This is a genomic window from Microbaculum mangrovi, assembly GCF_051390635.1.
GTDB lineage: Bacteria > Pseudomonadota > Alphaproteobacteria > Rhizobiales > Tepidamorphaceae > Microbaculum.
Genome location: NZ_JBPODT010000003.1, coordinates 279514 through 337184, shown reverse-complemented (window position 1 = coordinate 337184; position 57671 = coordinate 279514). Strand labels below are relative to the sequence as shown.

49 protein-coding genes and 1 tRNA gene (2 of these 50 only partly in view) are annotated in these 57671 nt (G+C 65.5%); 20 read left to right on the top strand and 30 right to left on the bottom strand.

What is annotated here, in order from left to right; translation table 11 throughout:
- The 3 genes from ACSF9G_RS14335 to ACSF9G_RS14325 form a co-directional block, all read right to left on the bottom strand.
- Window positions 1–960, bottom strand: partial view of an aspartate aminotransferase family protein gene (locus ACSF9G_RS14335; protein WP_436642763.1) — the 5' portion only. 429 nt of this gene lie to the left of the window's left edge; 960 of the gene's 1389 nt are visible here — the first part of the coding sequence; its start codon is at window positions 958–960; the stop codon falls past the left edge of the window.
- A 62-nt stretch (window positions 961–1022) separates the two neighbouring features.
- Window positions 1023–2420 (bottom strand): glutamine synthetase family protein, encoded by a 1398-nt coding sequence (locus tag ACSF9G_RS14330; RefSeq protein WP_436642761.1) that lies wholly within the window; start codon window positions 2418–2420, stop codon window positions 1023–1025.
- Window positions 2421–2548: 128 nt separating this feature from the next.
- Entirely contained in the window at window positions 2549–3220 is a 672-nt protein-coding gene (locus tag ACSF9G_RS14325; protein ID WP_436642759.1) for a GntR family transcriptional regulator, read from the bottom strand.
- 121 nt (window positions 3221–3341) lie between these two features.
- Between ACSF9G_RS14325 and ACSF9G_RS14320 the strand changes: the two genes are divergently transcribed.
- From ACSF9G_RS14320 to ACSF9G_RS14300, 5 genes are all read left to right on the top strand, one after another.
- Window positions 3342–4694: a glutamine synthetase family protein gene (locus ACSF9G_RS14320; RefSeq protein WP_436642757.1), complete on the top strand. Its 1353-nt coding sequence runs from the start codon at window positions 3342–3344 to the stop codon at window positions 4692–4694.
- A gap of 268 nt (window positions 4695–4962) precedes the next feature.
- Window positions 4963–6054 (top strand): polyamine ABC transporter substrate-binding protein, encoded by a 1092-nt coding sequence (locus ACSF9G_RS14315; RefSeq protein WP_436642755.1) that lies wholly within the window; start codon window positions 4963–4965, stop codon window positions 6052–6054.
- Window positions 6055–6154: 100 nt separating this feature from the next.
- Window positions 6155–7309 carry an ABC transporter ATP-binding protein gene (locus tag ACSF9G_RS14310; RefSeq protein ID WP_436642753.1) on the top strand — a complete coding sequence of 385 codons (1155 nt, stop codon included), beginning with the start codon at window positions 6155–6157 and terminating at the stop codon, window positions 7307–7309.
- Window positions 7310–7321: 12 nt separating this feature from the next.
- Window positions 7322–8242, top strand: a complete 921-nt coding sequence (locus tag ACSF9G_RS14305) for an ABC transporter permease subunit (protein ID WP_436642751.1) — start codon at window positions 7322–7324, stop codon at window positions 8240–8242.
- On the top strand, window positions 8239–9060 hold the full coding sequence (locus ACSF9G_RS14300) for an ABC transporter permease (RefSeq protein WP_436642749.1): 822 nt from the start codon (window positions 8239–8241) through the stop codon (window positions 9058–9060). The genes ACSF9G_RS14305 and ACSF9G_RS14300 overlap by 4 nt, the downstream gene beginning before the upstream one ends.
- 76 nt (window positions 9061–9136) lie before the next feature.
- Here the strand turns inward: ACSF9G_RS14300 and ACSF9G_RS14295 are convergent, their stop codons facing one another.
- A complete protein-coding gene (locus tag ACSF9G_RS14295; RefSeq protein WP_436642747.1) occupies window positions 9137–10363 on the bottom strand; it encodes a hypothetical protein in 1227 nt (408 codons plus the stop codon).
- A gap of 170 nt (window positions 10364–10533) precedes the next feature.
- Window positions 10534–12489, bottom strand: a complete 1956-nt coding sequence (locus tag ACSF9G_RS14290) for an AsmA family protein (protein ID WP_436642745.1) — start codon at window positions 12487–12489, stop codon at window positions 10534–10536.
- A gap of 197 nt (window positions 12490–12686) precedes the next feature.
- Between ACSF9G_RS14290 and ACSF9G_RS14285 the strand changes: the two genes are divergently transcribed.
- Window positions 12687–14645, top strand: coding sequence for an acetoacetate--CoA ligase (locus ACSF9G_RS14285; RefSeq protein WP_436642743.1), 1959 nt, complete (start codon window positions 12687–12689; stop codon window positions 14643–14645).
- 9 nt (window positions 14646–14654) lie between these two features.
- Here the strand turns inward: ACSF9G_RS14285 and ACSF9G_RS14280 are convergent, their stop codons facing one another.
- The 3 genes from ACSF9G_RS14280 to ACSF9G_RS14270 form a co-directional block, all read right to left on the bottom strand.
- Complete coding sequence (locus ACSF9G_RS14280; RefSeq protein ID WP_436642741.1) at window positions 14655–15431, bottom strand: VOC family protein; 777 nt, start codon at window positions 15429–15431, stop codon at window positions 14655–14657.
- A gap of 83 nt (window positions 15432–15514) precedes the next feature.
- Window positions 15515–16027: a VOC family protein gene (locus ACSF9G_RS14275; protein WP_436642739.1), complete on the bottom strand. Its 513-nt coding sequence runs from the start codon at window positions 16025–16027 to the stop codon at window positions 15515–15517.
- Between the two features lie 31 nt (window positions 16028–16058).
- Window positions 16059–16511, bottom strand: a complete 453-nt coding sequence (locus ACSF9G_RS14270; RefSeq protein ID WP_436642737.1) for a YybH family protein — start codon at window positions 16509–16511, stop codon at window positions 16059–16061.
- Window positions 16512–16605: 94 nt separating this feature from the next.
- On the opposite strand from ACSF9G_RS14270, the gene ACSF9G_RS14265 reads away from it, so the two are divergent.
- Entirely contained in the window at window positions 16606–17058 is a 453-nt protein-coding gene (locus ACSF9G_RS14265) for a MarR family winged helix-turn-helix transcriptional regulator (RefSeq protein WP_436642735.1), read from the top strand.
- A 26-nt stretch (window positions 17059–17084) separates the two neighbouring features.
- Here ACSF9G_RS14265 and ACSF9G_RS14260 read toward each other — a convergent pair whose 3' ends face one another.
- The 5 genes from ACSF9G_RS14260 to ACSF9G_RS14240 form a co-directional block, all read right to left on the bottom strand.
- Window positions 17085–19493 carry a patatin-like protein gene (locus tag ACSF9G_RS14260; protein WP_436642733.1) on the bottom strand — a complete coding sequence of 803 codons (2409 nt, stop codon included), beginning with the start codon at window positions 19491–19493 and terminating at the stop codon, window positions 17085–17087.
- A gap of 90 nt (window positions 19494–19583) precedes the next feature.
- Window positions 19584–21293 (bottom strand): ABC transporter permease, encoded by a 1710-nt coding sequence (locus tag ACSF9G_RS14255; RefSeq protein WP_436642731.1) that lies wholly within the window; start codon window positions 21291–21293, stop codon window positions 19584–19586.
- Between the two features lie 28 nt (window positions 21294–21321).
- The gene (locus ACSF9G_RS14250; RefSeq protein WP_436642729.1) at window positions 21322–21819 is read right to left on the bottom strand and encodes a hypothetical protein; all 498 of its coding nucleotides are present in this window, start codon (window positions 21817–21819) and stop codon (window positions 21322–21324) included.
- Between the two features lie 56 nt (window positions 21820–21875).
- Window positions 21876–22928, bottom strand: coding sequence for a Fe(3+) ABC transporter substrate-binding protein (locus tag ACSF9G_RS14245; RefSeq protein WP_436642727.1), 1053 nt, complete (start codon window positions 22926–22928; stop codon window positions 21876–21878).
- A gap of 332 nt (window positions 22929–23260) precedes the next feature.
- Window positions 23261–26347, bottom strand: coding sequence for an ATP-binding protein (locus ACSF9G_RS14240; protein ID WP_436642725.1), 3087 nt, complete (start codon window positions 26345–26347; stop codon window positions 23261–23263).
- A gap of 549 nt (window positions 26348–26896) precedes the next feature.
- Between ACSF9G_RS14240 and ACSF9G_RS14235 the strand changes: the two genes are divergently transcribed.
- Window positions 26897–27382 carry a phasin gene (locus ACSF9G_RS14235; protein ID WP_436642723.1) on the top strand — a complete coding sequence of 162 codons (486 nt, stop codon included), beginning with the start codon at window positions 26897–26899 and terminating at the stop codon, window positions 27380–27382.
- Between the two features lie 142 nt (window positions 27383–27524).
- Window positions 27525–27601 (top strand) — tRNA-His (locus tag ACSF9G_RS14230).
- A 111-nt stretch (window positions 27602–27712) separates the two neighbouring features.
- Here the strand turns inward: ACSF9G_RS14230 and ACSF9G_RS14225 are convergent.
- The 9 genes from ACSF9G_RS14225 to ACSF9G_RS14185 all read right to left on the bottom strand — a co-directional run bounded on the left by ACSF9G_RS14225 (window position 27713) and on the right by ACSF9G_RS14185 (window position 36472).
- Window positions 27713–28741 carry a site-specific integrase gene (locus ACSF9G_RS14225; protein WP_436642721.1) on the bottom strand — a complete coding sequence of 343 codons (1029 nt, stop codon included), beginning with the start codon at window positions 28739–28741 and terminating at the stop codon, window positions 27713–27715.
- Between the two features lie 39 nt (window positions 28742–28780).
- Complete coding sequence (locus tag ACSF9G_RS14220; protein WP_436642719.1) at window positions 28781–29227, bottom strand: helix-turn-helix domain-containing protein; 447 nt, start codon at window positions 29225–29227, stop codon at window positions 28781–28783.
- Window positions 29228–29244: 17 nt separating this feature from the next.
- Window positions 29245–29520, bottom strand: coding sequence for a hypothetical protein (locus ACSF9G_RS14215; RefSeq protein ID WP_436642717.1), 276 nt, complete (start codon window positions 29518–29520; stop codon window positions 29245–29247).
- A gap of 101 nt (window positions 29521–29621) precedes the next feature.
- Window positions 29622–30986, bottom strand: a complete 1365-nt coding sequence (locus tag ACSF9G_RS14210) for a hypothetical protein (RefSeq protein WP_436642715.1) — start codon at window positions 30984–30986, stop codon at window positions 29622–29624.
- Between the two features lie 264 nt (window positions 30987–31250).
- Complete coding sequence (locus ACSF9G_RS14205) at window positions 31251–32909, bottom strand: arylsulfatase (RefSeq protein ID WP_436642713.1); 1659 nt, start codon at window positions 32907–32909, stop codon at window positions 31251–31253.
- An 84-nt stretch (window positions 32910–32993) separates the two neighbouring features.
- Window positions 32994–33416 (bottom strand): cysteine rich repeat-containing protein, encoded by a 423-nt coding sequence (locus ACSF9G_RS14200; RefSeq protein WP_436642711.1) that lies wholly within the window; start codon window positions 33414–33416, stop codon window positions 32994–32996.
- A 19-nt stretch (window positions 33417–33435) separates the two neighbouring features.
- Complete coding sequence (locus tag ACSF9G_RS14195) at window positions 33436–33735, bottom strand: hypothetical protein (protein WP_436642709.1); 300 nt, start codon at window positions 33733–33735, stop codon at window positions 33436–33438.
- 112 nt (window positions 33736–33847) lie between these two features.
- Entirely contained in the window at window positions 33848–35833 is a 1986-nt protein-coding gene (locus ACSF9G_RS14190) for an alkyl/aryl-sulfatase (protein ID WP_436642707.1), read from the bottom strand.
- Window positions 35834–35878: 45 nt separating this feature from the next.
- Window positions 35879–36472 carry a hypothetical protein gene (locus tag ACSF9G_RS14185; protein ID WP_436642704.1) on the bottom strand — a complete coding sequence of 198 codons (594 nt, stop codon included), beginning with the start codon at window positions 36470–36472 and terminating at the stop codon, window positions 35879–35881.
- Window positions 36473–36635: 163 nt separating this feature from the next.
- Here ACSF9G_RS14185 and ACSF9G_RS14180 point away from each other — a divergent pair, with 163 nt between their 5' ends.
- Genes ACSF9G_RS14180 through ACSF9G_RS14170 form a run of 3 tightly spaced genes read left to right on the top strand, consistent with a single transcriptional unit; the run spans window position 36636 to window position 39558 of the window.
- Window positions 36636–38492, top strand: coding sequence for an ATP-binding protein (locus ACSF9G_RS14180; RefSeq protein ID WP_436642702.1), 1857 nt, complete (start codon window positions 36636–36638; stop codon window positions 38490–38492).
- 8 nt (window positions 38493–38500) lie between these two features.
- Window positions 38501–39127 (top strand): response regulator transcription factor, encoded by a 627-nt coding sequence (locus tag ACSF9G_RS14175; protein WP_436642700.1) that lies wholly within the window; start codon window positions 38501–38503, stop codon window positions 39125–39127.
- 59 nt (window positions 39128–39186) lie between these two features.
- A complete protein-coding gene (locus ACSF9G_RS14170) occupies window positions 39187–39558 on the top strand; it encodes a response regulator transcription factor (protein WP_436642698.1) in 372 nt (123 codons plus the stop codon).
- A 105-nt stretch (window positions 39559–39663) separates the two neighbouring features.
- Here ACSF9G_RS14170 and ACSF9G_RS14165 read toward each other — a convergent pair whose 3' ends face one another.
- A complete protein-coding gene (locus ACSF9G_RS14165; protein WP_436642696.1) occupies window positions 39664–40947 on the bottom strand; it encodes a site-specific integrase in 1284 nt (427 codons plus the stop codon).
- Window positions 40948–41623: 676 nt separating this feature from the next.
- On the opposite strand from ACSF9G_RS14165, the gene ACSF9G_RS14160 reads away from it, so the two are divergent.
- Window positions 41624–43054 carry a mannose-1-phosphate guanylyltransferase/mannose-6-phosphate isomerase gene (locus ACSF9G_RS14160; protein WP_436642694.1) on the top strand — a complete coding sequence of 477 codons (1431 nt, stop codon included), beginning with the start codon at window positions 41624–41626 and terminating at the stop codon, window positions 43052–43054.
- A gap of 135 nt (window positions 43055–43189) precedes the next feature.
- On the opposite strand, the gene ACSF9G_RS14155 is transcribed toward ACSF9G_RS14160, so the two are convergent.
- Both ACSF9G_RS14155 and ACSF9G_RS14150 read right to left on the bottom strand, forming a co-directional pair.
- Entirely contained in the window at window positions 43190–43999 is an 810-nt protein-coding gene (locus ACSF9G_RS14155) for a bifunctional DNA primase/polymerase (RefSeq protein WP_436642692.1), read from the bottom strand.
- On the bottom strand, window positions 43996–44841 hold the full coding sequence (locus ACSF9G_RS14150; RefSeq protein WP_436642690.1) for a DUF1194 domain-containing protein: 846 nt from the start codon (window positions 44839–44841) through the stop codon (window positions 43996–43998). The genes ACSF9G_RS14155 and ACSF9G_RS14150 overlap by 4 nt, the downstream gene beginning before the upstream one ends.
- 88 nt (window positions 44842–44929) lie before the next feature.
- Here ACSF9G_RS14150 and ACSF9G_RS14145 point away from each other — a divergent pair, with 88 nt between their 5' ends.
- From ACSF9G_RS14145 to ACSF9G_RS14135, 3 genes are all read left to right on the top strand, one after another.
- Window positions 44930–46078 carry a trans-sulfuration enzyme family protein gene (locus ACSF9G_RS14145; RefSeq protein WP_436642688.1) on the top strand — a complete coding sequence of 383 codons (1149 nt, stop codon included), beginning with the start codon at window positions 44930–44932 and terminating at the stop codon, window positions 46076–46078.
- Between the two features lie 45 nt (window positions 46079–46123).
- The gene (locus tag ACSF9G_RS14140) at window positions 46124–46465 is read left to right on the top strand and encodes a TraR/DksA family transcriptional regulator (protein ID WP_436642686.1); all 342 of its coding nucleotides are present in this window, start codon (window positions 46124–46126) and stop codon (window positions 46463–46465) included.
- A 77-nt stretch (window positions 46466–46542) separates the two neighbouring features.
- Window positions 46543–47154: a pyridoxamine 5'-phosphate oxidase family protein gene (locus ACSF9G_RS14135; RefSeq protein WP_436642684.1), complete on the top strand. Its 612-nt coding sequence runs from the start codon at window positions 46543–46545 to the stop codon at window positions 47152–47154.
- A gap of 20 nt (window positions 47155–47174) precedes the next feature.
- Here the strand turns inward: ACSF9G_RS14135 and ACSF9G_RS14130 are convergent, their stop codons facing one another.
- The 5 genes from ACSF9G_RS14130 to ACSF9G_RS14110 all read right to left on the bottom strand — a co-directional run bounded on the left by ACSF9G_RS14130 (window position 47175) and on the right by ACSF9G_RS14110 (window position 52369).
- Window positions 47175–47939, bottom strand: coding sequence for an ABC transporter ATP-binding protein (locus ACSF9G_RS14130; protein WP_436643260.1), 765 nt, complete (start codon window positions 47937–47939; stop codon window positions 47175–47177).
- A gap of 5 nt (window positions 47940–47944) precedes the next feature.
- Window positions 47945–48700: an ABC transporter ATP-binding protein gene (locus ACSF9G_RS14125; RefSeq protein ID WP_436642682.1), complete on the bottom strand. Its 756-nt coding sequence runs from the start codon at window positions 48698–48700 to the stop codon at window positions 47945–47947.
- A 9-nt stretch (window positions 48701–48709) separates the two neighbouring features.
- A complete protein-coding gene (locus ACSF9G_RS14120; RefSeq protein WP_436642680.1) occupies window positions 48710–49867 on the bottom strand; it encodes a branched-chain amino acid ABC transporter permease in 1158 nt (385 codons plus the stop codon).
- Window positions 49868–49886: 19 nt separating this feature from the next.
- Window positions 49887–50915: a branched-chain amino acid ABC transporter permease gene (locus tag ACSF9G_RS14115; RefSeq protein WP_436642678.1), complete on the bottom strand. Its 1029-nt coding sequence runs from the start codon at window positions 50913–50915 to the stop codon at window positions 49887–49889.
- A gap of 113 nt (window positions 50916–51028) precedes the next feature.
- Window positions 51029–52369: an ABC transporter substrate-binding protein gene (locus ACSF9G_RS14110; RefSeq protein ID WP_436642676.1), complete on the bottom strand. Its 1341-nt coding sequence runs from the start codon at window positions 52367–52369 to the stop codon at window positions 51029–51031.
- A gap of 241 nt (window positions 52370–52610) precedes the next feature.
- Here ACSF9G_RS14110 and ACSF9G_RS14105 point away from each other — a divergent pair, with 241 nt between their 5' ends.
- The 4 genes from ACSF9G_RS14105 to ACSF9G_RS14090 all read left to right on the top strand — a co-directional run.
- Window positions 52611–54155 (top strand): helix-turn-helix domain-containing protein, encoded by a 1545-nt coding sequence (locus ACSF9G_RS14105; RefSeq protein ID WP_436642674.1) that lies wholly within the window; start codon window positions 52611–52613, stop codon window positions 54153–54155.
- Between the two features lie 174 nt (window positions 54156–54329).
- Window positions 54330–54695: a response regulator transcription factor gene (locus tag ACSF9G_RS14100; protein ID WP_436642672.1), complete on the top strand. Its 366-nt coding sequence runs from the start codon at window positions 54330–54332 to the stop codon at window positions 54693–54695.
- The gene (locus tag ACSF9G_RS14095) at window positions 54692–54964 is read left to right on the top strand and encodes a hypothetical protein (RefSeq protein WP_436642670.1); all 273 of its coding nucleotides are present in this window, start codon (window positions 54692–54694) and stop codon (window positions 54962–54964) included. Before ACSF9G_RS14100 ends, ACSF9G_RS14095 begins: the two co-directional genes overlap by 4 nt.
- Window positions 54964–57671, top strand: the 5' portion of a protein-coding gene (locus ACSF9G_RS14090) for an ATP-binding protein (RefSeq protein WP_436642668.1). 4 nt of this gene lie beyond the right edge of the window; the window shows 2708 of its 2712 coding nt (coding positions 1–2708); its start codon is at window positions 54964–54966; the stop codon falls past the right edge of the window. Before ACSF9G_RS14095 ends, ACSF9G_RS14090 begins: the two co-directional genes overlap by 1 nt.

The window sequence follows — 57671 nt, the reverse complement described above, 5'->3', positions numbered from 1 at the left end:
GTGATAGAACTCGCCGCCCTTTTCGATGACGACATCGGCGACGCGGTTGCCGACCATGACGCCGCCGATCGGCAGATAACCGGACGACAGCCCCTTGGCGATCGGCATCAGGTCCGGCTTCAGGTCGTAGGTGTCGGAACCGAACCAGGTGCCGGTGCGTCCGAAGCCGCAGATGACCTCGTCGACGACGAGCAGGATGTCGCGCTCGGAACAGATGCGCCTGATCTCCGGCCAGTAGGTCTCCGGCGGGATCAGCACGCCGCCGGCGCCCTGGATCGGCTCGGCGATGAAGGCGGCGACATTGTCCTCGCCGAGTTCGTCGATCGCGCGCTCGAGCTCCCGCGCCGCCCAAACGCCGAATTCGTCAGGCGACATGTCGCCGCCGAAATCAAACCAATAGGGCGGCGTGATGTGATGCACGCCGGGAATCATACCGGCCTGGGCATGCATGCCGGCCATGCCGCCGAGCGCGGAGGCGGCCACGGTCGACCCGTGGTAGCCGTAGTTGCGGCCGATGATCACCTGCTTCGACGGCTTGCCGAGAAGCTGCCAGTAGTAGCGCACCATGCGGAACACGGTGTCGTTGGCCTCGGACCCGGAATTGGTGAAGAAGACGTGGTCGAGGCCCTCGGGCGTCAGGTCGGCAAGCACCTCTGACAGCTTCGCCGCGGCGGGATGCGTCGTCTTGAAGAAGGTGTTGTAGTACTCGAGCTCGGTCATCTGCCGGTGCACGGCATCGGCGATCTCGCGGCGGCCGTGGCCGATCTGGGTGCACCACAGGCCGGCCATCCCGTCGAGATAGCGGTTGCCATCCGAATCCCACAGCCAGATGCCGTCGCCGCGGCTGATGACGCGGCTCTTCTCCGCGTTCAGCGCCTTGTAGTCGGTGAACGGGTGGAGGTGATGGGCGGCGTCGACGCGCTGGATGTCGGCGGTCGAGAGATTGGGGGCATGGTTCATGATGGCTCCTGTCGGAATTGTCGCCTAGCCGCCGGCCACGGGCCGGAGCGGCGGCGGCCTCGTCACACGTTCAACAGCAGATACTCGCGTTCCCACGGGCTGATCACCCGCATGAAGGTCTCGAACTCCTCCTGCTTGAGGGCGGAGTAGACCGACACGAAGGTCTCGCCGAACACCTCCCGCATCGGCTCGGATTCCTGGAACGCGGCGACCGCCTCGAGCAGGCCGCGCGGCAGGTCGTAGGGCAGCTCGCGGGCCGACCCCTTGATCGGATCGGTGGGGGTCAGCCCGTTCTGGATGCCGAGCCAGCCGCACGCGAGCGAGGCGGCGATCGCCAGGTACGGATTGGCGTCGGAAGACGGCACGCGGTTCTCGACGCGGCGGGCGTCCGGCTTGGAGCGCGGAATGCGCAGGCCGACGGTGCGGTTGTCGTGGCCCCACTGGATGTTGATGGGCGCCGCGGTAAAGCGCGCCAGCCGCCGGTAGGAGTTCACGTAGGGGGCGAGCATGCACATCGCCGCCGGCAGATACTCCTGCAAACCGGCGATGAACGAGAAGAACTCGGTGGTCGATTCGCCGTCCGCGCCGGAGAAGATGTTCCGGCCCGTCTTCGCGTCGATGATCGACTGGTGGATGTGCATGGCGCTGCCGGGCTCCTGGGCGATCGGCTTGGCCATGAAGGTGGCGTAGGTGTTGTGCTTGAGCGCCGCCTCGCGGATCGTCCGCTTGAACAGGAATACCTGGTCAGCGAGCTCCAGCGGGTCGCCGTGGCGCAGGTTGATCTCCATCTGCGCCGCGCCTTCCTCGTGGATCAGCGTGTCGATCTCGAGGCCCTGGGCTTCCGAATAGTCGTAGATGTCGTCGAACAGCGGGTCGAACTCGTTGACCGCCGAGATCGAGAACGACTTGCGGCCGGTCTCGGGACGGCCCGAACGGCCGATCGGCGGCTCCAGCGGATAGTCCGGGTCGGTGTTGGGGCGGACCAGGTAGAATTCGACCTCGGGCGCCACGACCGGCTTCCAGCCGCGGTTCTCGAACAGCTTGATCACCCGCCGCAGCACCTGTCGCGGGGCAAGCTCCACCACGCGCCCGTCGGAATGATAGGCGTCGTGGATGACCTGGGCGGTCGGTTCCTCCTCCCAGGGCACGATGCACAGCGTGGCGAAATCCGGCCTGAACAGGAGGTCGCCGTCGGCCGCGTCGAGGCCGGCGAGGCCGGACAGATCGGGATAATCGCCGCTGATCGTCTGGTAGAAGATCGACTCCGGCATGTTCATGACACGGCCCTCGAAGAACTTCGAGGCCGGCATCAGCTTGCCGCGGGCGACCCCGGATTGATCCGGCACGATGCACTCGACGTCATCGATATTCCGGGTCGCCACCCACGCTTTCGCCTCGTCGAAGGAAGCGACTCCGCGCGGGGACTCCAGGGTCTCTTGTGAAACTTTCTTGCGTGGCATCTTTGCGCGGTCCGCGACCATTGCGCGAACCTCTCGCAGCCGCGCGGGTCGTCTCATGTTTCGAATGCCCGGATTTTGTGATCACAAATCCGGAAAGTCAATCCGCCGGCTGGCGCCGCGCCCGGTGATCAGCTCGCTCCGGCGCGCCGGGCCGACCGTTCGTCGCTTTCGAAGACGCTGTTGCCGATGTGCTGCATGCCGTCGCGGATGTCGGACCGGATGGCCTCGGCCAGCGCATCCCCGTCACGCGCCAGGATCGCGGCAATCGCCTGCTCGTGGTAGTCGACAAGCCAGCTCGTGCCGACGCGGCCATAGACGAGGCGCATGAACGGACCGAACTGCATCCACAGGCTCTCGATCAGCGGAACCAGCACCTCCGAGGGCGCGGCGCTGTAGATGTGGAAATGGAAGGCATGGTTGGCGGCGACATAGCCTTCGACGTTTCCGGTATTGAGATGCTCTTCCAGTTCGTCGTCGATCTTGCGCAGCGTGGCGACGTCGCGGCGCTGGAGGTACGGCAGGGCACGGCTGGCGGCGGCCGGCTCCAGCCTTTCGCGGGCGGTCACCAGTTCCTCGAAGCGCGGCCGCGTCATCGCCGGAACCGCGATGCGCCGGCTCGGCGTCATCGCCAGCGCCCGCTCGGCGACCAGCCGGCTGACGGCCTCGCGGACCGGCATCGGGCTCACCCCGAGTTCCGACGCCAGGCCGCGCAAGGTCACGGGACGGCCGGGGACGACGCGGCCGCAAATCAGGCGCGCCCGCAGCTCGCGGTAGACGCGCTCGTGCATGGTTTCGCGCACACCAGCCGCACCTCGCCCGTCGCTCAAGTTGACAGCCCTCTCGAAGCGTGATCACATTTAACGATAATACTTTCAGAAAGCCCCTCCAGACGCAACCGACGGCATATCCATGGCCCACCCGGTGGTGGAACATTCAATTCCCAGGATCGCGGACGAAGCAGCGCGCTTCGCCTCGGCCAATCCCGACATCGAGATCGTCGAACTGCTGCTGCCCGACTCCAACGGGGTGTTCCGCGGCAAGTGGATGCCGGCCAATCACATAGAGGGGCTGTTTCGCGACGGGCTGGCGCTGGCGAAATCTGTCTTCGCGCTGGACGCCTGGGGATCCGACGTTCTGGCGACCGGCCTGTACCACGAGACCGGTGACCGCGACGGGGCCTGCCGGCCGGTGCCGGGCAGCCTGCGGCGTGTGCCCTGGGCGGAGCGACCGACGGCCCAGGTGATGCTGAGGATGGACGACGAGGACGGCGGGCCGTTCTTCGCCGATCCGCGAACGCTACTGGAGAAATCCGTCGCGCGGCTGGCCGCGCGGGGCCTGCGGCCGGTCACCGCGTTCGAGCTGGAATTCTACCTGTTCGAGGACGCCGACAACGGCGCGGTGCCCTCGGCGGTCAACGAGGGGATCGGCCCGGATCGCACCAACATCTATTCGGTGTCGGACCTGAGGGCCTACAGCGACCTGTTCGCCGAGATCGAGGCGGCCGCCGAGGCGCTGGACGTGGCCACCGACACCATCATCTCGGAAGCCGCCCCGGGCCAGTTCGAGATCAACCTTCTCCATGTCGGCGATCCGTTCGCCGCCGCCGACCAGGCGCTGATGCTGCGGCGGATCGTCCGGCAGGTCGCGCGCAAGCACGGGCTGAAGGCCTCGTTCATGGCCAAGCCCTTCGCCGAGCGCTCGGGCAACGGCATGCACGCCCATGTCAGCCTCGTCGACCGGGACGGGCGCAACGTGTTCGGCACCGGACCCGAGGGCGAGGCGCTGCTGCGGCGCTGCGTCGCCGGGCAGCTCGACACCATGCACGAGGCGACGCTGCTGCTGGTGTCGACCTACAACGGCTTCCGCCGGCTTTCCGGCGCCTATTCGCCGTCGAAGGCGCTGTGGGCGGAAAACAACCGCTACGTCGCCGTGCGACTGCCGCGCGCCAGCGGGCCGGCGCGGCGGTTCGAACACCGCGTCGCCGGCGCCGACGCCAATCCGCATCTCGTGCTGGCCGCGATCCTGGCCGGGGCGGAACGCGGGCTGGCGGAGGACCTGCCGCTGCCGCTGCCGGTGGAGGGCGACGTGAACTCGGTCGCGACCGACCGGCTGCCGCCGACCATGCGCCATGCGCTGGAACGGTTCGAGACATCCGACTGGATCGCCGACATGTTCGGCCGCGAATGGCAGGAATTCTACGGCAAGATCAAGCGCCAGGAACTCGAGGGTTTCGAGGCCTACGTGTCGCCGCTCGAATACGAGACGTACCTGTGACGCGCCTGTGACGCGGCCGCGCGCGCGACGATGTTGCGCGCCGGCGAAATCGGCGCTATGGCGAACTTTTTGCGGCAAGGTGATACGCCCGGAATCCTGAAGTTCCGCGGCTAGGGATTCGCCGCTCGACTACGAAACCTATCTGCACCGCGGGAACGCGAGGGACGATGTTGCGCGCCAGCCAAATCGGCGTTTTGATGCGACGCAGGGAGACGGGGCCGCGCAAGACGGCCCGAAGTCAAAAGCCAACGGAGAACAGGAGAACAGAATGATCCTCAATCGTATCGCCACAGCCCTGGCCGTCAGCGCCGCGATGACCGTCGCCGCCGCCGCCCAGGACAAGGTGGTGCACGTCTACAACTGGTCGGACTACATCGGCGAAGACGTGCTCGACAAGTTCACCGAGGAGACCGGCATCAAGGTCGTCTACGACGTGTTCGACTCCAACGACATCCTCGAGACCAAGCTGCTGGCCGGCAGCACGGGCTATGACGTGGTGGTGCCGTCAGGCACCTTCCTGGCCCGCCAGATCCAGGCCGGCGTGTTCCAGCCGCTCGACAAGTCGAAGCTGCCGAACATCACCCATCAGTGGGACAAGATCTCCGAGCGCATCGCCAAGTTCGACCCCGGCAACGAGCATGCCGTCAACTACATGTGGGGGACCACGGGCATCGGCTACAACGTCGGCATGATCGAAGAGCGCATGCCCGACGCGCCGGTGGATTCCTGGGCCCTGATCTTCGATCCGGAAGTGGTCTCCAAGTTCGCCGACTGCGGCATCCATATGCTCGATGCCGCCGACGAGATGATCCCGGCCGCGCTCAACTACCTGGGCAAGGACCCGGACTCCAAGGACCCGGCCGAGATCGAGGAAGCCGCCAAGCTGATCGAATCGATCCGCCCACATATCCAGAAATTCCATTCCTCGGAATACATCGAGGCGCTGGCCAACGGGAACATCTGCCTGGCGGTCGGCTGGTCCGGCGACATCCTGCAGTCGCGCGACCGTGCCGCGGAAACCGATGCCGGCAACGAGATCGCCTATTCGATCCCGAAGGAAGGCGCGATGATGTGGTTCGACAACCTGGCGATCCCCGCCGACGCGCCGCATCCCGAAGAGGCGCTCGCCTTCATCAACTTCATGATGAAGCCCGAGATCGCGGCGGAGAACTCGAACTACATCTACTACGCCAACGGCAACAAGGACTCCCAGCCGCTGCTGGAAGAGGACGTGATCGGCGACACGGCGATCTATCCCGACGAGGAGACCGTCGAGCGGCTGTACACGACGACGCCCTACGACCCCAAGGTCCAGCGGGTGGTCACCCGCGCGTGGACCCGGATCAAGTCGGGTACCTGAAACTAGAACCGATCCGGGCCGGGGACTTTCCCCGGCCCGTTTCCTGTCCGGCACAGTTTTTCCGTCTTTTGCGTGTGTCGTCCTGGCACGGGGGGATTGAATGGCGGCCAAGGCATCCGGGCCCATCAAGCGCAAGTTCGCGCCCTGGGAAGACCCGACGGCGAAAGCGTTCATCCGCTTCGATAACGTCACCAAGCGCTTCGGCGACTTCGTCGCCGTCGACAATCTCAGCCTCGACGTCTACGAGCGGGAATTCTTCTCGCTGCTGGGGCCGTCCGGTTGCGGCAAGACGACCCTGCTGCGGATGCTCGCCGGCTTCGAGAAGCCGAGCGAGGGGCGCATCCTGCTCGACGGCCAGGACATCTCCGGCGTGCCGCCGCACCGGCGGCCGGTCAACATGATGTTCCAGTCCTACGCCCTGTTTCCGCACATGACGGTGGAAGGCAACATCGCCTTCGGCCTCAAGCAGGACGGCATGGCCAAGGCCGACATCGCGGCGCGGGTCAACGAGATGCTCCGGCTCACCAAGCTTGAGCCCTTCGCCAAGCGAAAGCCGCACCAGCTCTCGGGCGGCCAGCGCCAGCGCGTCGCGCTCGCCCGATCGATCGCCAAGCGGCCGAAGGTGCTGCTGCTCGACGAGCCGCTCGGCGCGCTCGACCGCAAGCTGCGCGAGGAAACCCAGTTCGAGCTGATGGACCTGCAGCAGGAACTCGGCCTGACCTTCGTGATCGTCACCCACGACCAGGAAGAAGCGATGACGGTGTCGGACCGCATCGCGGTGATGGACCACGGCAAGATCATCCAGGTGGCCTCGCCGGCGGTCATCTACGAGTTCCCGAGCACGCGCTATGTCGCCGACTTCATCGGCGACGTGAATTTCCTGAGCGGCAAGATCGACGCGCACGACGACGAGGAAGTGCGGATCAGGAGCGACGAGATCGCCTGCACCATCGTCGCCAGCCAGGATGACGTCGATGCGACGGTCGGTGCCGACGCCTGGCTCGCCATCCGGCCGGAGAAGATGCGCATCTCGCTCGACGAACCAGCCGACACGGCGACCAACTGCGTCAGCGGCGAGGTCTGGGATATCGGCTACCTCGGCGACGTGTCCGTCTATCACGTCAAGCTCGACAACGGGAACGTCATCAAGTCGACGGTGACCAACCAGACGCGTCTGGTGGAACGGCCGATCGGCTGGGACGACAAGGTGTGGCTCACCTGGCCGCGCGACGCCGGCGTTGTCCTGACGAAGTGAGGGGGTGAAGCGATGGCCGAGCAGACCCGCAAACCGCTGATCAAGTCGAAGAGCCTGGTGGTTCTCGTCCCCTACCTGTGGCTCCTGGTCTTCTTCCTGGCGCCGTTCCTGATCGTCCTGAAGATCTCGTTGTCGCAGACCGCGATCGCCATGCCGCCCTACCTGCCCACCTTCGACCTGTCGGCGGGAATCGGCGCGTTCGTGGAGAGTCTGCGCGAGCTGTCGCTCGACAATTACGCGTTCCTGGCGTCCGACTCGCTCTACATCAAGTCCTACCTGTCGAGCCTGAAGATCGCCCTCGTCTCGACCTTCATCGTTCTGCTCATCGGCTACCCGATCGCCTACGGCATGGCACGCTCGCCGAAGGCGTGGCGGCCGACGCTGGTGATGCTGATCATCCTGCCGTTCTGGACGAGCTTCCTGATCCGCGTCTACGCCTGGATCGGCATCCTGAGCCGCGAAGGCCTGCTCAACACGTTCCTGAGCTGGATCGGGCTGATCGACTCGCCGCTGACCATCCTGTCGACGAACGTCGCCGTCTATATCGGCATCGTCTATTCCTACCTGCCGTTCATGGTGCTGCCGCTCTACGCCGCACTCGAGAAGATGGACGAGTCGCTGCTGGAGGCGGCGGCCGATCTGGGAAGCCCGCCGTTCAAGACGTTCTGGGTCGTGACCTTCCCGCTGTCGCTGCCCGGTGTCATCGCCGGCTGCTTCCTGGTGTTCATCCCGGCCGTCGGCGAATTCGTCATCCCCGATCTGCTCGGCGGATCGGAAACGCTGATGATCGGCAAGACGCTGTGGGCGGAGTTCTTCTCGAACCGTGACTGGCCGCTGGCCTCCTCGGTGGCGGTGGTCCTGCTCCTGATCCTGGTCATCCCCATCGTGATCTTCCAGAACCTGCAGCAACGCCAGCAGGAGCGGAACGCATGAGGAAAGGCCCCAGCCTCTTCAACATCGTCTCGGTCACGCTCGGCTTCGCCTTCCTCTACCTGCCGATCGTCCTCCTGATCATCTACTCGTTCAATGCCGGTCGAAACGTCGCCATCTGGGCCGGCTGGTCGACCAAGTGGTACGTATCGATGCTCCAGAACCAGCAGCTGCTCGACGCGGCCTGGGTGACGCTGCGCGTCGGCCTGCTGTCGGCGACGGTGGCCACCGTGTTCGGCACTCTGGCGGCGCTGGCGCTGGTCCGGCACGGCCGGTTCTTCGGGCGCACGATGTTCTCAGGCATGGTCTATGCGCCGCTGGTCATGCCCGAGGTCATCACCGGCCTGTCGCTGCTGCTGCTGTTCGTGGCGGTCAATTTCGATCGCGGCTTCTGGACGGTGACCATCGCCCACATCACCTTCTCGCTGTGCTTCGTCGCGGTGGTGGTGCAGTCGCGCCTCGTCACCTTCGACCGGTCGCTCGAGGAGGCGGCGATGGATCTCGGCTGCCCGCCGTTCAAGACCTTCTTCGTGGTGACGCTGCCGATCATCCTGCCGGCGATCATCGCGGGATGGATGCTCGCCTTCACGCTGTCGCTCGACGACCTGGTGATCGCCAGCTTCACCACCGGACCGGGCGCGACGACCCTGCCGATGCGGATCTATTCCGCCGTCCGCCTCGGCGTCACGCCGGAGATCAACGCGGTCTCCACCGTGCTGATCACCATCGTCACGTTCGGCGTCATCACCGCCTCGCTGATCACCAAGCGGCAGGAAGCGGAACGGCAGAAGGCCGAGCGCATGGCGGCAGCGGCGCCGTAGCCGCCCGCCCAATACCGGGAAGAAGACCGGAGGGATCCGGGCGAGATACGATGCCGCGCGGTCTTTCGGCCGCGCCTTACGACCCGCAGGTGCACGTCGTGTCGTGGGCCTTGCGGATGGCGTCGAGCGTGCCGGTAAAGCCGCCGGCAACGGCCGTTGCCCGGTCGGCGGCCAGATCGAGATACCAGAGCCGTTCGAGCGCGGCGAACGCCCTGGCCAGGTCCGCGCGGCGCGCGGGCGGCAGCGCGGCGCCGGCCGCCTCCAGACCATCCCGGGCGGCAACGAATAGGGCGGCGCCGGCCGGCGGCCCGTCGGTGTCGCCGATCGACGACAAAAGCGACGCCGCCGCGTCCCACGGCTCGATGGCATCGTCCGCATCCAGGCCGTCTTCGCCCACCTCGGCGCCCACCTCGGCGCCCGCCTCTGCGCCAGACCTGGCGCTCGCGGTGGCGACCGCCGCACGCGCGGCCTGCTCCAAGCTGGCGCGATAGGCGGCGATCTCGCCGGCCCGTTTGGTGAATCGGCCGACATGGTCCTGCAGGATCGCGGTCCATTCCGCCACGCCCGTGCACAGGCCGGGATAGCGGTCCTGACCGAGATAGACGCCGATATCGTCGATCAGCCGGCCGGAGATCCAGCGGATGTCCTCGGTGGTGTAGTAGCTGTCGAGCCCGCGCGCCTGGGCGATCCGTTCGGAAAACCGCACCGCCGAGGCTTCCTGGCGTCCGCCGTCCGGCTTGAAGGTGAAGACCGTCCGCCCCGGCAGCGATTTATCGGGCTCGCGCGACGCGTCGACGGCGGCGCGCAAGGCGGCGAAGGTGCCGTAGCGGATCTGCCGCAAGGCCGCGTGGAAGGCGTCGGCGCAACTGGCGATCGGCCACTCGGCCTCGGCGACGAGCGTCTCGCCGCTTGCCGGGACGCTCGCGCGGATCCGTGCCTCGCCGCCGGTACCGCGCGCGCCGCGTTCGGTGCCGTCGGCAAGCTCGACGACCAGGGGCAGTTCGATCGACCCTCCGGGCGCCAGCGTGTCGATGGTCGCGCGGACCGTGTTGCCGTCGCGCGTCCAGGTGCTGGTGCCGGTCACCGCCGGCCTGGCACCGGCCAGATCGACCTCGACCCGGATGCCCTCCAGCGGCGCCTCGCCCCGGTTCTCGAAGATCAGCCGCGCCACCGCCCGCGAGCCCGGCGAATAGGATACCGGCCCCGGCTTCGACGACATCGGCGGCTCGGTCACCACGAATAGCGTCAGGCCCCAGTCCCGCGCGAGCGCGGAGGACGGCGAGACGACACCAGCGGCGGCCAAGGCCGCGGCGAAGGCGACAGCAAGGAGGGAAAAACGCCCCCGAAAGCAACGAAACAACACGGAGGACATACGCCGAAGGACCCGGATCAATAGCGACTGCGCGAATCGCCCATCAGGATACACAACGGCTGCCCGGCTAGCGAAGCCACGCAATTCAGGGACAACGCCGCCTATTGCTGCGGGACCGAGGGTTGTTCCTCGCTCGGCGCAGGCCTGGGCGGCATGTCGCGGCCGCGCTGGACGAGGTCCTCGACCACGTCCTCCGGCGGGCTCTGCTGCAGGTCCTTGCGCAGCTGCTCGATCTCCGCCGGCGCCGCAGTCGGGCGATTCAACAGCCAGACAGGATCCGGGTAGAGCGTCGGATTGGCGATCGGTCCCTCGATCACGAACGGCACCGAGAAGATTCCCGGGGTCCCCGTGGCCGCGGATTCGGACCCCACGCCCAGGTCGGCGGTGCCGTGCCCGGCGATCGACGCGGAGACCAGCCGGACCTCGCCATCGGCGGAGACCGCGATTTTCGGCCCCTTCACCCGGAAGTCCTCGGTCGTGGCGGTGCCTTCGGAAACGGTGAAGCTGGCGGTCAGGTCGTCGAGCCTGGTCGCGACCGGGGTGGCCGGCCAGCCCTCGACGCGGCCGGCTTCCAGGGCGGCCAGCAGCTTCTCGATATCGATGCCCTGAATCTCGCCCGGCGAAATCGCAAGCGTGGCGTTGCCGGACAGGCTGGCGACGATGCCGGCAACCGTGCGGCCCGTCCCCGACAGATCGACCCGGGCGGTCGTGGTGCCGGAGATGCGGGACGAGCCGCTGAGCGCAGTCAGCAGCGGGCCGATATCGGTCTTGTCCAGCTTCAGGGCAACCTTGATCCGGGCCCCGTCAGGGGTCGGCGTCGCGCTGATGTTGCCTTGCGCCATGCCGCCATACAGCGTCGCCTCGCCGACGCCCAGATCGATGGCGCCCTTGCGCACGGTGACCGTGCCGGCGGTGCGGCCGAGGGCCAGATCGCCATAGGTCACGCTGGCGGCGGACACGCGCAGGTCGGTGACGAAGCGCTGCAACGCGGAGAGATCGACGGCGGTCGACATGGCCTGTTCCGGCTGCGGGACCGTCGGGGCGCCCTCCTCGGACCGGGTTCGATAGACGCCGAGATCCAGGGTCTCGAAGGCGAGCGTGCCCTGAAGCCCCGTCTGCTTCCCGCCGAGCGTGATCTTCACGCCCCCCTCCGCCTCGTTGCCGTCGAGGCTGAGGACGAGCTCGGACAGGGAAAGCGAATTGCCGATCAGGTTGATCCTGCCCGAAAGCGAAACCGCGTTGAGGCCGGGTCCGGTGCCCAGGTCGGTGCCAATCCAGCGCATCAGGCCGCGCACCGACGGCGCCTGCAGGCGCGCGGTGCCCTCGAGCTGCGGGTCCGGCTTGTTGTGGGCATTGCCGTTGAACTCCACATTGGCAACGCCCGATTCAACGCTAATGCGCGCCGGGGAACTGCCGTTGTTCACGAAATCGAGCGGAGCCTCGGCGCCGAGACCGAACCGCACGTTCTCGCCGTTCCAGATCAGCGTGCCCGCGGCGTTGAGCGGGGCGGCGAGGCGGGACCAGGAAATCGCCGCGTTGACGGCGGTCAGGGCATGCCGGATACCGGTCCGCTTGTTCTCGTAGGCGATCGCGCCGTCCTCGACGCGGAAGCTTCCCAGGTTCTGGTCTTCCACCGGAGGCCGCGCGGCCTCGTCTTCGGCGGCGCGGCGGCGGCCGGAGATCCAGTTCTCGCGCCCGCGCCGGTCGACCTCGAGCCGGACGCGCGGACGCACGAGAACGAAATCCTTGAGTTCGACGTGACCGATCAGCAGTGGCAGAAGGGCGACGGAGCCGCGCAGCACATCGATCGCGGCGATTTCGTCGGTCTCATCGCCCTCGCGCCGCGTCAGCACGACATCGTTCAGCTCGAAAGCCGGCAGCGGAAAGAACGAAACCGAGGTTGCGCCGCGGATCTCAACCCAGTTGCCGGTCAGCGTGGCGACCTTCTCGGCCATCGCGCGCAGCAGGGCATCCTCTGAGACCCGGGTGGACACATAGTAAAGCGTGCCGGCCGCGACCGCCAAACAGGCCGCGGCGGCCATAACCACCCGCTTCATGGCGTCGACCTTTGTCGTGCCGCTCGCACACCGTCCTCGGCGCTGTCTCCGCGAATTCACTATATTTCCGTCCCCGACGGGTCAAATCCGGCCCGATCGGATGGCGTCGCGCCGAAGCCTGTGGCAATAAGCCCGAAACGCATTCCGGCCGTTCGCCACCGCCGCGCCCGGCCGAACAGAAGTCGCCAGGAGCAACCATGTCCGATCAGCCGCTTTGGTCCCCACCCGCAGACACCGTCGCGAAGTCGAACATGACGCGGTTCATGCGACTTGTCGATGAACGGCACGGGCTCGGCCTCGACGGATACGAGGCTCTCCACAGATTTTCCGTCGAGCGGCGCGAGGACTTCTGGTCGGCCGTATGGGATTTCGGCGGCGTCATCGGCGAGAAGGGCGAAACCCCGCTGAAGGACGGCGAGCGGATGCCCGGCGCGGCCTTCTTCCCCGATGCCAGGCTCAATTTCGCCGAGAACCTGCTGCGCCGCGCCGACGACGGCGACGCGCTCGTGTTCCGCGGCGAGGACAAGGTCAACCGCCGGATGAGCTGGAAGGCGCTCAACGATCTCGTTTCGCAGCTGCAGCAGGTGCTGCAGGCGCATGGCGTCACGGCCGGCGACCGGGTCGCGGCGATGATGCCCAACATGCCGGAATCGATCGCGGCGATGCTGGCAACCGCCTCGCTGGGGGCGATCTGGTCGTCCTGTTCGCCCGACTTCGGCGAACGCGGCGTGCTCGACCGCTTCGGCCAGATCGAGCCCAAGGTTCTGATCGCCTGCGACGGATACTGGTACGCGGGCAAGCGCATCGAAGTCGCCGACAAGCTCGCCGCCGTCGCCGACAGACTGCCCTCGCTCGAGGCGGTGATCGTCGTCCCCTATCTCGACATCGCCGAGGAGGTCGCGGCCAAGGTCGCCAAGGCGGTTCCGCTGGCCGAGGCGATCGCCGACCATCCGGCGAAAGCGGTCACGTTCGCCCGCCAGCCGTTCTCCCATCCGCTCTACATCCTGTTCTCGAGCGGCACGACGGGGGTTCCGAAGTGCATCGTGCATTCGGCCGGCGGCACGCTGCTGCAGCACCTGAAGGAGCATCAGCTCCACTCCGACATCCGGGCGGGGGACCGGGTGTTCTACTTCACCACGCTCGGCTGGATGATGTGGAACTGGCTGGTCAGCGCGCTGGCCGCGGACGCGACGCTGCTGCTCTATGACGGCTCGCCGTTCCACCCGACCGGCAACGTCCTGTTCGACTACGCTCAGGACGAGAAGATGACGCTGTTCGGCACCTCGGCAAAATATATCGACGCGGTGAAGAAGGCGGGCTTGAGGCCGCGCGACACGCACGACTTGTCGACGGTCCGGGCGATGGCCTCGACCGGATCGCCGCTTTCGGCGGAGAGCTTCGACTTCGTCTACGAGGCGATCAAGCCGGACATCCACCTGGCCTCGGTCTCCGGCGGCACCGACATCGTCTCCTGCTTCGTCCTCGGCAATCCGATCGCGCCGGTCTGGCGCGGCGAAATCCAGGGACCGGGGCTGGGCATGGCTGTCGATATGTGGGACGACGACGGCAAGTCCTGTCCGCCCGGCGTCAAGGGCGAACTGGTCTGCACCAAAGCGTTTCCGTCGATGCCGATCATGTTCTGGAACGACCCCGACGGCGCGAAGTACCACTCGGCCTATTTCGAGCGCTTCGACAACGTCTGGTGCCACGGCGACTTCGCCGAATGGACGGTGCACGGCGGCGTGATCATCCACGGCCGCTCCGACGCGACGCTCAACCCCGGCGGTGTCAGGATCGGCACCGCCGAGATCTACGCCCAGGTCGAGCAGCTTCCCGAGATCGTCGAGGCGATCGCCATCGGCCAGCAGTGGGACGACGACGTTCGCGTCGTGCTGTTCGTCCGCCTCGCTGAGGGCGTCACGCTCGACGACGACCTGATCGCCCGCATCCGCAAGCAGGTCCGCGAGGGCGCAAGCCCCCGCCACGTGCCGGCCAAGGTGGTCGCCGTCGCCGACATCCCGCGCACCAAGTCCGGCAAGATCACCGAGCTCGCCGTGCGCGACGTGGTGCACGGGCGCGAGGTCAAGAACCAGGAGGCGCTCGCCAATCCGGAAGCGCTCGAGCTGTTCAGGGATCTGACGGCCCTTAAGAGCTAGCGGACCGGATCACGCCGGCGGGGCGACCAGCGAGAAGCGGCCGCCCTGCGGGTCGGTTCCATGCACGATCCAGGCACCGCCGGGGACATCCATCGGTTCGGACCTGGTCGCTCCGCCGGCCTTTCTGACCCGTTCGACGCCCGACCGGATCTCAGCAACCGTGAAGTAGTAATCCCAGCCGGCCGGACTGTCGGCGGACCGCTTCATCATGCCGCCGAACATGGTGCCGTCCTTGCCGAAGAGCTGATAGATCCCCATCGGCCCCATATCGAATGCCTCGCCCTTTTCCCATCCGAACAGGCCGGAATAGAACGCGAAGGCGCCTTCGAGGTCGTCCGTCATCAGTTCGTGCCAGCCGGTATGGCCCGGCATCATCGGACTGGCCTCGGCGGGGCCGCCGCCTTCCATGGGCAGCGCCGTGAACAGGCAGAAGGACGCGCCGTAAGGGTCGGAGACGACGGCGAAGCGGCCGACGCCCGGGATGTCTTCGGGGGCACGGTGGATGGCGCCGCCCGCGGCCTGCGCCTTCGCCGCCGACGCGTCGACGTCGGCGACGGCGACGTAGCCTATCCAGACCGGACCGGCGCCGGCCTCACGCGGCCCTTCCGGCATGTCCATGATTCCGGCGACGTCGGCGCCGTTCGCCGACAAGAGCGTGTAATCCAGGCCGGACATACCCGAGTCGCGCGCGGTCCAGCCGACCACGTCGCCATAGAAAGCCCGCGCCGCCGCGGTATCCGTCGTCATCAGTTCGTACCAGACGAATTTACCCTGGAAGTCCGTCATCAGAATGTTCCCTTCTGATTACATTCGATTGCCTGCGCCGGTGCGCAGGTCCAGCGAGCCGACCTGGCGCTCGGGCCTGGCGTTCAGTTTGGCGCTCCGGCGCCCTCGTAGGCGCGCCTGAGCGCGGCGAGATCGATCTTCTTCATGGTCATCAACGCGGCCATCGCCCGTTCGGTCCGGTCGGACTCGCCGCATTCCAGCATTGTGAACAGCTCGCCCGGCACGATCTGCCACGACAGGCCGAAGCGGTCCTTCAGCCAGCCGCAGGCCTGCGCGTCCGGGTCGCCGCCGTCGGCAAGGGCCGCCCAGAACCGGTCGACCTCGGCCTGGCTATCGCACCGCACGACGAAGGAGACGGCTTCGGTGAACCTGAAGTTCGGACCGCCGTTGAGCGCAGTGAACCGCTGGTCCGCGATCCGGTAGGTCACGGTCATCGCCGAGCCCTCGGGGCGGCCATGGTGCTCGAAGCCGGCCTTGCCGAAGCGGGTTACGGACAGGATCTCGGAGTCGTCGAAGATGGACACGTAGAATTGCGCGGCCTCCTCCGCCTGTCCGTCAAACCAGAGGCAGGGAGTGATCGTCTGCACACTTGCCATGATACCGTTGCTCCTGCGCTGTACCGGGCACTCAGGGCTCAAGGCTCGTCATCACCGTGGTGCTGACGGGATCGAACGGCGCCGAATTGTGCTCGTGCGCAATGAGCCAGCGGCCGCCGCGGCGCTCCAGGCCGAAGCTCGCGCGCATCCAGAACGTGTTCCTCTCGCCTTTCGGGTCCGTGCCGCCACAACGGACCAGGCAATGCCCGAACGCGACATCGCTGCCGGTCGAAATCTCGAAGTCGTGCATTTCGAAGACCATGTCGGTCATTCCCTCGCACATGGCCATGCACGCCTGCCAGTGCGCCTTGTAGGCGTCGCGGCCCTCGAACTGCAGCTCGGCGATGGCATCGAACGCCCGAATGTCCGGCGCGTAGAACGACGCGATACGATCGCAGTCGGCGGCCCGGATGGCATCGTAGTAGTCGCCCATCAGGCTGCGAATTTCCACCTCCGTCGTCGCTTCGGGTAGCACGGCGTCCATGATTTCCTCCTGCGGTTGGCACATGTCGATGGCGGCGGCGCGATGCCGCCGTTTATCGCTTGACTATTTACGTTGGTATCAACATATTATCGGCATGTCAAACGCCCCCCCGGTCGACCTCGAGACCGCGCATTTCATCCGAGACCATTGCCTGTGCCTGCATGCGCAGCGCGCAGCGCGCGCACTGGCCCGGCGCTTCGACAAAGCGTTGCGGCCACTGGGCCTCACCAACGGCCAGTTCTCGCTCATGACCGCGCTCTCCCGGCCGGTACCGCACGCAATGGGCAATCTGGTGACCCTGCTCGCCATGGACCGCACGACGCTGACGGCGGCGCTGAAACCGCTCGAACGACGCGGCCTCGTCGAGATCAGGGTCGATCCCGACGATCGGCGCAGCCGGCAATTGATGCTGACGCCCGAAGGGCGCGCGCTGCTGGCCGAGGCGGTGCCGATCTGGCGCGACACGCACGCGGAGGTCGAGGCAGCGCTCGATGTCGACCCGAACGCGCTGCGGGCCGGGCTCAACGCGCTGAACTCGCCGGACTGAAATTTTTCGGGCTGGAAATCGTTCGGCTAGAAAGCCGGGATCGCCGGGTCGCCGAACGGCTCCGCCTCGATCCGCTCCACCTCCTCGACGAGACCGGAGATCAGGCCCTCGTCGGCCGTCAGGTGCGGGCGCTCGGCCTCGAGGATCGCCCGGAACAGGGCCTTCTTCGCCGCCAGCGCGTCGATGCCGCGCGCAGCGTCGCCGGCGGCCGCGAGCACGACCGTGACGAGACGATCGGCCGAGACGAGGCGGCCCCACAGATAGTCGTTCTCGCGCCAGGCGCGATTGAAGAAGGCGGCGAAGCGGCGAAGCCGCAGGCCCTTCAACTTGGCCATCGCCGGGCCCTTGCGGATCGTCTGGGCGTCGGCGGGCGAGATCCGGAAGACGCGGATGATGTCGAGTTCGTCGAGGTCCTCCCACTGGGTCATCGGCAGGGTGAGCACGTCGAAGAACGGGAAGCCGATATAGGCGACCATCAGCTCGGTCCTGGCCCAGCCCGGCAGATAGTTCAGCACCATCATCGAGAAGATCTCGTCGAGCCGGTCGTCGACCTGCTGCAGGCCGAGTTCGCGGCCGAGGTGCTCGATCGCGGCAAGCCGGTCCGCGGCCGTCGAGTCGGGTTCGGCCAGGCGGAGCGCGGCGCTCAGGACGTGCGGATCGCCGGGCGGTTCGGACATGCGTTCCTTGATGCCGTCGAGCAGGTCGTAGAGCTCGGTCTTCAGCTCGTCGAGGTTGGCGGGATCGACCGGCTCGGACGCCGCCTCGGCCCGGTTGGAATAGTAGAGCTCGTTCAGGTGACGAATGACGAAGCGCAGCCGGCGGACCCGGAAATCGGCGTCGAAGGCGCGCAGGAAGGCGATCGCCTCCGCCGACACGCGGCCGTCGGGATCGCGCGCCTCGATCAGCAGCGGGCGCGCCATGCGGTGACCGAGCCCGGCGAGGTCGCGGCCGGTCGCCGTTTCGATGAACGCGCGCAGGCGGCGGGCGACGGTGAGAATCTTCAGGTGCAGATAGCTTTCGAAGGCAAAGCCCGCCTCCACGGCCGCGCCGCGGTTGGCAACGTCGCGCCAGGCCGCGAATATGCCGGCCGAGGGCGCATCGTCGCGATCCTCGTCGAGCATCGACTGCACCAGCAGCCGGATGCGCGGGCGCGCCGCGTCGACGACCTCCGAGACCACCGCGATCCGATCGTTCAGCTCCGCGACGCGCTCGAGCTCGTGGTGGATGGGCTCGTTGCGCGGAATCTCGGCCATCGAGGCGAAAATCGCCCGGAAGAACCCCGGCAGCACCTCGTTGTCGGAAAACTCGATGTCCGGGTTCGGGTCGACGAAGACGATACGGCGCACCACCTCGCGGTTGGCCGGCCGTCCCGACAGCGCGGACAGCGCGGCGGCGAAGGGCTTGTTGGTCACGACCGCGCCGTCGACGAAGGGAATGGTGCGCGGGTCGCGACCGTCGCGGGCGACCTCGGCGAGCTTGGCCCGCATGAAGGCGTCGCGATCGGGCCAGTCCATACCCCGGCTGCGCAGGACCGCCTCGGTCTCCTCGATGGTGGCGGGCGCAAAGGCGCCGGGAAACGAGGATGTCGCGCGGGCGGCGAAGATCAGGCCGGGGATGGCGGCGCGGTCGAACTCGCTCTCGATCAGGCCCGAGGCGCGGCGGCGATAGCGGAACCGCATGTCGAACTGATGGTCGAGCTCGATGGCGACCGGCGGGTCGTCGAGCGGCACCTGGCGGGGATGCCCGTTGTAGTCGGTGATCGACACGAACAAGTCGAGCGCGTGATCGTCGGGCAGGAGCGAGTGGCGGGGCGTCCCCTCGCCCACCGCCTCGCCCATCGCCGCCCCCATTGCCTCCGCCGCGTCGAACATCCAGCCGGTGAACCGGGGGCCGGAAAACGGCGGCTGGAACCAGCGGGACCGCACGAAGCGGTCGAGCTTGGTGCGGGTTTCCTCGTTCTCCGCCAGCACCGGGTCATAGCGCAGGATGCGGCTGACGACGGGCGTCATGAACCGCTTGGAGAAGGGGCCGGCCAGCGCCTCCTCCTCAATCAGCCGGGTAACGTCGGCGTTCTCCAGCCACATGTCGCGCAGGGGATGCAGCGGCAGGTCGTGGGCCAGCGCGCGCGACAGGAAGATGCCGTTGATGCCGCCGGCCGAGGCGCCGGCGATGACGTCAACGACGACGCGCAACTCGGTGTGCCGGGCAAGCTGGCGCAGGAGTTCGAAATAGACGCGTTCGGTATCGGTCTCGCGCCCCGGCCCCGCTTCCGCCGGTCCTATCCCGGCGGTCTCGCGCTGCCCCGCCGGCATGGCATGGAACAGCTTTGACGCCCGGACGAGCTTCTTGATCTCCCGGCAGACGCCGAACATGTAGACGGCGAGCGAGACGCCGCCATACAGCACGAGAGCGAGGCGCAGCTCCTTCTCGCGCATCGTTTCCTCCAAGGGAATCCCCGTTGGCGACGTCGCTGCGTCACCGGCGACAATTGTCGCGAGTCGCGTCGTCGCGGCAAGCGCCGGCGGTCAAATAGTCGGCACGGCGCCGCGGACCGCCTGGCTGGCGATCCGCCTGGGCAGACGCGAGGTCCGGGCCAGCAGCGCCACGGGAACGAGGCCGGCGAGCACGATGGTGAGCGCGGCAATGGCGCCCTGCTCGACCATTTCCATCGACGCGTAGGTATAGACGTGCGTCGCCAGCGTCTCGAAATTGAACGGGCGCAGCAGCATCGTCGCCGGCAGTTCCTTCATCGAATCGACGAAGACGAGCAGCGCCGCCGTGGCGACGGCCGGCCTGAGCAACGGCAGATGCACCTCGCGCATCGCGGCGGCCGGCGTGCGGCCGAGCGAACGCGCGGCCATGTCGATATTGGGCGTGACCCGCTCGAGCCCGGCCTCGACCGTTCCGAAGGAGACCGCGAGGAACCGGGTCGCGTAGGCGTAGACGAGCGCGGCGGTCGATCCGGTCAGCAGCAGACCGGTGGAGATGCCGAGGAGCGAGCGCGCCATGCCGTCGACAAAATTGTCGAGGGCGGCGAGCGGCACCAGGATGCCGACGGCGAGTACCGTGCCCGGCACCGCGTAGCCGACGCTGGCGACCCGGGTCAAAAGCTTGACCGAGCGGGCGCCGGTCAGCCGCGCGGCATAGGCGAGGATTACGGCGGCGGCGACGGCGACGGCGGAGGCGACGAGCGACAGGCCGACGCTGTTGGCCGTCAGCGTGAAGTAGGCCGGACCGAAATCGGTCGCGAAGCGCCGCGCGGCGGCATCCAGCAGGTAGAGCGCGGGGAAGACGAAGCCGATCAGCACCGGCAGCCCGCAGACGGCGAGCGCGCCGGCCGCCCGCCAGCCGGTCAGCGGATAATCCGGCAGGGCCTGCAGGCGGCGCGAGGTATGATGGAAGCGCTGCAGCCTGCGCCCGCGCCGCTCCAGCCAGATCAGGAACAGGACGACGACCAGCATGACACAGGCGATCTGCGCAGCGCCGGCGAGATCGCCGCGGTTGGTCCAGGTCGAATAGACCGACAGCGTCAGCGTCTGGACGCCCAGAAACTGCACCGCGCCGATATCGTTGAGGCATTCCATCGCCACCAGCGTCACGCCGACGACGACGGCAGGCCGGGCAAGCGGCAGGGCGACGTGGAAGAAGGTTCCGAAGGCGGTCTTGCCGAGGGTGCGCGACACATCCAGGACGCACATCGACTGCATCAGGAAGGTCGCGCGCACCGTCAGATAGACATAGGGGTAGAGCACGAAGCTCATCACGAAGATTGCGCCGCCGAGCGTGCGAACGTCCGGGAACCAGTAGTCGCGGGCGCTCTGGAAGCCGAACAGGGCGCGGATGAAGACCTGCACCGGCCCAAGCGAATCGAGGATCTCGACATAGGCGTAGGCGACCACGTAGGTCGGCACCGCCAGCGGCAGGAGCAGCATCCATTCGAGCGCGCCGCGGCCCGGAAACCGGCACATGGAGACGAGCCAGGCGCTCGATACGCCGACGATCGCTGTCAGCACGCCGACGCCGAGCATCAGCAGCACGGTCGTCCAGGTCGACCGCGGCAGCACGGTGGACAGCAGATGCGGCCAGATCGAGGGATCGCCGCCGAAGGCGATGACCACCAGCGCGACGATCGGCATGACCGCGAGCACCGCGATCGCGAGGGCACCGAGGACCATCCACGGATGATGGCGCAGGGCGGACCGGTGACGCGCTATGACCTGAGCATCACCGTTCATCGCCCGACTCATCGCTCCTCCGGGGCTTTCAGCTCAATGCCCGCGGGGCCGGACGCTCGGCGAGCGCCATCATCGCCTCGTCGGAAATCGGCTCGATCTCGAGGCCGGCCTCGGCCAGCTCGGCGGCAAGGCATTCTGCCGCCGACACGAGCTCGTCGATGCGGGCGCAGGCCATCAGCTGGCAGGCGGATTCGCAGGCCAGCGGCCGCATGCCCTTCTGGCAGCCGGACACGAGCCGGAGCGCCAGGCACTCGTCCCGGCACATGACCTTGCACGGCCGGGGATAGCAGTCGATCGCACGGCAGGCCTCCGACCGGAGCACCCGGACCCAGCCGGCAAGCTCGGAGACGACCCGCTTAGCGCGGGTCGGTCCAAGTTCGCGGCAATAGTCGTTCCAGACCGCTTCCCAGCAGGCGATGTCGCCGGTTTCGTAGCCGGCCAGCCAGCCGCGCATGCCGAGCACCACGAGGCGTTCGGCACGACGGTCGAGCGATATCGAAGCGGAACCAAGATCAGAGTCCGTCATGGCGCGTTCCCCCGAACAAGCCCCGAACAGGCCGTAGCCACCTCAACCCGCAACGATCACGAGTTCGGCCCCGCGTCGAAATTGACCTCGTCGACGAGGGCGCTCGCCTCGGCCCGGTTCTTCGCCACATCGGTGAGCGGCAATGTATCGGCCTTCAGCTCGCCCCAGGACGCGACGATATCGGACGGCGGAACGCCGGGCTTCAGGGGATACTCGAAATTGACCTCGGCATAGAGCTCCTGCGCCTCGTCGGAGGTCAGGAACTCGATCAGCTTGATCGCCTCGTCCTTGTTCGGCGCGTTCCGGGCCAGCACGACGCCGGAGATGTTGACGTGGGTGCCGTCGCCCTCGGCGTCGGGGAACAGGATCTTGATCGCCTTGGCCCAGTCCTTCTGCTCCGGCTCCTGCTCGTTGGTCTGCATCAGGCCCATGTAATAGGTGTTGCCGAGCGCGATGTCGCACTCGCCGGCGAAGATGCCCTTGGCCTGGGCACGGTCGTTGCCGGTCGGCTTGTGGGCGAGGTTGTCGCGCACATTGGCGAGCCATTCCTTGGTCTTCTCGGCGCCCTCGTGGGCGATGCGCGAGGCGATCAGACCGATATTGTAGGGATGCTGGCCGGACCGGGTGCAGATCCTGCCGCGCCACTGGGGATCGGCGAGTTCCGCGTAGGTGATGGTGTCCTGCGGGACGCGATCGCGGGACGCGTAGATGACGCGGGCGCGCTGTGACAGGCCGATCCAGGCGCCGTCGGCGTCGCGATACTGCGCCGGGATGTTGGCGTCGACGACCGCGGAGACGATCGGCTGGGTGATGCCGGCCTCCTTGGCGCGGTTGAGCGTGCCGACATCGACCGTGACCAGCACGTCGGCCGGGCTGTTGGCGCCTTCCGCGGCGATGCGCTCGATCAGTTCGTCCTTGCCGAACAGCACGTTCACTTTGGTGCCGGTCTCGGCGGTGAAGGCGTCGAACAGCGGCTGGATCAGCCCCGGCTCGCGGGTCGTGTAGACGTTGACCTCGGCGGCCGACGCGGGCAGCGCGGAAGCTAGCGTCAGGGATGCGAAAATCAGGCTGGAACCGGCCCATATGGACCGGGAAAGGAACGGCTTCATGTCTTTCCTCCAATCGACAGGGGTCAAGGCCCTGCCATTAAAGGCCGTGGCACCGGCGGGATGTCGGCGCGACGGCGACAAAAGCGGAAGCGGAAGCGCGAGTCAACAAATTCAGACAAATAAAGTCGGGTTTAGTCTGGAATTAGAAAACTTCTAATTTCAAACGACATGGCGCGACGAAGTATCCAGCCCCGTCTCGCAAGGCTTACGTGGCCGCGCTCCCATGAAACCCGGGTCGTTTCTCGGCAATGACGTGGGACCGGAAGCCCTGTCGGTCTGGTTCGAGATGGACAATCAAGCCGTGCGGCGGACGATCACGGGTAGCGTTCTCGCTACTCCGCCAGCACCCGCTGCTGCGGGAAGGTGATTTCCACCAGGGTCCCCTCGCCCGCCTTGCTGGTCAGGTTGAAGGTCGCGCGGTTGGCCTCGGTCAGCGCCCTGGCGAGCGGCAGGCCCAGCCCGGTTCCGCGTTCCCCGGTCGAGGGCGTGGTTGCGAGCTGGCGGAACGGCTCCATGGCGGTGGCGACATCGCTTTCCGACATGCCGACGCCGGTGTCGCGCACCCTGAGGTGAACTTCACCGGTCTCGCCGAGCGCGGTGGAGACGATCACCTGGCCGCCCGGCGGCGTGAACTTGATGGCGTTCGACAGGATGTTGAGCAGCACCTGGCGGATCGAGCGGGCATCGGCGACGACGCCGGGAAGGCCGCTCGGCAGGCTGGTTCGGATGATGATGCGGGCGCGGTTCGACTGCGGCTGCATCACCGCGACGCACTGCTCGACCAGGTCGTTGAGCCGCAGGTTGGTGAAGGACATCTGGAGCTTGCCGGCCTCGACCTTGGAGAGATCGAGCAGGTCGTTGACGAGGCTCATCAGGTGCTCGCCCGACTCGCGGATGTCCTTCATGTATTCGCGGTAGCGGTCGTTGCCGAGCGGACCGAAACGCTCCTCCAGGATCACCTCCGAGAAGCCGATGATGCCGTTCAGCGGCGTGCGGATCTCGTGGCTCATCTTGGCCAGGAAATCGGATTTCTGGGCGCTGGCGTCCTCGGCCCGCTTGCGCGCGGCGACCAGATCGGCCTCCGCCGCCTTCCAGTCGGTGAGATCACGCAGGACGACGCAGATCCGCGCCGGCTCGCCGGTTCCGACCCGGCCGGGGCTGAACTGGACCGGCACCGGCTCATCACCGTTCAAGAGCGCGATCTCGCGGCCGTTCTCCAGGACGCTCGGGACGCCGCCTTCCAGAAGACCCTGCAGAAGGTCGGCGACGGCGGAGCGATCGTCCGCGACGACGAGATCGATGAAGGGCTTGCTCGCGAGCGTATCCGCATCGACGCCAACCAGCGCGGCGCCTCGCGCGTTGGCCGACTGGATCACCCCGTCTGCATCGAGCACGAAGACACCGTCGAAGGCTGTATCGAGGACCGGCTTGAATTCGTCCGCCGGCAATCCTGCCCGCGCGTCCGCCTTGGGCTGCGCCGTACGGACGCTCATCAGCATCGCCGGGCCGTCGACCCAAGGCGTGCGGCCGAGGCGCACTTCCACGGGGACCGTGCTGCCATCGCGCTTGCGCGCCGTGACCGCCGTTCCGGGTTCCTCGTCCTCGTCGCGACCTTCGATTAGCGCACCGATGCCGCCGGCAATCTCCAGGTCTTCGATATCCGCATACTCGAACAAATCGAGGAACGCGCGATTGGCGGCCAGGACATGCTTGTCGCGCAGGATGGCGAGACCGATAGGGACACGATCGAAGACTTTGAAGACGAGGTCGGGCGCGCGCGGCTGCTCGGGCTCGGCCGGGGCCTCGGCGACCGGCGCCTGCGTGGGCAATTCAGCCGTCGCTTCGGGCGGCGCTTCGGGCGGCGCTTCGGCCAGCCGCTCGACCGTCTCGGCCAGGTCTTCCGCTTTCGGCTCGGCTTCTTCCGCGGCGGGCTCGAAGGCGCCGGGCTCGGAGGCGCCGGCCTCGTCTGCCGTTTCCGGTCCGGCAGCCTGCGATTCCGGCTCTCCGTCGGACCACCGGGCCCCCAGCGCCTCGGCGATCGCCTCGAAGGCGCTACGTTCCTGGTCGTTGAGAGCGCCGTCGACGGCGGCGGACTGCTTGAAGGAATGCAGATGCAGGACTCGCGAGCCGGCACCGCCGACTTCGGCCGTTTTCGGCTTTGTTTCCGACGCGGCCGGCTCCTCGATCGGCTCGGCCGGCCTGTCGGTCTCGGACTCGAGTCTTGCCGGCGGCTCCTCGCGTCTTGCCGGCGGCTCCTCCGGGCGGGCGGAGACGATCGTCAGTTTCGCGCGCTCGCCGCCGCGGGCGGGCTGCTGCGGCCTGCCGACCGGTTTCGGGGGCTCTTCGACGCCGGTTTCGGTCGGCGCCTCCGCGCCGTCCTCGGTCTCGACCGGCGTCACCGAGAGCACATCGGCAAAGCCGCGATAGCCGACGAAGGCGCGGCCCTCGCCGAAACGCGGAAGCGCCGACAGGCGCAACCGGGCGACCTCGCCGTAGTCGGTCGGCCAATCGATCTGGATATTGCTCCAGGTATCGTGGGTTTCGAGTGCCCTGGCGACGCGCTCGCCCGTGTCGATCGACAGTTCGAGATCAAGGTCGATCCACTCGCGGCCGACCACATCGGCGGCCTCGGGGCCGACGATCTCGGCGAAGGCTGCGCCGACCTCGACGAAGCGGCCGTCGGCATCGAGCTGGAAGGTGAACCGGCGCACGTTGGGAAGCGCGCGGGCGGCGCGAAGCTGGCCGGTTTCGGGCTGCTGCGTGGCCGGCTCCTCGCCGGTCTCCGCCTCCGCCGCCTCGTCGGGAGAGGCTTCGTCGACACCGGGGACGTCTTCCGCGTCGTCTCGGGTGGCCGCCCGCGCCTCATCGCCGAAGACAACGAGCGAATACGGACCGTCCGGAAGCGCGAGCGCAACGCGTTCGCCAGCCGCGGCATCCAGATCGGCTGCCGGCTGATTGCGACGGAGCTCGCCCGAGCCGCCGTGCAGAATCAGCGGCGTCGACACCGCCGCGAACGCGGCGAGAAAGCGGTCGTCGAGATCGGCTTTGGCCTTGCCGTTCCGCCCGGCGACGATGAGCACGATGTCGCGGCCGACATCGGCGAGCAGGCGGCACTGGCAGGGAATGGATATGTCGCGCAGGCCGACGAAGAACCGCAAGAGCGACAGGCGCATCGACCCGTCGCGCGGCAGCGAGCGGCCGAGCCGGGCGAGCTGGTTCATGCCCGGGCGTTCCATATCGAACCGGCGGGCGGCGAGCCGGCTGAAATCGGATTCGTCGAAGAAGGCGATGCCAGCGGCGCTGGCAAGCAGGATACGGCCCTCGTCCACATCCCACACCCAAGCCGGCGCCGCGCCGAGAATCGTTTCGGCAACGCCGGGGGCGCGCAACAACATGGACTCGTCGAGCCGGCTGCTCATTTCGGCTTCCAGTTCCTAATCCCGCCTAAACCGCGGGCCGCTTCGTCGCCTGACCCTTCAAGGCCTGCCCCTCGAGCGATCGAAGTTCGGTCCTGCCGCCGCACAAGCCTGCCGACCCGTCACCTGACGCTGTTATAATCGTAGGTTACGAGGGCCGTCCAGCAGAGCGGCCCAATAGCCCCCTCGGCATACGCCGGAATGGTTAAATCCCACAGGCTGGCGTGGATGACCGTCGCTGTAAGGCGAGCCTGAACGACTCAGTCGACAATCCGGACGCGATTCGCGGTTTCGCCGGAACCGTCGTGGACAGCCCCCACCCGGGCATCGGCGCGACGCGGCCGGCCAGCGAATAACGCGGCCTCGCGCGCTGCCAACGCAATCTTTGTGCGATGCACCATTTTTTCTGTTGCATTGCACAATATCCTTTCCTATATTTCCGCTAGGTACGATGCGCGAAGGCTTATGATGCCCGCGCCAGACACGGAAATCCCGAATTCAACGCATCGGCGGCCGCACACGCGCCTGCCGAACCGTGAAAGGATGATCGCCATGACCACCACCAAGGCAAATGCCGCCCCCAAGGCTGCCCCGAAAGCCGCTTCCGTGAAGCAGGACGTCACCGGATTGACTTCGCTCGAGATGCCTGCGGCCTTCCGCGAGATGGCCGAGAAGGGCGCGATGCAGGCCAAGGAAGCCTACGACTCCTACAAGTCGCTCGCCGAAGAGGCGACCGACGCGATGGAAGACACCTTCGCCACCATCAACAAGGGCGCGACGGACTTCCAGTCCAAGGCCCTCGGTGCCGCCAAGGCCAATTTCAACGCCGGTTTCGATTTCGTCGAGAAGATGCTCGGCGTGAAGTCGATCGCCGAGGTCATGGAGCTGCAGACCGAGTTCGCCCGCAAGCAGTTCGATGCCCTGACCACGCAGGTCAAGGATATCCAGGATCTCGCCAGCAAGGTTCAGGCCGAAACCGCCAAGCCGTTCAAAGACGGCGTCGCCAAGGCGATGACCCAGTGGAAGTCGGCCTTCTGAGGCCCTGACACCGTCGGGTTTTTAATCCACATCGAAGAGCCCGGCCCCATGGCCGGGCTTTTTTTTCGTCTCCGCCCGCCCGCTGTTCCCCCGGCCCTTGCGCCGGCAGGGCTTTGTTCGTATTTACTGCCCGAACGCCCGTGCAGCTGTAGCTCAGTTGGTTAGAGCGCCTGATTGTGGATCAGGAGGTCCCCCGTTCGAGCCGGGGCAGCTGTACCATTTTTCTCATTGTTATTATTAATGTTTTTACTTGCCCCTGTGTGATTCCATTGGGCGCTTCGCCCCGTGTCGCCACCATGTCGCCACGGCAAGGAAATCACGTAAGCGCTTTCACCCCCGAACCGCGCTCGACAATCCCCGCATGATCTCCGCCTGCCGGGTGAAGGGAACGTGCGCATAGCACGACATCGTCGTCGCCAGGTTGTCGTGACCCAGGTTCTGGGAAAAGGCCTTCTGTTCCTCGGCGGTCAGATTGAGCTGCGCGGGAAGCCGGCCGAGCGTGTGCCGGAAACTGTGCGGGTTGAAGTAAGGCAGGTCCGCAGCCTCGAAGGCCTCCCGGAAGACCCTGTTGATCGGCTGCGTCGTCGTCCAGTGGCGCCGTTCGAGGCCGATCGCCTCGAACTTGCCGGTGGTGCGGACAAGCGTCGCCGGGAACAGCGGATCGTCCAGACCCCACTTCAGTTCGTTACGCAGATATTCGATCCAGTCGACGACGATGGCGCGGATGTCGTCGCCAACGGGGAAGAACGTCGTGGAGAAGGTCTTCGAGAACTTCGTCCCGACCGTGCGGGCATCCTGGTCGACGCGATCCTCGATGATGTCGACGTGGCGCAGCCGCATGGAGGCGAGAGCCTTGACGCGGGCGCCGGACAGGATGGTGAAGGCGACCAGCGTCCGGTTGCGCTTCTCGATAGGCGTCGCGAAGGGCATCGACTTCAGGACATGGCGGATCTGCTCCAGTGTCGGTGCGCGCGGCTCCCGGTGCGCCTTGGCAATCGCCGCCTCGCGCCGGTCGGGGCTGAAGTAGTCGGCGTCCGCATAGGCGATGCGCGACTTGTAGCCCGGCTTGTCGGCGAGCCACTTGAAGAAAGCCTTCAGGGCATTGAGCCGGGAATAGATCGTCGCCGCGCTCAGCAGCTCGCCGGTGCGGGCATTGGTCTGCTCGCGCAGGTGCTCCTTGAAGCCCTGCGCCTGCCGGATGTGGAACTTCTTGAAGTCGCGGAATTTGGTGTAGACCTCGAAGTCGTGGATGGCGGCGAGATCGGCGTCCAGCGTCGCCTCGCTGCACCCGCGGCAGTTCCGCCGCCATTCGGCATATTCGCGTTTCCTGCGCTCGTTATCGGCGTTGTATTTGGACATGGTGTTCAGTCTCCTTTGGAAGTCACTGTTTGAGGAGGCTCAAGCGCACCCTCCTATGCGTTGCAGTGCTTCCGTAAACGCGATGTCGAGATCGGCGCGGACGGCATCCAGTTTGGCCGGCGATACGCCCCGATAGATCAGCCCGCCGCAGTCCGGGCAGAGGCCCTGCAGGCTGCCGCGCTCGGCGCCGAGCGGGAGATAGTCCGCCATGTTGCCGGCGGGACGCTTCGGCGCGCGGCACCCGAGACAGTAGATCTCGCCGGGCTTCAAGGTGCACTTCCTGGACTGCTTCCGCTCGCCCAGAAACTCCTGTGCGGCCTCTCCCCTGATGAGGAACGGCCGCCTGTCATCCACGACCTCAAGGCCGTCTTTCGAGATCCACCGCCGGACGGTGTTCGGATGTACGCCGACAAGCCGTGCGAGCTGCTTGACCTCGTAGGTCCAGTTCTTCTTCACCTGCCGCGCGGAGGGACGCTTCCTGGTCATGTGAATGCGTCCGCGGGCTAGACCGGGCTGTGGCCGGTCTCAGGCGTCTCCGAGGTCGAACGAACCACCCCCCCGATACGGGCCTCGGCCCAGGCGTCAAGGTCGGCCGGCGCATAGAGCGGCGTGCGGCCGGCCTTGCGGTACAGGGGACCACCGCCGATCACGGCAAGCTTGGCGAGCCACTGCCGCGAGCAAGGAAAGCCGTAGGTGGACTGGATGTAGTCGGCCGCATCGGCACGGCGCAGATAGCGCGCGTTCGGCTTCGTCTCAGGGAAAGTCTGGGTATCGTCCATTTCATTCTCCGCGTCATGTGCCGGACATGTCCGGCGCTGTCGGGAAATGAAATGTTCGACTCGTGACGCCCGAAAAAGACGCCCGATATTCGCCCGATACTTTAATTTCGGGTGTTCTTCGCTCGTCGGTACTCGCGATAGGGAGCGGCAATTCTGTTCTTGATCGTCTTGGCCGTCAGCGGCGGCGCGTCCGGATGGACCTGTTTGAGCCAGCTCGCCAGATGCTCCGATTCCCGTGTCACGGTTTCGGCTACTTCGCCGCGCTCACAGCGCCTCGTGAACTCGGCTTCGGCTAGATGCATCGACGATGGCTTACCAGGGGCGCCCGTTCGGTAGTTCGCTGCATCGGATGCCGCGCGTTCAACAGCTCCGAAAGGCCAAATCCGAGCAACGTCGGATTTCTGAACCATCAGCCGGCGCCACTTCCAGCCCGATCGGTTTCCGTAGGCATCGTCGAACCCGCCGCGCCAATGCTCCTCGTCAAGATAAGGATATGACCGGATGTAGAAGCGCCCGCTCAAGTACAGTTCGTGGACGTCGTCCGAGAAGGGATAGTCGACCTCGCAGCCGGCGAATGCGGTTCCGTCGATCCGCTCCCGCATGCCGCCCTCCTCACCGGGCTCTCCGCTGATCGCGACCTCTCCCGAGGCGATATGGTCGATAAGCGTGTCGAACGCCGGTTTCCACCTATCCGGATCCTCCGGATCGAAATCGACGGTTCCGCCCTCGGTCGCGATCCACTGCGCCGCGCAGGAGAGCGGCATGTACCCGGCGCCCTCCGGCTTCATCAGGGGCGGCAGTTCAGGCTTCCCTTGGGCTGAACGTGGTCCCCAGAGCTGCCACATTGCGTCGCGCGGCACAGTGACATGGTCATAGCGGACGTAGCCTCGGCCTTCCTCATTCACGGTCCGCACTATGTCGCGCTTGTTGACGACGGTGAAATCGAGGTCCTGCCAGAGTTCCGCAGGAATTCGTTCTCGTATACCCGTCGAGGCGTTGACGCCGGTCGCCGGCAGTGAGGGAATCCCTAGTGTGACCTTCAGGTCTTTGATCGCCGCGGAGACCGACATCACCAGAGACTCGTCGTCTTCTTCGACATCCCGGCCGAGCATTTCCTCGAAGTGGAGGCTGTCGAGATTCGCGCGTTCGCGAGGCTCCAGATAGAAGCCGGTGTATGCCGGGCCGTCGGCACTATTGCGCGGTCCCAGTTCGCGCCAGTCCCAGCACCTGGTGCGATAATCGTCCCACCATTCCCGCACCGCCTCCGGCGTCCGATAGGCAATCCATGCGACCGCCATTGGGAGCGTCCAATTCGGCTCGTTCATCGGATCGAAGTCACTCGGGTCCGGATCGTCCCGGAGGGGTTTCAACCCTCGGCGTTCCGCCTCGGCCTCAGCTTCATTCGGCGTCAACTCACCCGCTTGTACGCGGGTAATCAGTTCATCCCTTTCATCGGGCTCGTACATGGCAGTTCGTGTCGGTGGCTTGCGACTCGTCTAGTCGCGCACGACCAGAATACTGCAACAGTACGTCTAAGCCGAACCGACAGGTCGCTCGACGGACCACCCGCGAATTCGGAGCGTTCGCTTCGCGACGAGCGCAGCCGGAATAGCGCCTGTCACAATCGCCGAAACAAGGGACAATTTCCGCAAGGCTTTGCCCCTCTGTTTCATTGGTACTCGGTGAGACGGTTCGCCCCGCGCTCAGGTGGGGCGAACCGTATTACGTCGTCAGTTCCCGGTCCGGCTCTGCATGGCCTTTTCGACCTGAGCCTTGACGGCGGACAGGTTGAAACTCGCGCCCGGCTGCATCGGCGGATAGTCTACCGCCGACTTGGCCAGCTTCGCGACCTCCTGCTGGATGAAGACGAACCGCCAGAACTCGAAGGCCCACCAGTTCGCGGCGAAGAGAGAATCGCCGACATTCATCTTTTCGAACGGGTCGAGACGCAGGTTGTAGATCCCCGGCCAATCGAGAGGCACCTTCGGACCGAACCAGCCGTCGGGCTGATCGATGAAGACGTACTTGAAATCTCCGATCCGGGCCGAGGCCAGAGTAGATTCGGTGAAGTACCACAACTCGTTACGCGCCGACTTCTCGCCCTTTGTCAGCATGTCCATCTGGTTGTAGCCGTCCAGGTAAACCTTGTACTCCTTGCCGTTCAGGGACTTGCCCTTTTGCAGGTCCTCGGCGATGTCGCCGTCGTAGCCGGCGGCGGCGGCGAAGGTCGGGAACCAGTCGAGGCCGGACATGACGCCGTTGATGACCTGCCCCTTCTCGACTTTGCCCGGCCAGCGCAGAACAAGCGGAACGCGGAAGCCGCCTTCGGAGCCCATGCCCTTCCAGCCCTTGAACGGCGTCGTGCCGCCGTCGGGCCAAGAGAAGCCTTCCGCACCGTTGTCCGTGGTCACTGCGATGATCGTGTTGTCGGCGATGCCCATCTCTTCGAGCTTGTTCATGACGTCGCCGATGATGTCGTCGAACTGCGCCATACCGGCTTCCTGGATGGACCAGCCGTTGTTCGCGTTCCGCATCTTCTCGTATTCCGGCGAGAGATGGGTGATCACGTGCATCCGGGTGGGATTGAGCCAGACGAAGAACGGCTTGCCGTCTTTCTGGGCCTTGTCCATGAAGTCGAAGGCATGGTCGCGGATGACGTTGTCGACCGTTTCCATGTTGTACTTGACGCCTTCGACCGGATGCGGCGGCAGCGGCCCCTCGTCGATGATGCGCTGCTTGCCAACCTTGCCCCAGCGCGGATCGACGGTCGGGTCATCCTTGTCGGTCGCGAATGTGTGCAGAAGGTTGCGCGGCCCGACCTTGTCCAGAAGGTCCTTCGGGTAGTTCGGATGCCAGGGATCTTCCATGGCATCAAGATGGTAGAGATACCCCCAGAACTCGTCGAAACCGTGGACGGTCGGCAGGAACTCGTTCCGGTCGCCGAGATGGTTCTTTCCGAACTGGCCGGTCGCGTAGCCGAGTTCTTTCAGGGCGGTTGCGATTGTCGGAGCCTTGTCCGGCATGCCGATCGTGGCGCCCGCCTGCCCGACCGTTGTCAGGCCGGTCCGGATCGGCAACTCGCCGGTGATGAAGTTGGCGCGTCCGGCGGTGCAGCTCGCCTCGGCATAGTAGTCGGTGAAGATCGCCCCTTCCGCGGCGAGCTTGTCGATATTGGGCGTCCGCCCTGCCATTAGGCCGCGATGATAGGCACTGATGTTCCACATGCCGATATCGTCGCCCATGATGAAAACGATGTTGGGCTTTTTGGCATTCTGTGCGGCCACGACGGCGACACCACTGAGAGTAATTGCGGCCGCCAGGGCCGACGACGCCAGAACGGCGCCGAAACGCGTTCGCGCCCGGGATGAACGAACTCTGACATCTGTCATTTCCAGTCTCCCTATCTTCGGTTGGCTAACTCTGGTGCAAAAGAATTTTTCCTGGTGGACTAACAGCCCTTCAGTTTGGGCTGCCTATTCTTGCGCCAACTCCTCCGCAAACTTGTCGACGATCGCCCGGCATTCGGGAGTGATGTCGGCGGATTTCTCCTGCAGACAGGTCATGATGCGGCCCCCGCCGAACTCGGTATTCGGGCATTGCTTCTCAATATCGGGCGCGCAGGTCGCCATCGCATCGCGAATGGTCGCGAAGACATGATCCATGATGTCGCCGATGTCGGAGATGGTATTGGCGCAAGTCTCGTCGAGATGATCTTCATGCGCGTACAGGCACGAGATAAGCCGACCGTTGCCCGGCGTGACCGCTGAGCAATACTCTTCGATTTGCGCTTCGCAGTCCTCCAGAACGCCCTGTGTCCGGCCGGGCTGGGGCAGCACGAAAAGCGCGAATGTCAGGGCAAGGACAAATAGCCAAGTGCCGTTTCTGGGATTGGTCATCTACGTTCTCCGGCCATGTTTATGGATTGACGACGACATATACGGTGACGCCGTCCTGCACGGTCGGGGCGTAGTAGACGCCGCCGCAATTGTAGTAGGCGCGGTACGGGGAGCAGCCGGCGATCGAGTTTCGATAGGCGACGCGGCGTGTAGTACGACGCGCTGTCCGCCGGGACACGCCGGCAACGCTGACCGGCGTCAGCGGATGACCGACTTTTGCTTGTGCTTTCTGCACGCCGACAGGTGATTGCGGGGTCGGTTCGAGCAACAGGGCTGCCGTTATGGCGACGGCCCAGGTCAAGCAGCGTTTCAGTCTCATTTTCGATACCTCCCGAATGGACTCGACAGATGAAGTGACCCTGAAATGGTGTCTTCTTCTTTTCCTCGTGACCGGAAGACCGGCACCAAAGAGCGCCGGTCTTCCAACTTCATCATTTCGTGCCGATCGGCATAACCACTTGATACCAGGGATCAAAAGTGTCCAGGAGCCCGACGAACTCTTCGAATTTCTTTGGCTCGCCGTCGAGCTTGATCTTGCCGCTGGTAACGCCTTGCTCGACTTTCAACTTTCCACCGATGATCTCGTTCAAGGTTGCCCGATCAAGGGTGAGGCTGGCATCAGCTTCGTCGGCTTGCTGATCCTTGTGGTACTGGAGGACGCCGTACTCGACCACCAGCAGGTATTTCTCCTTGGTGTCCGGCAAGTCGAGGTTAAGCTTGATGGTCTTGCCCTCAGCCCTGGGACCGTCGAGACGAATCGACAGGTAGTCGAAGAACATCTCGATCGGCATGGCGGAGACCGTGTCGGGGCTGGCGAAGACTGCGACCGCCATGGGTTTGACGCCTTCGCGCAGGTCCTTGGCGGCGCTCATGTACCAGCCGCGCCAGGTGCCCGCCTCGGACTGGTAGCCGAGCTGCTCGCTGGCATCCGCCATGAGGTTGCGGGCCTCCATGTTAGACGGGTCGGCATAGACCACCTGCATCAGCACCTGCATCACCCAGCGGTAATCGCCCTTGTCGAAGTCCGCCTTGGCCTTCTCGACGATCGCGTCGGCGCCGCCCATGTAGTCGACGTACTTCTTGGCGGCATCGACCCGTGGCAGCGGATGCAGGGTGGCGGGGTTGCCGTTGTACCAGCCGAACTGCTTGTCGATGGCTGCCTTCACGTTGTGGTTGGTGGTGCCGTAGTAGCCGCGCAGTCCCCATTCGGACTGTAGCGCCTCGGGCAGCTTGATCATCTCGGCGGCCTCGACCATGTCGTAGCCCGAGTTCGCAAGACGGATCGACTGGTCGTTGATGTACTTGTAGGCGGCGGATTGTCTGGTCAGGTGCTCGCTGATCCGCTCCTTGCCCCAGATCGGCCAGTGGTGCGGCGCATACAGAACCTCGGCTTCGCCTCCCCAACGGTCGTTGGCCTCCCTCAGGTACTTGGCCCAGTTATAGGCGCTGCGGACCTTGGCGCCGCGCAGGCTGTAGACGTTGTGCTGGGTGTGGACCGCGTCCTCGGCAGTGGACAAAGCCTTCATCGAGGGGATGTAGAAGAACATTTCCGCCGGCGCCTCGGTGTCCGGGGCGAGCATGAACTCGAATTCCAGACCACCGATGGTCTCCTTCTGAACGGGTTCCGTTATTACGTTGGTCGGCACGGCAAAGGTGATGGTTCCCCTGGAGTTGATCAGGCCCAGACCGCTGGTCACACTGCCGGTAGGGCCGGGCTCCACCAACTGGCTGTACTGGTAGCCGCTGAGGCGCGACTGGCGGTTGCCGCCGATCACGTTTTCGTTGAGCGCCGCCTCGGTGAAACCCTCGGGCGCGTAGATCTTGACCTTGCCGGAATCGATCTCCTCTTGGCTCACCACACCTTTGACGCCGCCGTAGTGGTCGATATGCGAATGGGAGAAGATCACCGCCACGACCGATTTGTCGCCGCGATGCTTGCGGTAGAGGTCCAGGCCCGCCTTGGCGACCTCGGCGGAAACCAGCGGATCCATCACGATCACGCCGCCCGGGGCTTCGATGAAAGTGATATTGGAGATGTCGAGGCCGCGTACCTGGTAGATGCCTTCCGTTACCTCGAACAGGCCCGTGTAGTGCTCCATGATCTGGGCTTGGCGCCAGAGGCTGGGATTGACCGTATCCGGCGCCGGCTTGTCACCCTTAAGAAAATCGAACTTGGGCAGATCCCAGACGATATCGCCCTTGGCATTCTTGACCACGCCGTTGTTCTCCAGCGGGGCAATGAAACCACGCGCGGAGTCCTCAAAGGCCTGCTTGTTGTTAAACGGCAATTCCTTGAGCACCGCCGCGTTAGCCGCCTTGGTCGCTTCACTGGCAGGTTTCGCCGCGTCCTGCGCCATGACCGGCTGGCCGAAACCGATGGCCAGGATTGTGGCAGGGACTAGTAGCTTCATTTTCATTACATATTCCTCCGTGAACAACGGGAGCATCAATTTGGAATTGATCTACCGACTACTGATTCTGTTAACCGTGGACGTCGTATTCAGAGCATGGCGGATGGCCGACTTTTCGCTCTCGTTTCCGTCGATGAGGATCATGCCGTCGGCCAGCGCGCGGTCGACCGACAGCCTGCCGGCGAGCAGGTCCGCCACGACCGGCTCGCCGGTCAGTACAACCGCCTCTCCTGGGGCCGGGCCGTTGGTATGGATTTCGATGCTGATCTCGCCGTCGGAATCGGAGATCCGGGTCCACAAGCGACTCTCCACGTAGCCGAGAGAGAAGCTCGACGGCAGTTCGGAGGCCGCCGGGGACGCGGCGAGGGCCTTCTTGAACCGCTGCAGGCGCGGCGTCGTTTCGAGGAAGAGGGCGGCAGGCGTGCGCGGCGCCTCCAGGGCTGCGGCATCGATGACACCGCTGTCCGCGGCTTTGCGCAACGCCACAGCCACCGGGAAGGAGCCCGGGTACATGCTTTCAAGCTGCGCATCGAGGGGAGCATGAAAGCCACAACCGATCGCTGCCGGCGCGGTGAAAGGTATGACCCATACCAATGCGACAGCGACAGCGGCGGCGCGATTCAAGACACCATTAAGGAAACTCATCGAGTCCTCCCGAAACTGGCGCCTGCGGGCGCCCTTTGGGTCTCGTCAGTCGGCCTGAACTCCTGCGCCGAGGCCACGCCAGCCGACAGAGCAGACCCTTGCCACTCACTAGGCGTATGTTACGGACTTGGGTTAGGCGGCATAATTGGACCGAGGGCCTACATTGATACGGCGGCGTTCTAAAATCTGGTGTTTCCTGTTTGGACCAATCCTGACAACGCTACTTGCCTATTCAGTCGCCGGAGTTCACGCCGATACGTCCCCGCGCCGGTTTCTTGTCATCTTTGAGCATCACAGTTCGCTCATTGCGAATATTGAGATTGCGAAGGGGATCGAGGAAAGGCTAGCCGAAGCGCTGCCGACGGAACGCGAGATCTACAGCGTCTATCTCGACAGCGCGCGGTTTCCCGGAAATCCGCAGTCGGCGCCTTTCCTGCGCCTGCTGGAAGACAATTTCTCGGGCATGACCTTCGACGCCGTTCTGGCCGTCGGGCCCAAGGCCCTGTCCTTCGCGCTAGATAACCGGGATCACCTGGCGCCGGGCGCCCCGATCCTGTTCACCGGAATCGCCGGGGACAAGATCAATTACGCGGATCTGCCGCCCGACGTGGGCGGCGTCTACAGGGCCTACGACATGGCCCAGATTGTGGAATTCGCGATGAAACTGCAGCCAGAGGCACGCCAGATCGTCGTGATGTCCGGCACTGCGAACTTCGACCGCGATCTCGCCGAGCGGGCACGAAACGCACTCGGGACCCGGTTTGCCGGCCTCCTGGTGTCCCATATCTCGGACCTGCCGCTTGCCGGCTACGTGGACGCGGCGCGCGACTACGATAGCGATACCATCCTGCTCATCCTGACAATCCTCCAGGACGCCACCGGCCGGGCAATGCTTCCGAGGGACGCCGCATGGGCAATCGCCGCGGCCTCCGGCGCGCCCACCTACGGGTTTCATAGCACCTTTCTACAAGCCGGCGTCACAGGCGGCCATGTCACGACCTTCCCCGACATCGGCAGGATTCTGGCCGACGAGGCGCTTGCCGCAATAGAGGACGGGGGCCGTACCAGGCTGCCGATTGCCAAGGCGCCGGCCACCAATGTGGTCAACTGGCCGCAACTCGCCCGCTTTGATATCAACACGGACCTTGTCCCGGCGGACACGGTGCGCCTGTTCTACACAACGCCCGCATGGCAGCGATACCGGCGCGAGATTGCCCTTGCCGTGACGGTGTTGCTGCTCCAGTCGATCACGATCGCCGCCCTCGTCGTTCAGATGCGACGGCGGAAGCGAGCAGCGCAGGAGCTGGAAGCAGGTCGGCTTGCGCTCGCCCATGCGGCGCGAAGCTCGCAGCTCGGCCAGCTTTCCGGCGCCATTGCCCACGAACTCAACCAGCCGCTGACCGCGATCCTGGCAAACGCCGAGGCGGGCTCGCGTTTGCTCAGTTCGGAAATCCCTGACCTCGCCGAGATCTCGGAAATCCTCTCCGATATTGCCGACGACGATCGGCGAGCGGCCAGCATAATCGTCCAGCTCAGGCGCTTAATGAAGGAAGGCGAGGTGGAGTTGGAGCGGATCGACCTGAACGAGGTCGTCTCCGAGACGCTCAATTTGTTGCACAGCGAGTTGGTCGCACGGCGTACGGATGTCGAATTCCGGCGCGGCAAGGGGCCCGTCCCGATCTTGGGCAACTTTACGCAACTTCAGCAGGTTGTCCTCAACCTATTACTCAACGCGGCGGACTCGATGAAGGAACTGCCGCCTGCGCAACGCCATGTCCTCTTCGAGACCCGCGTAATCTCCGACGGTACGCGTCAGTTGGTGGTGTCCGACCGAGGGCCGGGCCTTACGAAAGAAGTGGCGGTCGACGCCTTCAAGCCGTTCGTGACGTCAAGGCCCGATGGCCTCGGACTCGGACTGTCGATTTGTCGGTCAATCGCGACGGCCCATGGCGGCACGCTCGTGTTTGAAGACGATGTGGAGTCCGGTGCACGCATCATCCTGGCCCTGCCCGAACCGTGAGGGACACCATGTCCGAAACGCCGCCGACGGTGTATATCGTGGACGATGACCCGGCAATCCGGAAAAGCCTTTTCCGGCTGCTCTCCTCGGCAGGATACTGTTGTATTTGCCACGAAAGTGCCGAAGCTTTTCTTGATGAGTACAAACCGGGCGAACCGGGATGCGTACTGATTGATCTAGATCTTCCGGGCATTGACGGCTTTGGGGTCCAAGAATCCCTGTCATCTATGGAGATTGGCCCGCCAGCCATTTTTCTAACAGGTACAGGCGACATTCCGGCGAGCGTACGCGCGATGAAGGCCGGCGCCGTCGACTTCCTGACCAAGCCGGTAGATGCTTCGACCCTCCTATCAGCGGTCGAGGAAGCTCTGGCGTTTGATGATGCGACTCGTACGGCCATCTCGACATCTGACGATCTCCGGGTTCGCCTCGAAACGCTAACGCCGCGTGAGCGACAGGTGCTCGACCGGGTTGTGCTCGGACGGCAGAACAAGCAAATCGCGGCGGAACTCGGCACCGCGGTAAAGACAATCAAGGTTCACCGTGCCCGTATGATGCGGAAAATGCAGATGCCGTCTCTGGCGGAACTTGTCCGCGCGATGGTTGAACTCGATGCCGAAAGCAGGAGTGGCTGAGCCGCGTATAGGCACACGGGCCAATTTCCATCCGCCCGCGGCAGGCCTAAGCTTTCAGAATGATCTGTGATCGAAATCTGATCGCTGTCGTTGATGACGACAAAGGTGTGCAACGCGCGCTCAGCCGGCTGGTTCGTGCGCTCGGATACGACTCGGTTACTTATGGGTCGGGCGAAGCTTTACTTGCTGCCGTCCACACCCGGGCTCTGGCATGCGTTATCCTGGACCACCACTTGCCCGGTCAGACTGGACTGGAAACTCTGAGGAAGCTTGCACGGTCGACGCCACCGATCCCGGTCGCCGTAATTACTGGACTGGACGAGCCAGGACTTCGCGAGTGCTGTCTCGCGGCCGGTGCTGTGGCCTACATTCTGAAACCTGCATCACAGTTCGACATAGAAGCCGCGATCAAGAAAGCGACTTTCCGCTAACGTTGAATTTCCTCGGGATGTCGATGTGATACAGTATTGCTACTCCGACTTATTATTGTCCCCTTTTGCTAATCAACCACTTGACGGAGACGGGTTTGCGTACGCCTAGCGCTTCGCGTTTTTTAAACCGACCACGTTGCCCGATGCCGTGCCATCCCCCAGCGCGGTCGCGATCGTGGCACCGATCGTGTCGGTGGCCCGCTTTAGCGGATCGTTGTCGAGATGGGCATAGCGCTGAGTGGTCGACACCTGGGTATGTCCGAGAAGTTTACCGATGACCGGCAATCCCAGTCCAGAACCGGCACCGACGGAGGCGTATGTGTGGCGCAGGTCGTGGAGACGCACGCCATCGAGCCCGGCGCGTCGCTGGATCGCGGCCCATGGGCGTTTTAGATCGGAACGCGGCTTGTCGGCCCTATCCCCCGCAATCACGTAGTCTCCGACGCGCGGCAATTCCGAGAGTATCTGGACGGCAGGTGCGCTCAGAACAATCGCCTTGCGCCCACTCTTGCTGTCGGGGAGCAGCAACAGACCGCGCTCCATGTCGACCCATTCCCACCGAAGATGCAGGATCTCTCTCAGGCGGGCGCCAGTAAACAGCAGCAAGCGGAAGGCTGCAGCGACATGCGGTGAGATTACGACGCGCCGGTTCCCGGGCTTGGAAGCGTGCTTCGCGGTCGGCTTTGACTCGTCGACCGTCCACTCAATGCCGACGCTCTCCGCTTCTCTGATCGCGGCACCCAGCCGTTCGAGCTCCTCGACCGACAAGAAGCGCTCTCTTCGATCCTCCTTGAACTTCTCGACCTTGTTTGCGGGATTATAGTTGTCCGGGATCAGACCTCTCTTGCCCGCCCAGCTGTACATCGACCCAACCACTGCGATCGTGCGATTGGCGAGATACGGCCGGTCGCGCAGATCATGATGCAGCTTGGCGATATTCGCCTTGGTAACGTCGACCGCTTTTCGCTTCCCGACCACCGGGCGGACGTAGGCATTGAGAACATGCCGGTACAGCTCGGCCGTCTTCGGCTTGCGCTTGGGCTCCACGTGATCGGACAGGAACTGGTCAATCAGATCTGAAACCGTTGCCGCGTCGCGTGCCTTGGCCCGCTCTCCCAGGGGATCGGAACCGAGCCTCACCGAAGCTAGAATGTCCCGCGCGGCGTTGCGTGCCTCGTCTGCGGTCAATGTCGCGACCGACCCGATCGTCATTCGCTTTTTGGCAACGCCTCGCCCGACACCCGGTCGATACTCGACCACCCAGGACTTCACGCCGCTTGGCAGGATCCGGACTCCGAAGCCTTTCAGGTCGACGTCATAGGTAATGTACGGCTTGTCGTCGGGCTGGAGGCCGTCCACAACGCGCTTCGTCAGACGTGCAGTCGGCATGGTTTCACTCTCCTGATTTCCGCCGTGTCGCCACCATGTCGCCACTGAAACGGCAATCGCCGGGAAGCGACAGAAATCAGACTAGTCTTTTTTCTCTTTATTACAAATAATTAGAGATAAATAAGAACCGCCAGGCATCGAGAAAAAACCTATTCCTTTTGATTGTGGATCAGGAGGTCCCCCGTTCGAGCCGGGGCAGCTGTACCACTTCCCTCCGAAGACTTAGCAAAGATCGGGATTGTGCCGTCGGCGCGCCGTCGCCGGCGGAATAGCCGTTTGCGTAAGCCGCAGTCGACGATGCCGCCGTGCCGCGCACTCCCATTGATCGGCGGCAGGCCCCGGGTGCGGACGACAAACCCGATGCCTGTTTCATGCCGGCGCGACGAAGACCGGGCCGGCACGACAAAGACTGGCGCATCGCGGCTTCAGCCTGATCGACGTGCAGTCGCCCCCGGCACGGCCAATAGATTCCCCAGCAAACCGCGACATTGAGCTTCGCACTTCTACGCGCTATACAATATTCTCGTGTATACGCACGAAACACAACAATCGGTCCGGAAATCGAAACACAAACTTCACCCTTCGAAAACTGAAAAATACGGACAGGCAACCATACCGGCGAATAGCTGGAGACGAGATTCGGGGGAACTCTCTTGGCTTCGGGCAAACAGGTCCATTGACTGACCTCGTCCACGCGATCATGTGCGGCGGCGCCGGGGCACGGCTGTGGCCCTGGTCGCGGTCGTCCTGTCCCAAGCCGTTCCTGACGCTTGCCGGCGACCGCTCGCTGCTGCAATCGACCGTAGACCGGCTCGACGGATTTTCGATGCCGATCGAGACGATCGTCCTCGGCAATAGGGATGACCGATTCGCGATCGCGGAGCACCTGCGCACGACCTCGGGCGCCGCCGAGATCGTCCTCGAGCCGGAGATCCGCGATACCGCGCCGGCGGCGCTGGTGGCGGCGTTGCGGGCGCAGGCCCGGCTTTCCCCCGGCGGGCTCGTTCTGCTGGCCCCCGCCGACCACGTCATTGCCGACACGGCCGCGTTCCACGCCGCGATCGCCCGCGCGATGCCGGCGGCCAGGGCCGGATATCTCGTGACATTTGGCATCGGCCCGACGCACCCGGCGCCCCGCTATGGCTATATCGAGCGCGGAGATTCGCCGGCCGGCGCCGACAATGTCTTTCGCGCACGTAGCTTCCACGAGAAGCCCGACGAAGCGACCGCGGAAACCTTCGTCGCGTCGGGAAATTTCCTCTGGAACGCCGGGATATTCCTGTTCGATCCGGCCGCGCTTCTAGACCAGGCCGAGACGCTGCATCCCGGGATGGTGGCGGCATGCCGGGCATCCTGCGACAAGGCCAGCGAGGACAGCGATTTCCTGCATCTCGATCGCGAAGCCTATGCGCGGCTCGAGGCGATTTCCTTCGACCACGCGTTCGCGGAGCGGCTCGGAGACAAGGTCGCCGTCGTCCCCGTATCGATGGGATGGTCCGATATCGGCTCATGGACCGCGCTCTACGAGGCCCGCAGCAACCAGGCAGAAGGCGGAAACGTGATCGAAGGTCCGGTGGACCTCGTCGATTGCGTCGGTTCCCTCGCCTTCAGCGACGGTCCCGCCCTCGTGGCGCAAGGCCTCAGGGACATGGTGGTGGCCGCCAGCCACGGCGCCGTCTTCGTGGCGCCGCGCGCGGAGGCGGACAAGGTCAAGGATATCGTCGCCACGCGCGCCGGCGCCGGCGCCAGCGCCGGCAAGAGCGACATCGCCCCCCATGACCGGGTCATCAGGCACTGGGGCTGGTACCGGGTCATCGGCCGCGGCGACGGGTTCCAGGTCAAGGAAATCGTCGTCAAGCCGGGCGAGCGGCTGTCGCTGCAAACGCACCGGCACCGGGTGGAGCATTGGATCGTCGCTCGCGGCACAGTCCGCGCCGCCCTTGACGGCGCATGCAAGATACTGCCGGCGAATACCTGCATCCATATCCCGGCGGGCTCACGCCATCGCCTCGAGAATCCAGGAGAGGAGCCCGTGCACATCATCGAAGTGCAGACAGGCGACTATCTGGAGGAAGACGATATCGTTCGCTACGAGGACACCGACTGACCGGATCGACATCGCCGACCGTGCGTTGCGGGCGCTCCTGCCAACTGAACATGCCACGAACCGTCCGAACGCTGTCATCTTAGGCGATCGGCGCCTTCTCCGTCGAAGGCCTGAGATCGCTGGAATCCAGAGAGATCAGGGCGGTCCGGCCGGCTCTTCATGCAGCCCGGTGATGCTGTTGACGACCTGCGCCACCTCGGGATCGTCGAGCGGTGGGCTGCAGCGCATCCGGTTCCAGGCGAGCATGAGTTCCAGCGCCACATCCGGATCGACGCCGTGCCAGAGCAGATGGCCGGTCAGCGACGCGATCGTCGCGTTGCGCTCGCCTTCGTTCACGCCCTCGCGCACGAGCCGGCGCCAGTCGGCGACCGAGCGGCCGACGCGCGCGCCGGTCAGGGCGCCGTAGAGCCAGCGTGGCAACGGCGCCGGCGAGATCTCGTCGGGCGAATGGCCCTTGCGCCAGACATACGGGTTGCCGGAGGGGTGGATCGACGGCGGGGCGACGATATAGCCGCCGTCGCCACGCAGATCGATGCCCGGTTCAAGGCCCGCGCGGTTTCGAAGCCGCATCCCCGGATGCGCGAAATACAGGTGGCGCCCGCCGCCGCCGCTGATCGCCTCGACCGTCGCCGGCATCGGCCCGTGGCGGCGCTCGAGGCGTTCCAGCGAATCGCCGCCGCCATGCTTCGGATCGACGTCGATCACGATCAGGTTCGATATCTCGCCGGTGACGATACCGACATTGGCGTCCGGCCAGCGGCGATACCAGCCCGCGACCTGCTCCCTGGTGGGCGGCGTCGTCTGCAGGGCTTCCCATTTGACCAGCGGCCGCTTCTCGCGCGGCCGGACCGGCAGGACCGACCAGCCGCGCGCACGATAGCGTTCGGCAGCCTGGAAGGCGGGCGTCGGTTTGGGATCGTCCGGTTTCGCCATGGTGTCGCTCACTCTGGCCGATCGATGCTATCGCCAGTTCGCCCCACAAGGATAGGCTCGCGCGCGGGGCCCCGAGGTCGCAGGTACACGGTTTCATCGGGCGGATCACCGCGCTCGCGGCGGGATACGGGCGGGCGCTCCTCGATCTCGCGCAACAGCTTGCGCCGGAATGCCTCGGCGAAATCGTCGTAGTCGCGGGCGACCATGACAAAGGCGTGCGCACCGACGATCACCTCGTCGCGGTAGTAGTCGTCGAGATCGGGTACATCGTTGAGGATCGCAAGGCCGTTGACCGTGATGCCGCGGCCGAGCGCCATGCCGCGCGCATCGGCGAGAAGCAGCACGTTCTCCCGCGGCGGCGTCTCGATCCCGTCCCCGGAAACGTCGACGACCCGGCGAACGCCAGAGATGCCGTTGCGCTCCATCAGGCGCATCGCCTCGGCGATTCCGGAGCCGAGGCCGGTGCCGCCGCTGATGAGGCGCGGAAAGGCCTCGATGTGGCGCGCGAACGTCTCCGCATCGGACGGCCCCTCGATGACGTGCCAGTCTCCGGCGTGTTTCGGCAGGCTCGCATCCGCCCAGACGATCGCGGCAATGGCGATGCGTCCGATCGGTCCCGACGCGATCGCGTCGAGCACGTCCCGGTCGCGGATGGCGCTGGCGACACCGCCGACCTGCAGCGAGAACTCGCCGGGATCGACGCTGGCCGACGCATCGATCGCAAGCACCAGTTCCAGATCGACCCTGGTTTCGGCGCGTGCCGGCGGGCCGGGCACGAGGCTTGCCCCCAGAACGACCGCCGCCACGGCAATGAGTCCGGTCCGCATGGCCAGAACAGTGACACGACCGGGCACCACCTGGCCACTCCGCGCCACAGAGGGCTTGACCGGAGGCCCGGCTTGGGCTCGGCTCCGTTGCGACAGAACCGAGCCGGACATCGCCATGACATCCAGCAAGAACCACCTGGACCCCGAAACGCTCGCGGCCCAGGCGCTCGGGCGCATCGACCGGGAGACCGGCGCGGTCGTCCCGCCGCTGCACAGCGCCTCGACATTCGCCCGCGACACGGACTACGCGCTGATCGGCCCGCACATCTACAGCCGGGACAGCGCCCCGACGCTCGCCCACGCCGAGGACATCGTTGCGACGCTCGAAGGCGGCGCCGGGGCCCGGGTATTCGGTTCGGGCCTTGCTGCCTTCGCCGCCCTGACCGAGACACTTGCGCCAGGCGCCCACGTGGTGGCGCCGCGAGTCATGTACTACGCCGCGCAGGCCTGGCTCAGGCGCCTGGTGGAACGCGGACGCCTCTCGCTCGACCTCTACGACCAGACCGATCCGCAAACGCTCAAGGCGCTGGTCAGGCCGGGACAGACCGAACTCGTCTGGGTGGAGACGCCGGCCAACCCGACCTGGGACGTGATGGATATCGCCTTCGCCGCGGAGGCGGCGCATTCGGCCGGCGCCATCCTCGGCGTCGACTCCACCTGCGCACCGCCGCCGACGACCCAGGCCATTTCGCTCGGCGCCGATATCGTCATGCATTCGGCGACGAAGTACCTGAACGGCCATTCCGACCTGACCGCCGGCGTGCTGGTGACGGCCAAGGACGACGCGCGCTGGGCCGATATCCATGCCGTCCGCAACCTGACCGGCGGGGTGCTGGGCGGCTTCGAGGCCTGGCTCCTGATCCGCGGCATGCGCACGCTGTTCGTCCGCTTCGCCCGCCAGTCGGAGACCGCGCTGGCGATCGCGCGGCATTTCGAGGGGCACCCGCGCGTGGCGGGCGTGCTCTATCCCGGCCTCGACAGCCATCCCGGCCATGCGATCGCGGCGAGACAGATGACCGGCGGCTTCGGCGGCATGCTGTCGATCCTGGTCGACGGCGACATCGATACGGCCAGGGCCGTCGCGACGCGAACCGGGGTTTTCGTGCCGGCCACGTCGCTGGGCGGGGTGGAAAGCCTGATCGAGCACCGCCGTTCAGTCGAAAGTCCGGAAAGCACCGTAGCCGATACCCTGTTGCGGCTCTCCGTCGGCTTGGAATCGGCGACCGACCTGATCGCCGATCTGGAGCAGGCGCTAAAAGGCTGAACGCACCGGTTTGGTGTACAGGCCGCTTCCGGCTACCATCACGCGATGAGCCGTCCGGACCTGCACGAGATAGCCGAAAAACTGCGCGGCGAACTCGCCGAGCTGGAAAGCCTGAGCGAGACGAGCGCGGGTTCGCGCGGCACCGTCTTGCTCGACCAGCAGAGCGTCGGCCGGCTCTCCCGGATGGACGCCATGCAGGGACAGGCCATGGCGAAGGCGGCGGAGCAGCGCCGGCGGGGGCGCATCTTGATGATCAAGGCCGCCCTGCAGCGCATCGCGGACGACGCGTACGGGGACTGCGAGGAGTGCGGCGAGCCTATCCCGGCCGGCCGGCTCGCCATCGACCCGACCGTGACGACCTGCGTCGGCTGCGCCTCGGCGCGCTGAGCACGCGGGCTTGCCGAACCGCGAACAGCCTGTCATCCAGAGCCTGCGTCCAACCACTCGTCGCCAAGGAACGTCCGATGTCGATCGTCACCAAAGTGGAAGAGCTCGAAGCCATCTACGGCCAGCCCAGCGAAGCCTCGATGGTCAAGGAGGTCGACCGGGTCACGCCGCACTACGCCGCCTATATCGCGGCGTCGCCGTTCATGGCGCTGGCGACGAGCGGCCCGGAAGGGCTCGACTGCTCGCCGCGCGGCGACAAGGCGGGCTTCGTGCGCATTCACGACGAAAAGACACTGATGATGCCGGACCGGCGCGGCAACAACCGGGTGGATTCGCTGCGCAACATCATCCGCGATCCCCGCGTCGGGCTGTTGTTCCTGATCCCGGGGTCGGGCAGCACCCTGCGGGTCAACGGCACCGCCGCCATCTCCACCGATGCGGATCTGCTGGCCTCGTTCGAAATGGACGGCAAGGCACCGCGCACGGTGATCGTGATCACCGTCGAGGCGGTGTACTTCCAGTGCTCTCGGGCGATCGTGCGATCGGACCTGTGGAACCCCGAAAACCACGTCGACCCGAAAAGCCTGCCGAGCGTGGGCACCGTTCTCGCCAGCCTGAGCAGGAACCGGATCGACGGGGACGCCTACGACAAGGACTGGCCGGCGCGGGCCAAGGCCTCTCTGTGGTGATCCGCCGCTAGGCGCGGGTCTCAGATCGCCAGGTATTCCTGGCGCAGGTCGGCATTGTCGAGCACCTCCTGGGCGCCGCCGTCGAAGACGATCTGGCCCATGTCGAGGATCACCGCGCGATCGGCGAGATGCAGCGCGGCGATGGCGTTCTGCTCGACGATCACCGTCGTCAGGCCGAGCGCCTTGATCTGTTCCACGATCTTCTCGATCTCCTGCACGATCACCGGCGCGAGCCCCTCGTAGGGCTCGTCCAGCAGCAGCAGCTTCACCTCGCGGGCGAGCGCCCGGGCGACGGCCAGCATCTGCTGCTCGCCGCCGGACAGCGTGACGCCCTCCTGCTTGCGGCGTTCGGCAAGACGGGGGAAATGCTCGTAGAGCCGATCGATCGACCAGCCCACCGGCTCGGCTATCTGGGCGAGCTGCAGGTTCTCCTCGACCGAGAGGCCAGGAATGATGCGCCGGTCCTCCGGCACCAGGCCGACGCCGGCCCGGGCGGCCTGGAAGGCCGACATCCGGTGGACCGCCTGACCGTCGAGCCAGATCTCGCCCTGCTTCAGCGCCGGGTTGTCGGCGCGGGCGATGGTGCGCAGCGTCGAGGTCTTGCCGGCGCCGTTGCGGCCGAGCAGCGCGACGATCTCGCCCTTGCGGACATGAAATCCGACACCCTGCACGATGTAGCTTTCGCCGTAGTAGGAATGCAGATCGGTGCAGGAGAAGAAGGCGGGCGTGTCGGCGCCGGCTTCGGGTGTCTCGGTCTTTGCGTCGGTCACTGTCATCACGCTCATCACGTTCACAGGTGCGCTCCCCCGAGATAGGCTTCCTGAACCCTGGGGTCCCCCTTGATATCATCCGGGAGCCCCTCGGCAATAACCGTTCCCTGCGCGAGCACGGTGATCTTGTGGGCGAGCGAGAAGACCACGTGCATGTCGTGCTCGATGACGATTTTGGTGATGCCGCGCTCGCCGATCTTCTTGAGAAGGTCGATGGTGTTGTTGGTGTCGGCGCGCGACATGCCGGCGGTCGGCTCGTCGAGCAGCAACAGCTGCGGGTCCTGAACCAGACACATCGCAAGCTCCAGCCGGCGCTTGTCACCGCGCGACAGGCTGCCCGCGATCATGTCCTTCTTGTCGACGAGCCCGACGTCATCGAGGACGTGCAGGGCCCGGTCGCGAACCTCACCCTCGGAGCCAACACTGGCCCAGGCGTTGATCCTGAAGGCGCCGTCCCGGTGGGCGAAGGCGGGGATCATGACGTTCTCGAGCAACGACAGTTCCTCGAAGATCTCGGGCGTCTGGAACACCCGCGACACGCCGATCTGGTTGATCTCGAACGGCTTGATCCCGAGCAGCGACTTGCCGTTGAACATCACCGTTCCGGTATCCGGCACGAGGCGGCCGACGAAACAGTTCAGAAGCGTCGACTTGCCGGCGCCGTTCGGCCCGATGATGGCGTGGACGGAACCTTCCTCGACATCGAGGGTGACGTTGTTCAGCGCCTGGAGGCCGCCGAAGCGCTTGTTGACGTCGGTGACTTGCAGAATGCCCATGACCACCCCCTATTCCGCCGGCGCGGGAACGGCGCCCGCCTTGGAGGTCTCGGCGCCGCCGCCGCCGTTGCGGCTGAACAGCGCCCCCAACCGCCGTATCCCCTCCATGATGCCGCCGGGCAGGAAGATGACGATCAGCATGAACAGGACACCGAGCGTCAGGTGCCAGCCCTCGCCGACGAACAGGGAGGTGACCGACACGAGGAAGGTCTCCAGTCCGTCCGGCAGGAACGAGAAGAAGGCGTGCAGGGTATTGTCGTTGAAGGCGGAGAAGATGTTCTCGAAATATTTGATCAGCGCAGCGCCGAGGAAGGGGCCGAGCAGCGTGCCGGCGCCGCCGAGGATCGTCATCAGCACCACCTCGCCCGACGCGGTCCACTGCATGCGCTCCGCACCGGCCAGCGGGTCGGTGACGGCGAGCAACGCGCCGGCGAGCCCCGCGTACATGCCCGAGATGATGAAGGCGGCGAGCGTGTAGGGCCGCGTGTTGAGGCCGGTGTAGTTCATCCGGTTCTGGTTCGACTTGACCGCCTTCAGCATCATGCCGAAGGGCGAGCGGAAGATCCGCACGGAGATGAAGAAGGCGACGATCAGGATGATCGCGCAAAAGTAGAAGCCCTGGTATCCGGTCAGTTCGATGCCGAAGACGTCGGCGAGCAGCACGCCCTGCGGCTCGGCGCGCCCGAACAGCCGGTCGAACAGGCGCGGATCGCTGTTGAGCACGCGCAGGCCGGTCTCGCCGTTGGTGATCGGGGTGAGCACCGAATAGGCGAGGTTGTAGGACATCTGCGCGAAGGCGAGCGTCAGGATCGAGAAGTAGATGCCCGCCCGGCGCAGGCTGACATAGCCGATCGCCAGCGCGAACAGGCCGGCGAAAACGATGCTCATCAGCACGGCGGGAATGGCGTTCATGCCAAGCAGCTTGAACGTCCAGACCGCGGTGTAGGAGCCGACGCCGAGAAAGGCCGCGTGACCGAAGGAGAGATAGCCGGTCAGTCCGAACAGGATGTTGAAGCCGATGGCGAAGATGCCGTAGATCGCGAATTTCTGCAGGAGGTCGGGATAGCCCGCCCCGATCGGCGTCAGCCAGATCGGCATGGTCAGGACGGCCGCGGCGAACCCCAGCACCAGTCCCGTGTCCCGCATGGTCGAAGCCTTGTCGTTCATTGGTCTTCGGGCTCCGTTCTCAGGTTTCCATCACGCCCTTGCGGCCCATCAGACCGCGCGGACGCACCAGCAGCACGATCACCGCCACCAGGTAGATGATGATCTGGTCGATGCCGGGGAATATCGCCTTGACCTCGTTCATCGAGGCGAAGGACTGGAGGATGCCGAGCAGGAAGCCGGCGGCGACGGCGCCGCTGAGCGAGCCCATGCCGCCTACGACGACCACGACGAAGGACAGGACGAGGAAGTCCATGCCCATGTGGTAGTCGGGCGAGAGGATCGGCGTGTACATGACGCCGGCCAACCCGGCGACGATGGCGGCCAGCGCGAACATGACGGTGAAGCGGCGGTCGATGTCGATGCCGAGCAGGCCGACGGTATCACGGTCGGCCATGCCGGCGCGGACGACCATTCCGAAGGTCGTGTACTGCAGGAAGGCGAAGACACCGCCGATCACGGCGAGGGAAAAGAACAGGTAGACCATGCGCCACCAGGGATAGACGACGGCGCCCGGATCGAGCCCGATCATGGCGCCGAAGTCGATCATGCCGCGCAGCGCCTCGGGCGCGGGCTGCGGGATCGGATTGGCGCCGAACCACTGCTTGATGATCTCCTGGAGGACGATCGCGAGGCCAAAGGTGACGAGGATCTGCTCGGCGTGCGGCCGCTTGTAGAAGAAACGGACGAGGCCGCGTTCCATCACCAGCCCGACGACGAGCATGACGGGAATGGCGAGCAGGATGGAGACGGGAACCGAGAAATCGATCAGCGTCGCGCCGAAATCGCCGAACCAGGTCTCGATATACGGCGTCCGGACTTCCAGCGGCGTGCCCCAGGCCGTGGTCTGGCTGGGGTCCAGCGTCACCCTTTCCAGCGTGAACAGCTTGTGGACGGTCACGGCGCAGAAGGCGCCGAGCATGAACAGCGCGCCGTGGGCGAAATTGACCACCCCGAGCGTACCGAAGATCAACGTCAGGCCAAGGGCGATCAGCGCGTAGGCGCCGCCCTTGTCGAGCCCGTTGAGTATCTGAAGCAGAATTGCATCCATTGCCCGCACCCGTCCCCGCCGATATCGCGTGGATCTACCAACCGCGTGTCGCCGACCGGATCAGGCCCTAGGGCCAAGACCCGGCCGGCAGCGCCTCATGGCGTGAGGCTAGATCAGGCGCCCGCGTTGCAGGCGCCAAGTTCGCCGCCGAAGATCGCCGGGTCGTACGTGACCTGCTCGGTCGGCACTTCCTCGACGACTTCCAGCAGGTCGAACTGCGAGGTCGGGTTTTCCTTGCCCCTCACGACCAGCACCTTCTTGAAGCACTGGTGGTCGGCGGCACGATAAAGCGTCGGACCGTTGCCCGTGCCATCGAACTCGAAGCCTTCCAGGGCCTTGCCGATGCCGCAGGGATTGAAGGTGCCGGCACGCTCGGCGGCGTCCGCGTAGAGCAGCGTCTGGACGTAGCAGGTGTGCGCGGCCTGGGACGGCGGGAAGCCGTATTCCTGGCCGAACGACTTGACGAAGGCCTTGGAGCCCTCGTCCTCCAGCGACCAGTGCCAGTTCGTCGTGCCGTAGATGCCCTTCACGTTCTCGCCGGCGCCCTGCGCCATCAGACGCGAGTAGAGCGGAACGACGATGGCGAAGTCCTTGCCGTTGACCTTCTTGTCGCGCAGGCCGAACTGGACCGCCTGGGTCAGCGAGTTGACCATGTCGCGGCCGTAGTGGTTCAGGATCAGCACGTCGGCGCCGGAGTTCAGCACCGGCGTGATGTACTGCGAGAAGTCACCCGCGCCGAGCGGCGTGCGGACCGCCTCGACGGTCGTCCAGCCGAGCTTCTCGGTCGAGTTCTTGATCGACTCCTCCTGGGTCCAGCCCCAGGTGTAGTCGGCGGTCAGGTGATAGGCCTTGCGATCGGCCCCATAGGCCTTCTCCAGAACCGGGGCGAGCGCGGCGCCGGACATGTAGGCGTTGAAGAAGTGGCGGAAGCCGTTGGCCCGCTTGTCCTTGCCGGTGGTGTCGTTGGAGTGCGTCAGACCGGCCATGAAGATGACGCCGGCCTCCTGGCAGAGCGACTGCACGGCAATGGCGACGCCCGACGACGACCCGCCGGTAATCATGATGGCGCCGTCCTTCTCGATCATGCGCTTGGCCGACGCGCGCGCGGCGTCGGACTTGGTCTGCGTATCGCCGGTGACGAACGCGACCTTCTTGCCGAGCACGCCGCTGCCCTTCAGCGCCAGCGGCTTCATCGTGTTCAGCATGCCGCCGTCGCCCTCACCGTTGAGGTGCTTGACGGCGAGCTGGTAGGCGCGCAGCTCGTCGGCGCCCTCGTCGGCATAGGCACCGGTCTGCGGGACGTTGAAGCCGAGGGTTACGGTGCCGCCGGTCGGCTCGTTCAGGTAGGCGGCGCGGGACGCGCTCGTAAAGATTGTCGGTAGGGCAAGGCCGGCACCGACGGCGGCGGTGCTCTTCAGGAGCGTGCGCCGATTGATGTTCTTAAGACCGCTCATATGGGGTCCTCCCTAAAGATGGTTTTTTCGATCCGCATTCACGGTGAGTGTTCTCACTCGCACATGACGCTGGCGCATTATTGAAAAAAATACAATAAGCCATTGATCTAACATGAGTATTATGTAAAATCTTGGGACTTCGCTTTCGCAAAAAAGTAAAAATTTTACATCGCAGCGCAGCAAGATCCGGTATTTCCGAGTGTTTCCAACGCGGAAGCCGACCGGAGCGGGACGGACGAGCATGGCGACGACCATCGTGGGGCTGAAGATCCGGGAAACGCGGCGCGCGCTCGGCCTGTCGCAATCCGAGCTCGCCCGGCGGATGGGCATTTCGCCGGCCTATCTGAACCTGATCGAATTCTCGAAGCGGCGGATCGGCGGCCCGCTGCTGGAGAAGGCCGCCGACTGCCTGAACCTGTCGACCTCCGATCTCGACGGCGCGTCCGAGCTGCGCCTCGTCAACGAGCTGCGGGAAATCGCCGCGGACCCGGCGTTGCAACCGGCGGGACCGAGCGCGGAGACCGTCGAGGCATTCATCGGTCGGTTTCCCGAATGGGCGGGGACCGTGGCGCAGATCTACCGTAGCGACCGCTCGAACCGGGAACTGGCGACCGCGCTGTCGGACCGGCTCACGCACGACCCCTATCTCGGCGATATCGTCCACCAGATGCTGACGCACATCTCGGCAGTCCGTTCGACCGCGGAGATCCTCGACGAGATCGCCGATATTTCACCGGACCGGCGCGCCCGCTTCCACCGCGCGCTCGCGGTCGAAAGCCACCGGCTCACCGACGTCGCCCAGGCGCTCGCCGGCTATTTCGACAAGGCGCACGAGACCGGACGATCGGTCACCCCGGTGGAGGAGATCGAGACGGTCCTGCTCGGCCGGGAGAACCGCTTCGCCGAGATCGAAGCGGCGGCGGTGGACGCGCGGGCCGCGATCGTGCGTGACGGCATTCTGCGCGACACCGAGATGATCGACGCGCTGGAGCGGCTCGGCTACACGATCGTCCGCGACGACGACCCGGGAACCGGCGCGGACAGCGCGCGGACCTTGAGGCTGCCGCTCGGCGCGGCGCCGGCAACGGTAACGGAGCGCCTCGCGGCGGCGGTCGTCGAGGAGCGCCTGTCGGAGCCGATCGAGGCGGTGCTGGCGGCGCAGCCGGTCGGCACGGGCGCGGTCGCGCGGCAGCATATGGCGGCGATCCTGAAGACCTACGCGATCGATGCGCTTCTGCTCCCGGCGGGGACGTTTCGCGATTCCGCCGAGCGCGTGCGCTACGACATCGAGGCGCTGGGACGGACCTGGGGCACCGGGTTCGATCGCATCTGCCGCCGGCTGACCGCGACGACCGGACAGGACGGCGGGCCGCGCTTCGCCTATCTGGCGTGCAACGCCGCGGGCCACACGATCGATCGCCGGCCCGTCATCGACCTGGCGTTTCCGCGCCATGGCGCGGCATGCCCGCTGTGGGCGATCTACCGGTCCTTCGCTAAGCCAGGCGTCGTTACCCGGCAGGTGGCCGCCTTTCCAGACGGCAAGAAGGCGCTGTTCGTGGCGCGGTCGCGCAGAAGCGGCCCGGTCGGGTTCGACCAGCCCGACATCCACGTCGCCGACATGATCGCGATCGGCGCCGAGCAGGCCGGCGCGACCGTCTATGGCGACGGCCTCGACCTCGGCGCACGCGGCAAGGCCGAGCCGGTTGGCACCAACTGCCGCATCTGCACGCGGAGCGGATGCGAACACCGGACCGACGACCCGCTGGTCGGGCGCCTGCAGGACTGACCGTCCCGCCCCCGAAACACGCGCCCCCTCATACGAATTGCCTGCTCGCGTCCGGCAGGTCGGGCGTCGTAGTCTCGCCCCACGAACGAAAACAAGCGCAGCGAACGTGTCGGGGGCTGGAAGGGAACACGATCGCGGCGAAACAAAACCTGTCTCGAAGGGGGAAACGGGCCTGTGGCCAGGCACGTGCTGATCGTCGAAGACGAAGAGAATATCGTCGAGTCGCTGTCGTTTCTGCTGGAGCGGGAGGGGTTCGACGTGACGTCGGTGCTCGACGGAGCGCAGGCGCTCGCTCGCATCGAAGACGGCCGGCCGGATCTGCTGATCCTCGACGTGATGCTGCCGGGAATCGATGGTTTCGAGATCCTGCGGACGATCCGGTCCAACGAGGCGCTGAAAGCGCTGCCGGTGGTAATGCTGACGGCCAAGATGCAGCAGCACGACCGCCGCACCGCCGAGGCGATCGGCGTCAACGCCTTCGTGACCAAGCCGTTCTCGAACGCCGAAGTGGTTTCGATCGTGAAGAGCCTGGCGCCGTGACCGACGACCGCGATCCGGATCTGCAACGCCGGCGGTTTTCCGACGCGGCGATGGTGTTGCCCTTCGCCGGTGTGTTCCTGCTGATGCCGCCGTTCATCCAGATATTCGTCACCGGCTCCACAGTCGCGGGCATCCCGCTCATCGTCATCTATCTGTTCGCGGTTTGGTTCGCGCTGATCCTGATCGCCTGGCGGCTCGCCGGCCCGCTGCGCCACGCCATGCAGACCGATCCCCAGAGCGCAAGCGAAGCCGCCCCCCCGGAGGCGTGATGCTTTCGGCCAATCTGCTCCTCTTCGTCTGCCTGTCCTACGTGGCGCTGCTGTTCCTGGTGGCATTCGTCGTCGACCGCCGCGCCCAGCGCGGCCGGATCGGCTGGCTGCAGTCGCCGCTCGTCTACACGCTGTCGATCTCGATATACTGCACGTCCTGGACGTTCTACGGCGCCGTCGGATCGGCGGCACGCAACGGCCTCGAGTTCGCCACCATCTACCTCGGGCCCACGCTGGTGTTCGTCGGCTGGTGGTTGATCCTGCGCAAGCTGGTCCGCATCGGCCGGGTGCACAGAATCACATCGATCGCCGACCTGATCTCGTCGCGCTTCGGCAAGAGCCCGACGCTCGCCGTGTTCGTGACCTTGATCGCGGTCATCGCCACCACGCCCTACATCGCGCTGCAGCTCCAGTCGGTTACGACGAGCTTTCGCGTGATCATCGGCAGTACGGAGAACGCCGGGCTGAACGACAGCGTCACCGCGTTCTGGGTCGCCGCCGGCATGGCGCTCTTCACCATCCTGTTCGGTACGCGCAACGTCACCGCCAACGAACGCCATCACGGCGTCGTCGCCGCGATCGCGGTCGAGGCGCTGGTGAAGCTGTTCGCCTTCATCGCCGTCGGCCTGTTCGCCATCTATGGCATCTCCGGCGGGATCAGCGACATCTTCAGCCGGGTCTCACCGGAACTGCTGCACGCCAACGACGTGTTCAGCAGCCGCTGGGTCGCCCTGACCTTTCTTTCGGCCACCGCGATCATCTGCCTGCCACGCCAGTTCCAGGTGACGGTCGTCGAGAATGTCGACGAGAAGCATCTGGCGACGGCATCATGGCTGTTCCCGCTCTATCTCGTGCTTCTGTCGATCTTCGTGCTGCCGATCGCGGCCGCCGGCCTGACGCAGATGCCGGAAGGCTCGAACACCGACATGTTCGTGCTCACGCTGCCGCTGTCAGCGGGCCAGGAGGGGCTTGCCGCCTTCGCCTTCATCGGAGGATTTTCCTCGGCGACCTCGATGGTGATCGTCGCGGCGATCGCACTGTCGACGATGGTGTCGAACCACATCGTCATGCCGGTGGCGCTGAAGGTGTCGCAAGCCGACTACTACACCAGCGGCGACGTGCGCCGGCTGCTGCTGAGGAGCCGCCGGATCAGCATCGCCGGGATCCTGATGCTCGGCTTCATCTACTTCCGCCTCACCGGCGGATCGGAAGGGCTCGCCTCGATCGGCCTCATCGCCTTCGCCGGCATCGCGCAGGTGCTGCCCGGGGCGGTCGGCGGCGTCATGTGGCGGGGCGCGACGCGCTACGGCGCGCTGGCGGGCATGACCGCCGGTTTCGCCGCCTGGGCCTACATGCTGCTGATCCCGAGTTTCCGTGCCGAGTTCGACCTCGTCCGGTCGCTCGTCCTGCACGGACCGTTCGGGATCGGCCTGCTGCGGCCGGAAGCCTTTCTCGGCCTGACCATATCCGATCCTCTGGTCCATGCCCTGTTCTGGAGCATCGCCGCGAACACCGTGCTGTTCGTCTTCGTCTCCCTGGTGACCCGGCCGACGCCTCTTGAGCGGCTGCAGGGGGCGCTGTTCGTCGACGTGTTCCGGATGCGGCCGGGCGAGCCGCCGCGCGTCCTGCATCGTACCGCGCCGGTCGAGGACCTTTTCGTCCTGGCGCAGCGTATCCTCGGCGCCGAGCCGGCACGGCTACTGTTCGCGGACATCGCCCGCGCGCAGGGCCTGCGCAGCGGCCTGCCGGTCGCCGACGACGCCTTCGTCTCGCGGCTCGAACGCGAGCTCGCCGGCTCGGTCGGCGCGGCGTCGGCCCACGCGATGGTCTCGCAGGTCGCCGGCGGCGGCACGATCAGCCTGACGGAACTGATGAAGATCGCCGACGAGACGGCGCAGATCCTCGAATACAGCCAGCAGCTGACCGAGAAATCGGCGGAGCTGGAGAGCACCGCGCGGCAGTTGCGCGTGGCCAATACCAAGCTGCAGACGCTGTCGGCGCAGAAAGACGATTTCCTCTCGCAGGTCAGCCACGAGCTGCGCACGCCAATGACGTCGATCCGCTCGTTTTCCGAAATCCTGTTGGAGACGCCGGACGTCAACGGCGCGCAGGCGAAGCGTTTCCTGACGATCATCAACGAGGAATGCCTGCGGCTCACCAAGCTGCTCGACGAGATCCTCGACCTGAGCTTCCTGGAAAGCGGCAAGGTGTCCTGGACCCTGGTTCCGGTGGATGCCAACGCCGCGCTCGACCGGGCGCTCGCTTCCATCTCCGTACTGGCGGAGAAGAACGGGGTGCAGGTCGTCGCCGACGAGCGCGCGAAGGGCGTGAAGGTAATGGCCGATTTCGGCCGCCTCACCCAGGTGTTCCTGAACGTTCTGAACAACAGCGTGAAATACAATACATCCGCGTCGCCGCGCATCGAGGTCAAGAGCCGCCGCGAGAGCGGAACCTATGTGGTGTCGATCGCCGACAACGGGCCGGGCATTCCCGACAGCGACAGCGAGATCATCTTCTCGAAATTCGGCCGCGGCGGCGGGCGTCAGGACGTCGGCTCGAGCGGCCTCGGACTATCGATCAGCCGAGAAATCCTGCGCAAGTTCAACGGCGATGTTTTCCTGAAGCCCGGCGGTGGCCCAAGCGACGGCCCCGGCGGCGGCCCGGGCGCGACCTTCGAGATCCGGTTGCCGGCGGCGAGGAGAAACAG

Bases quoted from the DNA above. Each gene is read 5' to 3' on its own strand.
- ACSF9G_RS14205 (WP_436642713.1), bottom strand. From the start codon at position 32,909: ATGACAGATGTCAGAGTTCGTTCATCCCGGGCGCGAACGCGTTTCGGC.
- ACSF9G_RS14275 (WP_436642739.1), bottom strand. From the start codon at position 16,027: ATGGCAAGTGTGCAGACGATCACTCCCTGCCTCTGGTTTGACGGACAG.
- ACSF9G_RS14195 (WP_436642709.1), bottom strand. From the start codon at position 33,735: ATGAGACTGAAACGCTGCTTGACCTGGGCCGTCGCCATAACGGCAGCC.
- ACSF9G_RS14225 (WP_436642721.1), bottom strand. From the start codon at position 28,741: ATGTCCAAATACAACGCCGATAACGAGCGCAGGAAACGCGAATATGCC.
- ACSF9G_RS14280 (WP_436642741.1), bottom strand. From the start codon at position 15,431: ATGACGGACTTCCAGGGTAAATTCGTCTGGTACGAACTGATGACGACG.
- ACSF9G_RS14165 (WP_436642696.1), bottom strand. From the start codon at position 40,947: ATGCCGACTGCACGTCTGACGAAGCGCGTTGTGGACGGCCTCCAGCCC.
- ACSF9G_RS14300 (WP_436642749.1), top strand. From the start codon at position 8,239: ATGAGGAAAGGCCCCAGCCTCTTCAACATCGTCTCGGTCACGCTCGGC.
- ACSF9G_RS14190 (WP_436642707.1), bottom strand. From the start codon at position 35,833: ATGAAAATGAAGCTACTAGTCCCTGCCACAATCCTGGCCATCGGTTTC.
- ACSF9G_RS14315 (WP_436642755.1), top strand. From the start codon at position 4,963: ATGATCCTCAATCGTATCGCCACAGCCCTGGCCGTCAGCGCCGCGATG.
- ACSF9G_RS14305 (WP_436642751.1), top strand. From the start codon at position 7,322: ATGGCCGAGCAGACCCGCAAACCGCTGATCAAGTCGAAGAGCCTGGTG.
- ACSF9G_RS14175 (WP_436642700.1), top strand. From the start codon at position 38,501: ATGTCCGAAACGCCGCCGACGGTGTATATCGTGGACGATGACCCGGCA.
- ACSF9G_RS14260 (WP_436642733.1), bottom strand. From the start codon at position 19,493: ATGCGCGAGAAGGAGCTGCGCCTCGCTCTCGTGCTGTATGGCGGCGTC.
- ACSF9G_RS14185 (WP_436642704.1), bottom strand. From the start codon at position 36,472: ATGAGTTTCCTTAATGGTGTCTTGAATCGCGCCGCCGCTGTCGCTGTC.
- ACSF9G_RS14140 (WP_436642686.1), top strand. From the start codon at position 46,124: ATGAGCCGTCCGGACCTGCACGAGATAGCCGAAAAACTGCGCGGCGAA.
- ACSF9G_RS14215 (WP_436642717.1), bottom strand. From the start codon at position 29,520: ATGGACGATACCCAGACTTTCCCTGAGACGAAGCCGAACGCGCGCTAT.
- ACSF9G_RS14120 (WP_436642680.1), bottom strand. From the start codon at position 49,867: ATGAACGACAAGGCTTCGACCATGCGGGACACGGGACTGGTGCTGGGG.
- ACSF9G_RS14290 (WP_436642745.1), bottom strand. From the start codon at position 12,489: ATGAAGCGGGTGGTTATGGCCGCCGCGGCCTGTTTGGCGGTCGCGGCC.
- ACSF9G_RS14330 (WP_436642761.1), bottom strand. From the start codon at position 2,420: ATGCCACGCAAGAAAGTTTCACAAGAGACCCTGGAGTCCCCGCGCGGA.
- ACSF9G_RS14270 (WP_436642737.1), bottom strand. From the start codon at position 16,511: ATGGACGCCGTGCTACCCGAAGCGACGACGGAGGTGGAAATTCGCAGC.
- ACSF9G_RS14105 (WP_436642674.1), top strand. From the start codon at position 52,611: ATGGCGACGACCATCGTGGGGCTGAAGATCCGGGAAACGCGGCGCGCG.
- ACSF9G_RS14310 (WP_436642753.1), top strand. From the start codon at position 6,155: ATGGCGGCCAAGGCATCCGGGCCCATCAAGCGCAAGTTCGCGCCCTGG.
- ACSF9G_RS14125 (WP_436642682.1), bottom strand. From the start codon at position 48,700: ATGGGCATTCTGCAAGTCACCGACGTCAACAAGCGCTTCGGCGGCCTC.
- ACSF9G_RS14285 (WP_436642743.1), top strand. From the start codon at position 12,687: ATGTCCGATCAGCCGCTTTGGTCCCCACCCGCAGACACCGTCGCGAAG.
- ACSF9G_RS14135 (WP_436642684.1), top strand. From the start codon at position 46,543: ATGTCGATCGTCACCAAAGTGGAAGAGCTCGAAGCCATCTACGGCCAG.
- ACSF9G_RS14220 (WP_436642719.1), bottom strand. From the start codon at position 29,227: ATGACCAGGAAGCGTCCCTCCGCGCGGCAGGTGAAGAAGAACTGGACC.
- ACSF9G_RS14235 (WP_436642723.1), top strand. From the start codon at position 26,897: ATGACCACCACCAAGGCAAATGCCGCCCCCAAGGCTGCCCCGAAAGCC.
- ACSF9G_RS14265 (WP_436642735.1), top strand. From the start codon at position 16,606: ATGTCAAACGCCCCCCCGGTCGACCTCGAGACCGCGCATTTCATCCGA.
- ACSF9G_RS14240 (WP_436642725.1), bottom strand. From the start codon at position 26,347: ATGAGCAGCCGGCTCGACGAGTCCATGTTGTTGCGCGCCCCCGGCGTT.
- ACSF9G_RS14245 (WP_436642727.1), bottom strand. From the start codon at position 22,928: ATGAAGCCGTTCCTTTCCCGGTCCATATGGGCCGGTTCCAGCCTGATT.
- ACSF9G_RS14145 (WP_436642688.1), top strand. From the start codon at position 44,930: ATGACATCCAGCAAGAACCACCTGGACCCCGAAACGCTCGCGGCCCAG.
- ACSF9G_RS14210 (WP_436642715.1), bottom strand. From the start codon at position 30,986: ATGTACGAGCCCGATGAAAGGGATGAACTGATTACCCGCGTACAAGCG.
- ACSF9G_RS14255 (WP_436642731.1), bottom strand. From the start codon at position 21,293: ATGAACGGTGATGCTCAGGTCATAGCGCGTCACCGGTCCGCCCTGCGC.
- ACSF9G_RS14130 (WP_436643260.1), bottom strand. From the start codon at position 47,939: ATGAGCGTGATGACAGTGACCGACGCAAAGACCGAGACACCCGAAGCC.
- ACSF9G_RS14170 (WP_436642698.1), top strand. From the start codon at position 39,187: ATGATCTGTGATCGAAATCTGATCGCTGTCGTTGATGACGACAAAGGT.
- ACSF9G_RS14110 (WP_436642676.1), bottom strand. From the start codon at position 52,369: ATGAGCGGTCTTAAGAACATCAATCGGCGCACGCTCCTGAAGAGCACC.
- ACSF9G_RS14115 (WP_436642678.1), bottom strand. From the start codon at position 50,915: ATGGATGCAATTCTGCTTCAGATACTCAACGGGCTCGACAAGGGCGGC.
- ACSF9G_RS14250 (WP_436642729.1), bottom strand. From the start codon at position 21,819: ATGACGGACTCTGATCTTGGTTCCGCTTCGATATCGCTCGACCGTCGT.
- ACSF9G_RS14200 (WP_436642711.1), bottom strand. From the start codon at position 33,416: ATGACCAATCCCAGAAACGGCACTTGGCTATTTGTCCTTGCCCTGACA.